At 43.6% G+C, this 57671-nt stretch carries 54 protein-coding genes, 1 pseudogene and 1 riboswitch (2 of these 56 cut by a window edge); of the genes and pseudogenes, 20 read left to right on the plus strand and 35 right to left on the minus strand.

The features are described from left to right. A protein-coding gene (locus tag IE164_RS16500; protein WP_189631354.1) for a lysylphosphatidylglycerol synthase transmembrane domain-containing protein crosses the window boundary here: on the minus strand, positions 1-585 show its 5' portion. 288 nt of this gene lie to the left of the window's left edge; the window shows 585 of its 873 coding nt (coding positions 1-585); the start codon lies at positions 583-585; the stop codon falls past the left edge of the window. Beyond that, a complete protein-coding gene (locus IE164_RS16505) occupies positions 566-1510 on the minus strand; it encodes a glycosyltransferase family 2 protein (RefSeq protein WP_189631355.1) in 945 nt (314 codons plus the stop codon). Before IE164_RS16505 ends, IE164_RS16500 begins: the two co-directional genes overlap by 20 nt. A 142-nt stretch (positions 1511-1652) precedes the next feature. Between IE164_RS16505 and IE164_RS16510 the strand changes: the two genes are divergently transcribed. After that, positions 1653-3224 (plus strand): ArnT family glycosyltransferase, encoded by a 1572-nt coding sequence (locus IE164_RS16510; protein ID WP_189631356.1) that lies wholly within the window; start codon positions 1653-1655, stop codon positions 3222-3224. Positions 3225-3227: 3 nt separating this feature from the next. On the opposite strand, the gene IE164_RS16515 is transcribed toward IE164_RS16510, so the two are convergent. From IE164_RS16515 to IE164_RS16525, 3 genes are read right to left on the minus strand one after another with little or no spacing between them, the layout of a single operon-like run. Next, positions 3228-3869: a phosphatase PAP2 family protein gene (locus IE164_RS16515; RefSeq protein WP_189631357.1), complete on the minus strand. Its 642-nt coding sequence runs from the start codon at positions 3867-3869 to the stop codon at positions 3228-3230. Next, the gene (trmB, locus tag IE164_RS16520) at positions 3859-4527 is read right to left on the minus strand and encodes a tRNA (guanosine(46)-N7)-methyltransferase TrmB (protein ID WP_189631358.1); all 669 of its coding nucleotides are present in this window, start codon (positions 4525-4527) and stop codon (positions 3859-3861) included. Before trmB ends, IE164_RS16515 begins: the two co-directional genes overlap by 11 nt. Next, the gene (locus IE164_RS16525) at positions 4527-5753 is read right to left on the minus strand and encodes a bifunctional folylpolyglutamate synthase/dihydrofolate synthase (RefSeq protein ID WP_189631359.1); all 1227 of its coding nucleotides are present in this window, start codon (positions 5751-5753) and stop codon (positions 4527-4529) included. The genes trmB and IE164_RS16525 overlap by 1 nt, the downstream gene beginning before the upstream one ends. Positions 5754-5868: 115 nt before the next feature. Here IE164_RS16525 and IE164_RS16530 point away from each other — a divergent pair, with 115 nt between their 5' ends. Continuing rightward, positions 5869-6531 carry a head GIN domain-containing protein gene (locus tag IE164_RS16530; RefSeq protein ID WP_189631360.1) on the plus strand — a complete coding sequence of 221 codons (663 nt, stop codon included), beginning with the start codon at positions 5869-5871 and terminating at the stop codon, positions 6529-6531. Here the strand turns inward: IE164_RS16530 and IE164_RS16535 are convergent. From IE164_RS16535 to holA, 7 genes are all read right to left on the minus strand, one after another. After that, entirely contained in the window at positions 6528-7529 is a 1002-nt protein-coding gene (locus IE164_RS16535; RefSeq protein WP_189631361.1) for a hypothetical protein, read from the minus strand. The genes IE164_RS16530 and IE164_RS16535 overlap by 4 nt on opposite strands. A 7-nt stretch (positions 7530-7536) precedes the next feature. Further along, positions 7537-7926: an ExbD/TolR family protein gene (locus IE164_RS16540; protein ID WP_189631362.1), complete on the minus strand. Its 390-nt coding sequence runs from the start codon at positions 7924-7926 to the stop codon at positions 7537-7539. 1 nt (position 7927) lies between these two features. Then, positions 7928-8608, minus strand: a complete 681-nt coding sequence (locus IE164_RS16545; protein ID WP_373299031.1) for a MotA/TolQ/ExbB proton channel family protein — start codon at positions 8606-8608, stop codon at positions 7928-7930. A 4-nt stretch (positions 8609-8612) separates the two neighbouring features. Continuing rightward, positions 8613-9461 carry an SPOR domain-containing protein gene (locus IE164_RS16550; RefSeq protein ID WP_189631364.1) on the minus strand — a complete coding sequence of 283 codons (849 nt, stop codon included), beginning with the start codon at positions 9459-9461 and terminating at the stop codon, positions 8613-8615. A gap of 72 nt (positions 9462-9533) precedes the next feature. Continuing rightward, the gene (locus IE164_RS16555; RefSeq protein WP_189631365.1) at positions 9534-11174 is read right to left on the minus strand and encodes a porin family protein; all 1641 of its coding nucleotides are present in this window, start codon (positions 11172-11174) and stop codon (positions 9534-9536) included. Further along, positions 11167-14253 carry a tetratricopeptide repeat protein gene (locus tag IE164_RS16560; protein WP_189631366.1) on the minus strand — a complete coding sequence of 1029 codons (3087 nt, stop codon included), beginning with the start codon at positions 14251-14253 and terminating at the stop codon, positions 11167-11169. The genes IE164_RS16555 and IE164_RS16560 overlap by 8 nt, the downstream gene beginning before the upstream one ends. A 71-nt stretch (positions 14254-14324) precedes the next feature. Then, entirely contained in the window at positions 14325-15347 is a 1023-nt protein-coding gene (gene holA, locus IE164_RS16565; RefSeq protein WP_189631367.1) for a DNA polymerase III subunit delta, read from the minus strand. Between the two features lie 93 nt (positions 15348-15440). Between holA and IE164_RS16570 the strand changes: the two genes are divergently transcribed. Together IE164_RS16570 and IE164_RS16575 are read left to right on the plus strand one after the other, a co-directional pair. Continuing rightward, a complete protein-coding gene (locus tag IE164_RS16570; RefSeq protein WP_189631368.1) occupies positions 15441-16124 on the plus strand; it encodes a tetratricopeptide repeat protein in 684 nt (227 codons plus the stop codon). Between the two features lie 105 nt (positions 16125-16229). Continuing rightward, the gene (locus IE164_RS16575) at positions 16230-16817 is read left to right on the plus strand and encodes a hypothetical protein (protein ID WP_189631369.1); all 588 of its coding nucleotides are present in this window, start codon (positions 16230-16232) and stop codon (positions 16815-16817) included. A 106-nt stretch (positions 16818-16923) separates the two neighbouring features. On the opposite strand, the gene IE164_RS16580 is transcribed toward IE164_RS16575, so the two are convergent. The 5 genes from IE164_RS16580 to IE164_RS16600 form a co-directional block, all read right to left on the minus strand. After that, on the minus strand, positions 16924-19563 hold the full coding sequence (locus IE164_RS16580; RefSeq protein ID WP_189631370.1) for an ABC transporter permease: 2640 nt from the start codon (positions 19561-19563) through the stop codon (positions 16924-16926). Next, entirely contained in the window at positions 19550-19888 is a 339-nt protein-coding gene (locus IE164_RS16585; protein ID WP_189631371.1) for a helix-turn-helix transcriptional regulator, read from the minus strand. Before IE164_RS16585 ends, IE164_RS16580 begins: the two co-directional genes overlap by 14 nt. Before the next feature lies 1 nt (position 19889). After that, positions 19890-21104 carry a hypothetical protein gene (locus tag IE164_RS16590; protein ID WP_189631372.1) on the minus strand — a complete coding sequence of 405 codons (1215 nt, stop codon included), beginning with the start codon at positions 21102-21104 and terminating at the stop codon, positions 19890-19892. A gap of 134 nt (positions 21105-21238) precedes the next feature. Continuing rightward, positions 21239-22174: a 2-hydroxyacid dehydrogenase gene (locus IE164_RS16595; protein WP_189631373.1), complete on the minus strand. Its 936-nt coding sequence runs from the start codon at positions 22172-22174 to the stop codon at positions 21239-21241. Further along, positions 22156-22752, minus strand: coding sequence for a DNA-3-methyladenine glycosylase (locus IE164_RS16600; RefSeq protein ID WP_189631374.1), 597 nt, complete (start codon positions 22750-22752; stop codon positions 22156-22158). Before IE164_RS16600 ends, IE164_RS16595 begins: the two co-directional genes overlap by 19 nt. A 68-nt stretch (positions 22753-22820) precedes the next feature. Here IE164_RS16600 and IE164_RS16605 point away from each other — a divergent pair, with 68 nt between their 5' ends. Together IE164_RS16605 and IE164_RS16610 are read left to right on the plus strand one after the other, a co-directional pair. Next, positions 22821-23354: a DUF2911 domain-containing protein gene (locus IE164_RS16605; RefSeq protein ID WP_189631375.1), complete on the plus strand. Its 534-nt coding sequence runs from the start codon at positions 22821-22823 to the stop codon at positions 23352-23354. 83 nt (positions 23355-23437) lie between these two features. Next, on the plus strand, positions 23438-24283 hold the full coding sequence (locus IE164_RS16610; RefSeq protein ID WP_189631376.1) for a DUF2911 domain-containing protein: 846 nt from the start codon (positions 23438-23440) through the stop codon (positions 24281-24283). Positions 24284-24390: 107 nt separating this feature from the next. On the opposite strand, the gene IE164_RS16615 is transcribed toward IE164_RS16610, so the two are convergent. The 5 genes from IE164_RS16615 to IE164_RS16635 form a co-directional block, all read right to left on the minus strand. After that, complete coding sequence (locus tag IE164_RS16615; RefSeq protein ID WP_189631377.1) at positions 24391-24534, minus strand: 30S ribosomal protein THX; 144 nt, start codon at positions 24532-24534, stop codon at positions 24391-24393. Between the two features lie 68 nt (positions 24535-24602). Further along, the gene (locus IE164_RS16620; RefSeq protein WP_189631378.1) at positions 24603-26333 is read right to left on the minus strand and encodes a DEAD/DEAH box helicase; all 1731 of its coding nucleotides are present in this window, start codon (positions 26331-26333) and stop codon (positions 24603-24605) included. A 109-nt stretch (positions 26334-26442) separates the two neighbouring features. After that, complete coding sequence (locus tag IE164_RS16625) at positions 26443-27531, minus strand: WD40/YVTN/BNR-like repeat-containing protein (protein WP_189631379.1); 1089 nt, start codon at positions 27529-27531, stop codon at positions 26443-26445. Positions 27532-27554: 23 nt separating this feature from the next. Next, positions 27555-27827, minus strand: coding sequence for a MoaD/ThiS family protein (locus IE164_RS16630; protein ID WP_189631380.1), 273 nt, complete (start codon positions 27825-27827; stop codon positions 27555-27557). A gap of 34 nt (positions 27828-27861) precedes the next feature. Next, the gene (locus IE164_RS16635; protein WP_189631381.1) at positions 27862-28227 is read right to left on the minus strand and encodes a cupin domain-containing protein; all 366 of its coding nucleotides are present in this window, start codon (positions 28225-28227) and stop codon (positions 27862-27864) included. Positions 28228-28407: 180 nt separating this feature from the next. Here IE164_RS16635 and glsA point away from each other — a divergent pair, with 180 nt between their 5' ends. The 3 genes from glsA to IE164_RS16650 all read left to right on the plus strand — a co-directional run bounded on the left by glsA (position 28408) and on the right by IE164_RS16650 (position 30887). Next, positions 28408-29223: a glycerol acyltransferase gene (gene glsA, locus IE164_RS16640; protein ID WP_229838736.1), complete on the plus strand. Its 816-nt coding sequence runs from the start codon at positions 28408-28410 to the stop codon at positions 29221-29223. Positions 29224-29232: 9 nt separating this feature from the next. Continuing rightward, positions 29233-30201, plus strand: a complete 969-nt coding sequence (glsB, locus tag IE164_RS16645) for a glycine N(alpha)-acyltransferase GlsB (protein WP_189631383.1) — start codon at positions 29233-29235, stop codon at positions 30199-30201. Between the two features lie 74 nt (positions 30202-30275). Further along, positions 30276-30887 (plus strand): DinB family protein, encoded by a 612-nt coding sequence (locus IE164_RS16650; RefSeq protein ID WP_189631384.1) that lies wholly within the window; start codon positions 30276-30278, stop codon positions 30885-30887. A 28-nt stretch (positions 30888-30915) separates the two neighbouring features. On the opposite strand, the gene lpxB is transcribed toward IE164_RS16650, so the two are convergent. Further along, positions 30916-32049: a lipid-A-disaccharide synthase gene (gene lpxB / locus IE164_RS16655; RefSeq protein WP_189631385.1), complete on the minus strand. Its 1134-nt coding sequence runs from the start codon at positions 32047-32049 to the stop codon at positions 30916-30918. A 145-nt stretch (positions 32050-32194) separates the two neighbouring features. Here lpxB and IE164_RS16660 point away from each other — a divergent pair, with 145 nt between their 5' ends. The 9 genes from IE164_RS16660 (at position 32195) to IE164_RS16700 (ending at position 43549) form a co-directional block, all read left to right on the plus strand. Continuing rightward, entirely contained in the window at positions 32195-35035 is a 2841-nt protein-coding gene (locus tag IE164_RS16660) for a M16 family metallopeptidase (RefSeq protein WP_189631386.1), read from the plus strand. Between the two features lie 77 nt (positions 35036-35112). Next, positions 35113-35724 carry a hypothetical protein gene (locus IE164_RS16665; protein WP_189631387.1) on the plus strand — a complete coding sequence of 204 codons (612 nt, stop codon included), beginning with the start codon at positions 35113-35115 and terminating at the stop codon, positions 35722-35724. A 138-nt stretch (positions 35725-35862) separates the two neighbouring features. Continuing rightward, positions 35863-36849, plus strand: a complete 987-nt coding sequence (locus IE164_RS16670) for a Gfo/Idh/MocA family protein (protein ID WP_189631388.1) — start codon at positions 35863-35865, stop codon at positions 36847-36849. A 63-nt stretch (positions 36850-36912) separates the two neighbouring features. Further along, complete coding sequence (locus tag IE164_RS16675; protein WP_189631389.1) at positions 36913-37737, plus strand: prohibitin family protein; 825 nt, start codon at positions 36913-36915, stop codon at positions 37735-37737. A 100-nt stretch (positions 37738-37837) separates the two neighbouring features. Continuing rightward, complete coding sequence (locus tag IE164_RS16680; protein ID WP_189631390.1) at positions 37838-39124, plus strand: citrate synthase; 1287 nt, start codon at positions 37838-37840, stop codon at positions 39122-39124. Between the two features lie 242 nt (positions 39125-39366). Further along, positions 39367-40893: a carbon-nitrogen hydrolase family protein gene (locus IE164_RS16685; protein WP_189631391.1), complete on the plus strand. Its 1527-nt coding sequence runs from the start codon at positions 39367-39369 to the stop codon at positions 40891-40893. Between the two features lie 149 nt (positions 40894-41042). Next, complete coding sequence (locus IE164_RS16690; RefSeq protein WP_189631392.1) at positions 41043-41489, plus strand: hypothetical protein; 447 nt, start codon at positions 41043-41045, stop codon at positions 41487-41489. Between the two features lie 82 nt (positions 41490-41571). Then, entirely contained in the window at positions 41572-42105 is a 534-nt protein-coding gene (locus tag IE164_RS16695; protein WP_189631393.1) for an inorganic diphosphatase, read from the plus strand. Positions 42106-42289: 184 nt separating this feature from the next. Beyond that, positions 42290-43549 (plus strand): aminotransferase class V-fold PLP-dependent enzyme, encoded by a 1260-nt coding sequence (locus IE164_RS16700; protein ID WP_189631394.1) that lies wholly within the window; start codon positions 42290-42292, stop codon positions 43547-43549. Between the two features lie 89 nt (positions 43550-43638). Here IE164_RS16700 and IE164_RS16705 read toward each other — a convergent pair whose 3' ends face one another. Then, a complete protein-coding gene (locus tag IE164_RS16705) occupies positions 43639-44466 on the minus strand; it encodes a dienelactone hydrolase family protein (protein WP_189631395.1) in 828 nt (275 codons plus the stop codon). A 183-nt stretch (positions 44467-44649) separates the two neighbouring features. Here IE164_RS16705 and IE164_RS16710 point away from each other — a divergent pair, with 183 nt between their 5' ends. Next, a complete protein-coding gene (locus IE164_RS16710) occupies positions 44650-46404 on the plus strand; it encodes a DUF885 family protein (protein WP_189631396.1) in 1755 nt (584 codons plus the stop codon). A 116-nt stretch (positions 46405-46520) separates the two neighbouring features. Here the strand turns inward: IE164_RS16710 and metF are convergent, their stop codons facing one another. The 6 genes and pseudogenes from metF to IE164_RS16740 all read right to left on the minus strand — a co-directional run bounded on the left by metF (position 46521) and on the right by IE164_RS16740 (position 53575). Continuing rightward, a complete protein-coding gene (gene metF / locus IE164_RS16715; protein ID WP_189631397.1) occupies positions 46521-47474 on the minus strand; it encodes a methylenetetrahydrofolate reductase [NAD(P)H] in 954 nt (317 codons plus the stop codon). Positions 47475-47517: 43 nt separating this feature from the next. Beyond that, a complete protein-coding gene (metH, locus tag IE164_RS16720; RefSeq protein ID WP_189631398.1) occupies positions 47518-50229 on the minus strand; it encodes a methionine synthase in 2712 nt (903 codons plus the stop codon). Positions 50230-50358: 129 nt separating this feature from the next. Next, positions 50359-51350: pseudogene (locus tag IE164_RS16725) on the minus strand (homocysteine S-methyltransferase family protein); the annotation flags it as partial. A 40-nt stretch (positions 51351-51390) separates the two neighbouring features. After that, positions 51391-51495, minus strand: a riboswitch (SAM riboswitch). A 108-nt stretch (positions 51496-51603) separates the two neighbouring features. Beyond that, positions 51604-52341: a hypothetical protein gene (locus IE164_RS16730; protein ID WP_189631400.1), complete on the minus strand. Its 738-nt coding sequence runs from the start codon at positions 52339-52341 to the stop codon at positions 51604-51606. Further along, positions 52341-53090: an LVIVD repeat-containing protein gene (locus tag IE164_RS16735; RefSeq protein WP_189631401.1), complete on the minus strand. Its 750-nt coding sequence runs from the start codon at positions 53088-53090 to the stop codon at positions 52341-52343. Before IE164_RS16735 ends, IE164_RS16730 begins: the two co-directional genes overlap by 1 nt. Further along, positions 53078-53575: an LVIVD repeat-containing protein gene (locus tag IE164_RS16740; RefSeq protein ID WP_189631402.1), complete on the minus strand. Its 498-nt coding sequence runs from the start codon at positions 53573-53575 to the stop codon at positions 53078-53080. Before IE164_RS16740 ends, IE164_RS16735 begins: the two co-directional genes overlap by 13 nt. A gap of 173 nt (positions 53576-53748) precedes the next feature. Here IE164_RS16740 and IE164_RS16745 point away from each other — a divergent pair, with 173 nt between their 5' ends. Continuing rightward, positions 53749-54651: a Ppx/GppA phosphatase family protein gene (locus tag IE164_RS16745; RefSeq protein WP_189631403.1), complete on the plus strand. Its 903-nt coding sequence runs from the start codon at positions 53749-53751 to the stop codon at positions 54649-54651. Positions 54652-54654: 3 nt separating this feature from the next. Here IE164_RS16745 and sufU read toward each other — a convergent pair whose 3' ends face one another. The 5 genes from sufU to moeB form a co-directional block, all read right to left on the minus strand. Continuing rightward, complete coding sequence (gene sufU, locus IE164_RS16750) at positions 54655-55092, minus strand: Fe-S cluster assembly sulfur transfer protein SufU (RefSeq protein ID WP_189631404.1); 438 nt, start codon at positions 55090-55092, stop codon at positions 54655-54657. Next, the gene (locus tag IE164_RS16755; protein WP_189631405.1) at positions 55089-56309 is read right to left on the minus strand and encodes an aminotransferase class V-fold PLP-dependent enzyme; all 1221 of its coding nucleotides are present in this window, start codon (positions 56307-56309) and stop codon (positions 55089-55091) included. The genes sufU and IE164_RS16755 overlap by 4 nt, the downstream gene beginning before the upstream one ends. A gap of 32 nt (positions 56310-56341) precedes the next feature. Continuing rightward, positions 56342-56758 carry a molybdenum cofactor biosynthesis protein MoaE gene (locus tag IE164_RS16760; protein ID WP_189631406.1) on the minus strand — a complete coding sequence of 139 codons (417 nt, stop codon included), beginning with the start codon at positions 56756-56758 and terminating at the stop codon, positions 56342-56344. Next, entirely contained in the window at positions 56758-56997 is a 240-nt protein-coding gene (locus IE164_RS16765; protein WP_189631407.1) for a MoaD/ThiS family protein, read from the minus strand. The genes IE164_RS16760 and IE164_RS16765 overlap by 1 nt, the downstream gene beginning before the upstream one ends. Positions 56998-57076: 79 nt before the next feature. Further along, positions 57077-57671, minus strand: the 3' portion of a protein-coding gene (gene moeB / locus IE164_RS16770) for a molybdopterin-synthase adenylyltransferase MoeB (protein ID WP_189631408.1). Its footprint extends 539 nt past the window's final position; 595 of the gene's 1134 nt are visible here — the last part of the coding sequence; its start codon lies beyond the right edge, outside the window; the stop codon is at positions 57077-57079.

Here is a 57671-nt window from a genome sequence, read left to right on the forward strand (position 1 = left end):
AACACCAAGGGCTTGAAGGTTGGTGGTATGACTAACGGACTTAAAACGCTTAAATAATAAATGCACGAGTAAATAATAGGCTGGAAATGCAAAAATAAGCCCCAACCACAGTATAAAACTAAAGGCTCCGAGTGCCGTGGCGGTATGCCCAAAAATAGCAAGTCCGCAAGCTAAAAAACCAAGGGCAACTACACCACTCACACGGTCGAGCAAGGTTGCACCTATAAGCTGTTTCAAGGGTGTTCCATACCACTTATTGAGCAAATACACTTTGTACCCATCGCCCCCAATGCCGCCCGGTAAGAACTGATTGTAGAGCATGCCAAGTAAATAAAGTTTTAGGTTGAACCAATCGTTGAGCTTGAGCCCGAGTGCCCTAAAGAAGAAGTTGAGCCTAAAAGCGCTAAGGAATTTAGAGGCTAGAAAAGCGGCAAGTGCCAGAATGAGCCACCAGAAATTAGCTGATAAAAGCGTGGTTTTTAGCTCGTTAAGATCTATTTCCTTAACCACAAAGCGAATAGCCAATACAGCAATAATAAGCTGCCCGGCCACCTTGAGCCACCGTTTAAGCTTTTGGTTTGCCAACGAAGGTTTCTTTTAAACGATATACTTTCTTGTTTTGCGATTCGAAGTAGGTTCGCATCATAAGTTCTGCAATAATACCCACTGTAATGAATTGTATTCCGGCCAGGATAAGAATGCTTCCCAGAAGTAACAACGGTCTTCCCCAAATATCTTCACCGGTCCAGAATTTATACACCACCAGGTAAAGGTCGATTAGAAAACCGATAATAAAGGTGGCAATACCCAAACCGCCAAAAAGGTGCATTGGCCTTCTAAGATACTTCTGGAAGAAGATCATCAGAATAAGGTCGGCCATAACTCTGAAAGTCCGATTGATGCCGTATTTAGATTGTCCGTGAATTCTGGCATGGTGGCGCACATCGACTTCCGTCATCTTAGCTCCCTGAAGTTTGGCGAGTACAGGGATAAAGCGGTGAAGTTCTCCGTATAGCCCCAGATTCTTGGCAATGTCTTTTTTATATATCCTAAGGCTACAACCGTAGTCACTCAGACGCACATCGGTTGTGTTCCTGATAATCCAATTGGCAATCTTGCTGGGAAACTTACGTAAAACAAAGCCATCCTGCCGATTGGCTCGCACTCCGGCCACCACGTCCATTCCCGATTCTTCCAACTTGGCCATCATTACCGGTATATCGGCCGGATCGTTTTGCAAGTCGCCATCCATAGTCACTATATAATCTCCCTCTGCAGCATCAATACCTGCCTGCATAGCGGTACTCTGCCCATGGTTTTTATTGAAGATTAATAGCTTGGTACGCTCATTAGCTATTTTTTTGGCATTTTCTACGGTCTTATCGGTTGAGCCGTCATCTACCAAAATCAACTCATAGTCTATCCCTTCCAACGCCTCGTATTCCTTTTCACACAACGGAATAACGTTATCTTCTTCGTTGTAGAGTGAAACAACCACCGAAAGTTTCATGTATCTGCTAGCTATTTAAGTGGGCCAAATTTTCGCAGTGCAAAGTAAATGAGTTCTGCCTCAAATACCTAATCAGGGCCTTTGTGTATCACTTCTATAAAATCCCTTTGTTTATAGCAATTTCAATTAGTTTTGTGAGCGCATGAAACTGAATATCATATTTGCCTGTATTGTTGCTCTGGCCATAGCTGTGATGTACGCCAACATTGGTGGGCTGGATATATACGCTCTCGATGAAGCCAAAAATGCCGAGGCTGCCCGGCATATGTTTACCACAGGCGACTATGTGGTGCCTTATTACAACGGTGAATTAAGAACCGATAAACCACCCCTGCATTACTACTTTATGGCAGCAGGTTATTCACTTTTCGGAGTTAATCCATTTGGAGCACGTTTCTTTTCATCCTTTTTTGGAGTGCTCACCGTAATACTCACCTTCTTATTTGTGCTCAAGCATTTTCATACCAGGGCTGCCATTTGGTCCGCTTTAGTGCTCATCACATCGCTGCACTTTAATTTGCAGTTTCACATGTCGGTTCCCGATCCTTACCTGATTTTCTTTACTACCTGGGCCTTTATATCGTTTTATGAGGCCTATAAAACGCACAATCGCTGGCAGCTTTTTTTCTTCTACTTTGCCATTGGCTGCGGCATTTTAACCAAAGGACCGATTGCCATTGCTTTGCCGGGGCTCACTGCTCTGTTTTTTCTGTTGTTCAATAAAGACTTTAAGTGGAAAACTATATGGAGATTACAACCCGTGGGCGGTTTGTTGATCTCCTTTATGGTGGCCTTTCCGTGGTATCGAGAGGTCCATCGTCAAACCAATGGCGCATGGACCGAAGAGTTTTTTCTGAAACACAACCTATCGCGCTACTCAGAGGCCATGGAAGGCCATGAGGGCATTTTCCTAATCACGTTTGCCTATGTGTTTCTCCTGGGCATGCTCACATTTACACCTTTTGTCTTTCAAAGTGTGAAGCATGCCATAAAGCAGCGTAAAGAAGAGCCGTTACTCTACGTACTTATAGCCACGCTGGTGGTAGTGGTTTTCTTTGCTTCCTCAAGCACTAAGCTTCCAAACTATACCGTTCCTGCCTACCCTGCCCTGGCCGTGATACTGGGAGTTTATCTATCCCGAATCGATGAACAATGGCTTAAAAACACATGGAATAAGGTTGGACACCTAATGTACACCATAGTGCTTCTGGCTTTTCCGGTGGGTATATATGTCGGGCTTCAGGCCGATGATTCCCTGGGTCACCTGAGTTATCTGGCCTGGTATTTTATTCCACTAAGTCTATTGGGAGTGCTCAATGTTGTATGGCTCATTCAGAAAAGAATTTACCCTCTATTGGTGAGTAATGCTGCCGGATGGTTGATCACAATTTTACTCTTCTTCCACCTCATTTTTCCTCCGGTAGACGCTGAAAATCCGGTGAGAAAATTATTGCCGCAAATAGACGAGACCCAGATGGTTTTATCCTATCAGCGGCTAAATCCGGCTTTTGTTTTTGCTTTGGAGCGAGAAATTACACGCTTCGACAATCTGGATGGGCTGAAAGAGCAAATGAAGCAATCACCTTCAGGATATGTCATTTCCCGCACAGAGTTTAGGGATGAGTTGGAGCAAATTGAGGGTCTGGTGTATCATTCTGAGGCAAGAGACCTATTCGAAAACCCTACTACACTTATAATGCGCTGGGGCCCATAGACCCTACCTTCTTAAAAGACCCCACTGGAGTTTCGGAAGTGTACTTTTAGGTGCCATGATGGCATAGGCAATTACGACCGAAAGAATACCGAATATACTCCCGAAATATACATCGCGTGCAAAGTGCTGTAGTATGTACATTCTACTTATGCCTACAAGTATGGCCGATATAAATAGAGCTATTCGTAAGGCATTAGACCGAACCACAAGCATTAAAAAAAAAGCCAGTGTAAATGCAGAGGCCGTATGTCCTGAGGGAAAGGCATCATAGCTACGCACCGTAACTCCTTCAACAAAATTCAACCGGTCTAGCTCATCTTGAAAAAACAACTTTGGGCGTGGCTCACCGGCATATAACCATTGTTTAAAAACGTGCACAAAAAGGGTCTGGAAAACTATGGCGATTAAAAGGGTGTAGAATCGGTGGTAGTGTGTAAATAGAAAATAAAGAGCCACCAGCCCCAGTAAAAAACCATCGCCCACATAGGTCCAATACTTAAAAAACGAATCGGCCAAAGGACTATGCCGATCGTTTAACCAAAGCACCAGATCGCCATGGCTGGTAGAAACCAACAATATTCCTCCCACCACAAAATAGAGGGCTGTTAACCAGTGAACGGGTTTTCCGAATAAATCAGCCTTCATTTTTAAATCTAAACTTTAAGAATTTTATCGTCTCGCCTTTCTCTAAAAACTTCCGCTCAAAATCGGTTTGAATACCGTAATGATCCGCCAGCAAAGGTGAACTATAAAGATCGTGTGTTTGGGCTACAATTTCGGTATCCTTACGTTCTTGAAGCAATTCCACCGTATAGTCAAAAAGCTGCGTGTTATCCGTTTTAAAGTTCACCAAACCGTTTTTATGGAGAATGAGCTTGTAAAGTTCCAGAAATCGCGGTGAAGTAAGCCTTCTTTTAATGTCGCGCTTTTTGGGTCTCGGATCAGGAAAAGTTATCCAAAGTTCATTAACCTCTTGTGGAGCAAAGAACTGATCTAAGTGTTCTATCTGAGCCCTCAAAAATGCGGTATTGTTCAAATTTTGATCGATAGCAATAGTGCTACCCACCCAAAGTCTATCTCCTTTAACGTCTACACCCACAAAATTTCTGTCGGGAAAATGAGCTGCCAGGCCGGTAGTATAATGGGCCTTTCCACAGGCCAGCTCAACCGTAATTGGCTGATCTTTGGAGAAGTACAACACATTCCAATTCCCCTTCAGTTCTTTATACAGTGCTTTGCTATCCTCCAGTACATTGTGCCTTTCAACATTCTGTGCAAAACGCTTCAGTTTCGATCTCCCCATTACAACTCTTCAATTTCTGCTACCACAAAGGTACTTCCTCCAATGTAAATCATATCGCCCTCCGATGCTAAACTACGGGCCTTTGTGATGGCTCTATTCACATCCTGAATGTAATACCTGGTTTGCTTCATGTACTGTGTTCTTTCTCTCAACTCTTCCAGCAAAAGAGCACGTGGTATTTGCGGTTCGCAAAATATAAGTACAGCATCTTCCGGCAGCATGTTCAGAATTGGCTTTAGGTCTTTCTCCTTCACAAAGCCTAAAACCATGTATAACTGGTCAAATAATTCTCGCTGAATCTGGCGTACTATATATTCAAATGCCTCCTTATTATGGCCTGTATCACAGATAGTTAAAGGATGAGAACCAATTTGCTGCCATCTCCCTTTTAATCCTGTGTTAGCCTGTACATTTTGAAGCCCAAGGTGAATGGCCTCATCAGAAATTTTCCAACCAGCAGTACGCAGAATGTCCAAAGCTGTAAGTACTCCTCGCACATTTTTGGCCTGGTAGTTTCCCTTTAAATCGGAAAGCGGAATGGCATCAAATTGCACCTCTTCTGCAAAGGTTATGGGGGCATTGCGGTTATTGGCTATCTGAGTAAAAACAGGAACGGTGTCAGCTTGTTTTTCTGTAATTACTACCGGAACATTCTCTTTAATAATACCGGCCTTTTCCATTGCAATTTTGGCCAGGGTATCCCCCAACAACTCCATATGATCGAAACCAATGTTAGTGATTATGGAAAGTTCGGGTCTAATAACGTTCGTAGAGTCAAGCCTGCCTCCTAACCCAACTTCAATTACGGCCACTTCTACTTTTTTCTGAGCAAAGTACTCGAAAGCCATTACCACTGTGATTTCAAAAAAGGAGGGCTTAATTTCCTCAATTAGCGTTTTATGCTTTTTAATAAAATTAATTACGAAGTCTTGCTCGGCTTCCTTACCATTGAGTCTTATCCGCTCGGTGAAAGACTTAAGGTGGGGTGATGTATATAAGCCGGTTTTATATCCGGCCGACTGAAGCACTGAGGCCAGCATGTGAGAGGTGCTTCCTTTCCCATTTGTGCCGGCTACATGGATACTTTTAAATTTCTGTTGTGGATTTCCCAGCGCGTTGCAAAGCTTTAATGTATTGGTAAGATCTTTTTTAAAAGCAGACTGTCCCACTCTTTGGTACATGGGCAATGCCTTAAACATGTAATCAAGCGCCTCCTGATAGGTCATGGTACGAAGATACTAGGTGCATGGTATCAATTTAAGCCCAAGCCAATAAATTTCTGAACCGGATACGTGTGAAGGTGCCTTACAACGTCATCCAATTAAATGTCATAAACTCAAAATGAAAAAACAGTTAACCATCTATTTATTGCTAGTTGTGCTCATTTCGACCCTTAGTGGTTGCGATGAGCAAAGTATTGCCGGACGAGGGCCGGTGATTGAAATGGAGCATTCTGTAGACTCTTTCCAGGCCATATATCTACAGCTTCCGGCCAGGCTTTATGTTCGAAAAGACAATGAACATACGGTTCGCATTCGAACCAATGAAAACCTGCACGACCTAATTGAGGTAAGGGTCGAGAATCAGAAACTGAAGCTGGAAACCATCGCGAACACCAATATTCGTAGAGCCGAAATGCTCCATATCTACATAAGTGCGCCTCAAATTTCAGGTTTCTTTCTCAATGGGGCGGGTGATATTCTGGTGGAAGATTGCCTGGGGTCTGATGAGCTGACTTTAGAGATTAATGGTTCGGGCGATGTCTATGCTTGCGGACTTACTGAGTCATTAGTTGTCAGCATTAATGGGTCGGGCCAGTTTAACGGATTCGATTTGGAAGCCCACCGTGCTGAATTAAGGGTCTCCGGTTCGGGCGATATTGAAGTAGCCGTTACGGAATATCTGAACGCTGTGATTTCCGGTTCCGGTGACATTCTCTACAAGGGGAATCCTGAGGTAGAGCAGCGAATAAGTGGCTCAGGAACCATTCGCAGAAGACCTTAATTGGTTTTGATTACAAAGGTAACCTCGCCTTTAGAAATTGGGGCGGGTGCCTTTGACATATCCGTTTGAATAAACTTGAGGTTAAGTACTTGTTTACGGTAAAAATCTACCACGGTGTTATCACTAATGGTGGTTCCCGGAATAATGGTGGCCCTCAATACTTTTCCTCTGTCGTCCACCTCAATGGAGAACTTAATGACCCCGTCTATTTGTGAGTCATCCTTTTCTGCCGGAGGGCTTTGCCACTTCCAACCATCAAGGCTGTAGCTAACTCCTAAGTCGGCACCTCCCGGATCTGTTCCCTTGGTATTCGTTTTTCCTTTAGGATCCCCCATATTACCACGGGTGTCTGTTTGCGTACCCTGGTTGTTAGAGGCCTTTTCCTTACTATCAGTGTTAGTCTTTTTACCCCCCATTAGCGCCCTGTTATCGATGACAGGCTTGGGCTTTGGTTCTTCTTTTTTCTCCTCAACTTTTGGTTTCACCTCTTCCTTCTTGGTTTCTTCCTGCTTTGGAGGCGTTGTGGTTTCCTTTTTAGTTTCGGTTACAGGTGTGGTTTTCTCTTCAACCTTAACTTCAGACTTTTCCGGACTGGTTACTGTTTCTTTAACGGTTTGTTCTACGGGGGGAGCCTCTTTGGGCTTTTCTGTTACCGGTGTAGTCTTGGGTTGCTCTTGAGGAGTTTGCTTTACTTCTGCTTTTTCGGTCTTCTGCTCTACCTGCTGCTCAGTTTCTTCTGTTTCAGAGTTATCAGTATCTGACTCAGCATCGGGAGGAGTATCATTTTCGGTTTCTTCAATTTCAGCCTTGTTGTTGCGTTCTAAATCGCCACTACCTGCTTCTTGAAAACCTAAATTCAATTCTATACCATATTCAGGAAGCGGTGGATCGGGAGCCCTCCAAGCCACTAAAATCAGGAATAGTGCTATCAACGAGCTATGAATAATAGCCGACACTACTATGCTAAATCGTTTGTCTTTTTTTTCCTGATCTGACATGACTCTATTATTCAGGCCGTGTTACCAACACGGTTTTTTGCTTGAGCTTTGCAGCAATGCCGGCTACTCTTGCTGTGTGTCCGGTAGGTACCGCTGCATCAATATTCAAACTTAGGGTTCCTTCCTGCCCTCCTGTTAAACGCATAAGTTCTCGTTCTAGTGTTTCAGGAGTTACCTCCTGATCGTTCAGAAAGTAACGTAAATCGGCACTAATGGTTAAACTGTTCTTCTGCATCGATATGGTTGAAGATGCTGCTGTAGGCAAATTCACCGTCAAGCCAGAGGGGGTAATAAAGGAGGCTGTGAGCATGAAGAAAATCAATAACAGAAAAACAATATCTGTCATTGAAGACATGCTAAAAGACGACTCTACTTTATGTTTTGACTTTATATCCATATTACTGGGGCTCTTGTAGCAAGTCAATAAAATCTATGGAAGTGTACTCCATGTAGTGAATGGCTTTCTGTACCTTAGAAACAAGGTAATTGTAGCCCAAATAAGCAATAATACCTACCACCAAACCAGCTGCAGTGGTCACCATGGCTTCGTAAATACCTGTAGAAAGTAACTTAGGACTCACAGAACCTTCTTCTTGGGCTATGGCTATAAAGGCCTGAATCATACCGGAAACGGTACCCAAAAAACCTATCATAGGAGCAGCACCAGAAATGGTTGCCAGCAGCGAGAGGTTCTTCTCAAGCTTGTACACTTCTATTTTACCCACATTTTCTATGGAGGCTTCGATGGTTTTTAAAGGTGACCCAATTCTATGAATTCCTTTTTCAATCATTTTGGCTATGGGCGAATCGGTCTGTGCACAAAGCAACTTGGCACCGTTCACATCGCCATTTACTACCAGGTCTTTTATTTTATCCATGAACTCAAAAGGAGTTTTGGAGGCCCTGTTGAGGTTTCTTAACCGTTCAAAGAAAATGTAAATGGCCATGAACCAAAGAATGACTAGTGGTATGAGCCAAAAACCACCCTTTAACAATAATTCAAAAAAGAAAAGAACGCTATCTTCTCCTCCGCCAACAGATGTAGTATCTCCAGCGGCTAGTTGTTGCAATAATATCACCATTTTAATATTTCAGTACCCAGATATTTTCTCCGAAAGTTGATACTAACTCTGTTCTCTTTTGTTCGGCTTCAGCCATAGTTGCAGACTGTGCTATTCCTACTCTATGAAATTTAAGTTGACCTGTAGGGTTGAGTAAGTAAGCACTTGTTCCTGAGGCCACTATAGCTTTGGCTTTATCTTCCGCAAGATCTTCGTCATAAAAACTTCCGACCACAACATAGAAACGGCCTTCAGGCGCTGAAATTGTGAATAGTTCTGCTTTTGGTTTTACCGGCTCTGGCTCTGGTTCAGGCTCTGGCTCGGGCTCCTGTTGTGGCGGTGTATTTTGAGGCTGTTCGGTCTTCACAGGCTCTAGCTCCACATTCTTTTTCTTAAATACCAAAAAGTAATAGGCGGCAGCAGCTATTACCAGTATTAGGATGACAATGAGGACAATAATACCGTTGTTATTTTCCTTCTTCTCCTCCTTCCCTGCTTTTGAGCTTGGCTCAGAAGAGTTTTCCTGAGGCTTGGCTTCTTTCTCATCAGTGTTGAACACAAAGGGTTCGGGTTCTTCTTTTTTGGTTTCCTCAGTTGGCTCCGGTTCTTTGGTAAGTTCTACCGACTCTTCCTCCGGCTCAATATCGGCCACAGGGTCTTCTACCAAACCGGTGGCTACCGGCTCATCAGAAGTTTCATCTACTGGCTCAAGTTCAATATCGTCTAAGCCAAAGTCATCGTCTGTAACCTCCGGTTCTTTAGGAGTTTCTTCTTTTTTGGGCTTGGACGATGGCTTAGCACCTCGTTTCCTTCCGGTTTTTTTTGCTTTATCTTCTTCTTTAGATGAGTCGCTTTTCTTTTTTGCTGCCATTTGAATTCGGTTGAAAGATGAATTTACAAATTAGTAAAATAAAGGCTATACAAAAACGGGCAGAGAGTAAGACTAGAAAGCCACTGATAATCCACCTAAGAATTGAATACCACGCGATGGATAGTTGAGATACCTCTCGTATTCTTTGCCGAACAGGTTGTTTATCTGCAAAAATACGCCAAATCGTTCATTTATCTCATACCTTCCACCCAAATTCAGGTCAATTATATCATCAAGCTCAAAAGTCTGGGCCGTTTCCCTGTTCAAAGCCATTAGTCCTGCCAAGTAATAAAGGTCTGTGGTGACTGTGAGCTTCTTAATTGGGAAAATGGTAGTATTGAAGGCTGTTTTAAAATTGGGCTTATGCCAGGCTTCCTCTAAGCTGGCCAATGCGTAATTAAAATAATCAAAGCGAAGCGAGCTTCTCACTTTTCCTGTGTTCTCAAAATTAATGGCCGAAAATACATTGAGTCTTCGGGTGGTTCCATCTTCATAGAGAATCTCAAAACGTGTGGAATCCGATCCGTTGGTAAAAAACTGGAGATTGTTGAGCGAGGCGTAGCTAAATCCTGAGCTAAGGGTAAATCCTTCAAAAAGCTCAAAGTCCAGACCTCCAAAATACTCACTCTTCTTTTCAGTATTTCTCAGGTCGAAATTGGCCATGAGAAACGGATTCTCATTAACTGAAGATTCTACAGAGTTAAACTCAATATCGCCATCGATTCCGGCATAAATTCTAAAACCCGAACTAAGCGCATAATCGGCTTTAATGGTTGGGTAGAACTGCAATCCCTTGTTGTAGCCATTGTCTCCGGCCAGATTGAACCCGGCTTTGAAGGTAAAGCCATTGGTTTGATAGTTGACTCTGGGCCTGAAGTTGAGGTAACTACGGTTGTCTTCCTGCAAATCCTGACGTTTGGAGAGTGTGGCTAATAAGTCGGCACTCAATCGTAGGTCGTCATTTATAATATAAAAGCCACCTACATCGAAGTTAAACTTGTTTTCACGTGCATCGAAGTTGTCTTTAAAGAAAATCCAGTCGGTTTTAAAGTGATAGTCGAAATTCTGCTCTTTGTTGGCATTCTCTATAAGCACGTTGGTAGAGAAGCGAGTAAATTTCTGCTCTATTTGACCGGCTTCATAGTTCAACACCGGATTATAACCATAAAAATGAACCTTATGATTGCTATAGTTCATAGAGCCAGACACCTTGTTTACATTGCTAAAGTACTTGGCTCCAATGGCGGCCTCAGTTCTTCCTTCCCCTGAGTTTTCATCGAATACAGGACCGTTTTTAGATGACAGGTGTCTCACGTACAGATTAAACAGATAAGACTCCTGACGCTTAGACCCCAGATAACCTTCTAAATAAGGCGTTTGATAATTGCCATAGCCTAGTTTTAAGAAGTTGCTGGTGAGCTCAGAAATGCGCTCATTACCCTGAAAATTTACGGTTCTGAAAGTCGGTTCTAAGGGGCTCAGCCTGTAACTGAAACGCTTGAAAGTATACTCTTGCTTGGTATCAGTTTCACTAACCGGCAATTGAGGTATTTTCTCGAAATTCCGTGTGGCCGGTGGCAAAGTAATTCTTCGATCTTTCCGAATAACAATCTCTGCTTCTTCCAGTTGGCTGCCCTGTCCTTGTTGAGCTACTGCAGGCAAAGCCAGGCACAAAAAGCCTGCAACCCATGTCGCTTTAATTAGCTTATTCATTGTTGCCTCCTTTCTTCACCTGAGTTGAGTCCATTCGAGTGCTATCGCCTTTTATTTCTTTCTGGCGCAAGGCTTCTTCCATCTTTTCTATTTCACTTAATTTTTTTCTGGCCTCTTCTACCACTTCAACCACTTCGGAATATTCAATGATGGAGTTTACGGTGGCCTTGGCCTGGAATAACTCATTGAGGGCAATGTAGTTATCGGCAATTAACAAAAAGGCCTTACCCAGCCATTCTTCGTGATCGGAAAAATTCTCATTAAACTCAAAAAGAGTAGTCAATGACTGTTGGTATTGCCCTTGCTGATAGAAAATTTTACCGAGTAAAAACTGGGCTTCTGCCCCATACTTATTCTTAGCAGTATTAATGGTGGAGAGAAGTTCATCGATGGCAACATTAAAGTTACCCTCAATATAGGAGGCCTTAGCCAGGTATAACTGAGCTTTATTGACCTGATCTTGACTAATGTTGCCTTTGGTTATAATGTTTCGGGCATAGGTTCTCATCTGGTCGTATTGTCCCAAATTGAAATGGGCCTCCAAAAGCCCCGCCCACGCATCGTTTTCCTGACGCTTGGAAATGGCTATTTTCTCCAGTTTACTGTAGTAATTGGCCGCTTCGCCAAAGTCTCCGGCTTTCAATTGCAGCTCTCCTATTCTTTGGAAAACCACATCTATGTCAGTCACCTGGGCTTCGCGATCCAACTCGTAATACAATTCCAGTGCTTTATCAGTGTTGTTAAGGCGGTAGTAAGACTCGGCCCTATAAAACTTAGCCTGATGCCTTAGCGGGCTTCCTGCATAATTCTTTTCATAGTCTTCAAACGCTCCAATAGCAGCATTGTATTGCTGACCGAAATACAGGTTTTTGGCAGACTCCAGCTCTATGTTTTCAAGAGCCTGATTGTCTGGGTTTGCACTTTTGTATTTGGCCAGGTACTGATCGAACTCCAATACTTTATCGTTGAGTTTAAGGGTATTCTGCAAGCCCAAAAGTGCGGAGTTGGCCACTCTACTGGTAACGTACTTATCCAATATGGTTTTATAGTCTTCCTCTGCCTTTTCCAATTCATTTAGGTTGAAGTATGCCAACGCCCTGCTTTCATAGGCATAGGGAATAAAGGGGCTTTGCTCCAACCGATCGATTATGCGGCTGAATCCTTGAATGGAAGCCCTATACTCCCTGTTTTCCAGTTGAATTTGCGCCTTCTTATAAATGGCGTCATCGTAGTATCTGGAACGGCTATACCTGTTGATCACTACATCAAGAGCTTCTATGGCCTCATCGCTCTTATCCTGAAAATCTTTAACCACTCCTTTTTGGAAATAGGCATAGTCAATGTTCGGGTTGTTGGTATCTATGGCTTTCTGGTAGTACGATATGGCCGTGGCATAAGCCTTATCTACGTAGTAGCAATCGGCCAACCTTAAAAGCGCATCATCATAGTTCAATTTGCTTTGTGCGCCTTCCAGGGCATCTACATAGCGCTTAAAATAGATACGGGCATTGGGGTAGTCGCGCGTATTGTAATAGGCATACGCAATACCATAGTTGGCCTTTAAGTAATATTCAGAGTCTCGGTTACGGGTTCTGAATACTTGCTGGTAAGCGTCTATGGCATTGGTATAGTTTCGAGCAGTGGCCAGGGCTTCTGCCTTCCAAAATAGAGCAGCAGTTTCCAAATCACTATCTATTCGGTAAGTCAAAGACTTATCGAATAATTGCACTGCATTGGTGTAGTTGGCACTGTTGAAGTACTCTGTTCCTTTATAAAAAGTCACTTTCTGGTATGCAGCCTGAATTCTAGGGCTCTTGTTCTTAATGCGTTCAATAAAGGTTATGGCCCGGGTAAAATCGCTTGTATTCAGAAAAGCCTCAGACAAAAGGTTGTTGGCTTCAGGAATGTATTGTGAGGTAGGATATTGATTGATGAATCGGTCAAGAGAGGTAATAGCCTGAGAATAATTTTTCGATTCGAAATTGACTTTGGCTACATTGAAGGCCGATTCTTCCTGAATTTCCTTATTGAAAGGCAGTTTGCTGGCTTTGTCGAACGCAGAAGTGGCAAATACATAGTTGCTCTGTTCTACGTAAAGCTGCCCCAGATAATATGAGGCGTATTGCGCAAGAGTGTCTTCTTTTAAAGCCACCCGCTTAAAGTCTTCAATGGCCGGTTCGGCATTGCCCACAGCAAAGTTGGCATAGGCTATGCGATAGAGTGTTTCATTACTAATGCTTTGAGCTGCCAGCTTGCGGTATAAGCCATAAAATTCCAAAGCTTCATCATAGCGGGCTTCAGCAAATGCCGACTCTCCTGCCAACTGATACAGTTGATAGAGGTAATCCATTCGCTTGCGCTCCTCGTCTACATTTTTAAACTTACCCACATAGGCCAGTACTTCTCCGTATCGCTTTTGCTTAAAGTATGAGCTGGTGATCATAATCGGTACACGATACTTATACTTTTCACTTTCTTCAGCCTTACGAAGGTCTACAATGGCCTTATCGTATTCCGCATCGGCATAAGCCAGAAAGCCCGAATAGTAGTTCGCATCGGCCTGAAAATCTCCGTTTTCACGCTTGGCCAAATCGAAGTATTCTATGGATTCTTCTTTTCGATTGAGGCTAAAGGCTGAATAGGCAATTTTAAAATAAGTCTCTGCTCTCTCCTGATCGTTGAGTGCATTCAGATTGGCCAGTTTGAGATATTTATTAGCGGTTTGGTAATCTTTTACCTTAAAAGCATTTACCCCCAAATTGTAGTAGGCTTTGGAAGCTTTCGGGTGGCTGGGCCGTTTCTTCACAAACTCAGAAATAAGCTGCGGCCCATCTGCATTGTTCAGGTTTAGGGCACAAAGGGCGACATAGTACTCTGCATCGGCCTTTTTAATTTCATCAGATCCTACCAATAAATACCTTTCGAACTGCTCACGGGCAGCACTGTACTTTTCCTTATCCAGCAACTCCAGTCCAAACCGATAGTATTTGTTGTCGCTGTTTTGGTGTAAAGTACTTTGAGCTTTTAATGACCCGAGCGTTACAAGGCTGATGGTAACAAGCGTTAGTACGTTCCTCATCAATTTGTATTTGCTCACTTTATTCCTAAACTCTTTTGTTGGTTGAATATTGTTGCGCTCCATAGAACAATTCAATGCATAAGTTTGAACACCAATTCTCTTAAAATCTCCTCTTCGGGCATAGAGCCGGAGTCTACTCCTTTAGACCTAAGGTCTGCCTCTCTCAGGTGCGAAATACATTGCATTACTTTCTGAAGAGGATACCTGTTGGCCGCTACTTTATACTCCTTTACCACAAAAGGAGGAAGCCCCATGGCACGTGCAAGGCCACTGTCCGATTTATCTTTGGCACTATGAAGCAGCAATAGCTTGGTATAATAGCTGTATAACACGGCTATCATTGGAATAATGGAATTAGCCCTGATATTGGCTGAAAAATAATTCACTATGCGGTTGGCCTTAAGCACATCGCCAGTAGAGATAGCTTTTTGGAGCTCAAACACATTGTAGTCTTTATTGATACCCACATACTTTTGAATGTGGGCCGGAGTTATTTCCTCTCCCGGCTTTAAATTAATGGCAATTTTGTTGACTTCGTTGCTAAGACGCTCCAGATTATTGCCCAGGTATTCGGCCAGCATTTGCACCGACTGATAACCAATATTGAAACCCTTTTCTTTGGCAAAGCCCTCAATCCACTTAGGCACCTCATAGTCTCGCAACTTGGTAGTGGTGAGCAGCAGAGCCTTTTTAGAAAGAGCCTTTGCCAGAGGTTTTCGCCCATCCACTTTTTTGTGTTTATGAGCAAACACAAGGACGGTACTCGGCACAGGGTTATCGAGATAATTTATGAGCAGGCTCTGCCCTTCCTCTTTGTTAATATCCTGAATATCCTTGGCTTCTTTAACAATCACCACCTGTCGTTCGGCCATCATAGGAAAACGCCTTGCCGCTGTAAGCACCTGGCTCATAGCCACATCTTTTCCATACATAATGGTTTGATTGAAGCCTTTTTCGGCTTCGGCCAAACAATGGTCTTCGATGTAATCAGATATCTGATCGATATAGTAGGGTTCTTCCCCCTGTAAAAAATAAACCGGAGCATATTTTCCGGCTTTCAAATCGCTTAAAATCTGGTCGGGAGTCACTGCCATGATCAGAAGTCAAATATACAACCTCCATTCTATTTTCAAGGGAAATCGAACCAAGACTTTTATGAGGTGTTTATATTTGCAAAAAGCCCCAAAATGATCGAATCGATAGTTGAGAAAGGAATTGAAGCCTGCCGATCAAATGATTTCAAAAAAGGCATTGAATTGTTCAATCAGGCCTTAAACCAGAACCCTAATCATGTCGCTGCACTATACAATCGTGCTCGCGCACTTTCTAAAAACGAACAATTGACTGAGGCCCTCTCCGACTTTAAACGACTCGTTGAACTGCATCCGGAAAATGCCACCTTCATTAGTGATTTTGCAGTAGCTCTGCACCTCAACAACCGAAACGATGAGGCTCTGACTCAATTCGATTTGGCTCTGAAACTAGAACCACAAAACCCTTATCGCTGGTCTTCCAGAGCTTTTTTCAAAGATCGTATTGGGCAAAGTAAGGAAGCCTTAGCCGATTATGAAAAGGCTTTGGAGCTTGACCCTGACGATGCCATAACCTTAAACAACAAAGGGCTTATTGAAGAAAAATTAGGCTATATAGAAAGGTCTAAAAAGAGTTTTAACAGGTCTAACGAATTGGTGGGTTATTCGCCTGGCACCGGTAAGCCTATGGAAAGGCCCTCTGCACCAACTCCTTCTGCAGAAAAACCCAAACAAGAACCCTTAACACGATGGAAGGTGATAAAGTCAGTTTTTACTAAAGAGGGTTTTAAAGACTTTAGCAATTTCACCAAGACCAAGGTGCTTAAAAGAAAAGGTTAAACCACTCGCACCACTCACCGTATGCAAAGTGTGTAAGCTATTGGCTACCTTTAGATATGCGTAGCAATGAATAGCTACAACCAACACTTAACCAACACAACCCAAATGAAGAAAATTTTACTAGCCAGCTTCTTTGCCTTAATGTCGGGCAGCCTTTCGGCACAGCAAATGAGCAAAGAAGATCAGATTAAATCGGCTGTTTTAGCTGCCCCGGCAGCCGTAAGAGATGGAGCCCATGTTTATGGCTTTAACGAAAAAGGCGAAATGATAACCCTAAGAAAAGGAACCAACAATTTCATTGTTCGGGCAGACGACCCCAATAGTCCCGGCTTTGAGGTGGTGAGTTATCCGATTGATGTGGAGCCTTTTATGGCCCGAGGCAGAGCCTTGCGGGCAGAAGGCAAAAACCGTGGAGAAATTTTACAGATCCGAGAAGATGAAATGAAAAACGGAAGCCTTCAGAAGCCAAACTACGGATCTACGTTGGCCATTTACTATGGAGAGAATGCGCGCTACAATCCGGAAACGAATAGCCTTGAAGGCGGTCAGTTTCGGTACGTTATATATACCCCATTGGCCACAGCTGAATCGACCGGACTGCCCATTAGCCCCAACGGTAAAGGGCATCCGTGGGTAATGTTTCCCGGGCTTTACAGAGCGCATATTATGATCACTCCTCCGGGCGAAAACTAGAAAACCACTAAGAGTTATTTAAAGAGACTGCTATGAAGCGAACTGCACCATACCCTTAATGGCGGAGCAGAGTCAAGAGTCATAACAGTCTCTTTTCCATTACCGACTATTCGCTGCGTAGTGCCTTTACCGGATTGCTCATGGCGGTTTTCACGGACTGAAAACCAACCGTCAGCCATGCAATTACTGCTACAAAAAGAGCCGGCAACAGCCAAATAAGAGGATTGTTAAGGTTCATTTGATAGGCAAAATCCGCCAACCAGCCTTTCATTACTAAATAAGCCGTAGGAATGGCTATTACAGCCCCAATAAACACCAGAAAAGTAAAATTACGGATCACCATAAGCGTCAGGCTTTTTACTGAAGCTCCCAAAACCTTGCGTACGGCAATTTCCTTGAACCTACGCTGAAGAGTAAATGCTGCCAAGGCAAACAAACCCAGACAAGCGATGGCTATGGCCAGCCCCGAAGAAGCTGTAAACAATTGTCCAAACCTTTCTTCTTCTTCATACAGTGCATTAAAAGAGTCGTCTAAAAAGACATATTCAAAGGGCTCATCGGCAATGGTTTCTTTCCAAATATCTTCTACTGAACTCACCGTTTCCTGGAAGTTACCCGAAACCTTTAGGGCAAGGTAGTTGCCTGCATACCAGCCTCCTTCGGCATGCCCATCGTCTGTCATTAGTCGAAGCACAAAGGGACTGATTCCACGCTTGAGACTGTTGAAATTAAAATCCTTCATCACACCAATTATAGTGTAGTCTTCGCCATTACCTCGGGAAAGTTTTTTTCCAATGGGGTCTTCCCATCCCAGCCACCGGGCAGCCGCCTCATTGATGAGTATATTAGAGGTATCTGACACTAATTGTCGGTTAAAATTGCGGCCTTTGAGCAGCTCTATGTTCATGGTTTCCAGAAAACCGGCCGTAGCAAACATATTAATGAAACTGTAGCTTCTCGGATTATCTTCCAGGGTCTGATAGCCCCAATCGGAAATCCATTCGGAGGGATATTGACTGGAAAGGCTTACGGATTGTACCGTTGGCACCTGCTCCAAACGCTGAGTCATTACCTGAGCCTTCTCTCCAAGCCTGGATACATTCTTAACCACAAGTACTTGTTCGGCATCAAACCCCAGGTCTTGTTTTTTGAGAAACTGCAACTGTGAAAACACAACCACCGTGCTCACCATTAGGAATATGGAGATGGCAAACTGAAATGCCACCAGACCTTTTCGAAGCAAAACACCACCCTTACCACGGGCCTGTGCCTCACCTTTAAGGGCCTTAATGGGTTGAAAAGAAGACAAAACCAGGGCCGGGTAAGAACCGGCCATGAGTCCAACCACAATCATAAGGGCAAACAGTTTAGCCAGCGTGGCTACCTCGAAAAGTTGAGCATGTTCAAAGTCTCTATTGGCCAGTTGGTTGAAACCATCAAGCCCCAGAGAAGCAATGAGTAAAGCCAAAACCGATGAAAGGAGGCAAACCAAAACGGATTCGGTCATAAACTGACCTACGAGCTGTCCGCGCAATGAGCCCAATACCTTGCGCATGCCCACTTCTTTGCTTCTCATGGCCGACCGTGCCGTACTCAAATTCATAAAATTAATGCAGGCAATAAGCAGTATAAACAAGGCCACCGCTGAAAATATATACACATTGTCTATGCTGCCACTAGACCCGAGAGCCAAATGAGGATAATGCAAGTGCAAATCCTTCATGGGAATAAAAGTAAATGACTTCTTTCCCCCTGCAGCCAGAAAATCATCATAGGTTGCATGACCTGAGTACTTGATTAGCGCAGGCCCCACATGCTCTCTGACAAAATCGGGAATTTTGGCATGCACTTGTTCTGGAGTAGCTTGCTCGGTTAGCTTGGCATAGGTAAAAAAGGCATTACCCGTCCAGTTACCCACGGTTACCCAAAAATCATGTGGGTAGCTCAATACGTAATTGTAATAGAAGTGGGTATTCTTTGGCGGATCGGCCACCACTCCCGTAACCATTGTTGCTTCACCATCAATATAAATTATCTGACCCAAAGCTTGTCCGTAGTCAAAAAACTTGTTGGCTAACGACTGAGTAAGCACTATCGTGTTCGGTTTGTTCAAGGCACCTTCAGCACGGCCTTCAACAAACTCCATGGTGAATATTTTATGGAAAGTGGAGTCGGCACTAAAACCTCTCTCCTCCTTGAAAATTTTGTCACCAACCTTAAATGTTTGGCTAAAAGGCCCATTGATACGGGCCACTTCTTCAACCTCCGGAAAATCGGCCTTCATTTGTGCGCCCAGCCTGGCGGGTGTCCAATTGCCCGATTGGCCATTGGCCACTCTATACACTCGGTCTATGTCTTTATGATACTTGTCGTAGCTGAGTTCGTGGCTTATGTAGAGTACAATGAGCAAACAAGCGGCAAGACCAAGAGCCAGTCCGCTGATGTTAATGAAGCTGTAAAACTTTTGCTTAAGCAAGCTTCTGATCGATATTTTGAGATAGTTTTTGAACATAGCAATGTTGTTTAATGAGTTAAAATCTTCCAGACCTTTGATGTAGCGAAAGCGAAAAAACCTGAACACGTCCCACGAAAACTTTCGCCTGGCTGCCTTTAGACCTTCGGTGGCAGCCCGCTTATAAAAAAGCTCATAGGCGTCTCCTTCTATAATTTCCAACGCTCTTGGCTTACAATAAAACCGCAGTAGTCGTAAAGCCCACTGAGGTGGTTCCTGTTTAAATACCGACATACTTTAGACCTAGATTTGGTATTTGATCGTGCAGACGATTTCGCTGCTCACGGATGGCATCAAGGGTCCGCTGACCCGCTACCGTAATTCTGAAAAAGCGCTTTCTCCTTCCTCCTCTTTCTGCTGTTGCACCTCCAACTTCAGATTTGAGAAAGCCCTTCGACTCCAGCCTATCCAGAGCCGAATGTACCGCAGAGATATTGATCTTTCGGCCCGTTTGGTTTTCAATTTCTTCCATCACACTGACACCATAGGCATTTTCATGAAGTATGGCCACTATAAGCAGCACCACTTCTTCAAACTCACCAATATTTGTTCTGGTCATATTAAAAGTTGTTTTCAACCCATTGATCTTTTGGGGCAATGAGCATTAAGTCATGGTTAAATATTTCGTTTATTTCAGATTGCTTTGCTGTCCAGATACCCGATGCTATTTTTCTTCTGATCGGCCTCAAGTCTATAAGCGCCCACTGGTCTGGCAAACCAACAGTCATAAAGAGTTGAACAGGTGCGTAGCTTTTCGATTTAAATTGGTCTTTACCTTGCCAATAACGCCTCATAAACCTGATATGCATTGATTTTGAACCTAATTCACTGGCCAGACTATCTACCCAGTGACCAACATCTTTATAACCGATTGGACTTTTAACTTTTGTGGTATGATAGCTGCCCATTTTTATAAGCACTTTCGGATATTGGTCTCCTTGCCGGGCTTCTTCCAACTTCCTTTCAAGGTTTTCTTTCATATAGGCGATTCGTGTGGTATTGTTTTTTCCATACTCGCCATTTTCGTGATGACAATAGATTTGCCAGGACTTTCTAATGGCCGTAATCAACTCCTGTGCCTTGGCATTACTAGAACTGAACAAACTGAAAAAGCCTGCTATTGTGGCGTTTTCTAAAGACTCACAACTTCGATGCTTTTCACTGATTTTGTTCCAGGCCTTTTTAGAGTCCTCCAGAGCATTATTGACAGTTCCTTTATCTGCACCAGTATAGAGACCTGCCAATTGGTCGAAAAGCATAGGAAAGGCAAGTGCAAATTCCTGATCTATTCCCCATATATCGAAATTCAATTTTCTGGCAGTTGTCAGAAAAGTCGCATCTTCCTTTCCTTTGAAAAAGGGGATCGGATATCTGTTATTCTTGCTATTGTACCGTTGGTAGAGTTGCCTAAGATTGCCTGTAGTTTCTTCAGGCACTTCAGACAATTTCATTAAAACTTCTGCGGTAAACGGCCCTACTTCAGCTATCAGCGTATTGTAACGGTGCTTTGCTGCAATCTTCAGCAGCTCATTGAAGAAAAGAGCCGACTGCTGCGAATTGTGAAGCTCACCAAACAAAACAAATTGACTCGATGCTAATTCTTCTTGAATAAGCTCTGCTCCCTCTCCTTCAAAACCATCATTTAAAGTAAAGTAACGGGTATATTCTTTTATATCTGAAGCATCTAAAGCGTGTTTCTGTGCCAGGCAGGTGGTGGAAATAACGAATAAAAAGAGAAAACTACTGACCTTTTGAATTCTGATTGACCATTTCATATTCTGTTGCTGGAGTTATTACTTTCACAATAGTAAATGAAATATATATGTTTCACTATTGCAAATGAAATACATACGGTTGATCATTAACTGTCGAAAATGTGAATTGAAACGTTCAGAAAGCTTCCTGAAAGCTAATAACCGGCCTCCCGATTTACCTTGTGCAGCAAATCTCTCCCTTCTATTAAACGCTTTGTATTTTCCAAAACCAGTTGCATGGCCGACTGTGGAGCGGTTACACTAGCTACGTGCGGTGTAATTCTGATTTTCGGATGTTTCCAAAACGGATGTCCTGAAGGCAAAGGCTCTTCCCTAAATACATCAAGCAGTGCTCCGGAAAGCCTGCCGGAATCGAGAGCGAGCAGCAGATCATTCTCCACCAGATGGTTTCCCCTTGCCACATTGATAAGGAAAGCACCTTCTTTGATCTGTTCAAAAAGGTCTAAGTTCAAAATATCTACGGTGTGTGGTGTAACCGGCAAAAGATTAATGAGCACATCTAGCGGAGCTAAAAACTGGTTGAGTTCACCACCATTAAAACACTGAACACCAGGGAGTTGTTTAGGTGTTCTGCTGTAGCCCAAAACTTCAAAACCCAATTGTGCAAGAGTGCTAGCACAATGTCCTCCCAACTCTCCCAAGCCCAAAACTCCTACCTTCAATGAACTGTAAGACAACCTGTTCCAAATTGCTTTCTGTTGGTTTTGCCAGTGTGCTTGCATACTACGTTGATGCATAAGCACCCCCATTATACAATAGTTGGTCATATCGCGGGTTAGAAACGGATCTACTATTCTGGTAACAGGTATGTCGCTGGGTATTTGTTGGTCGTTAACCAGGTGGTCTACACCAGCCCCCAGTGAACTGACCCACTTTAGGTTAGGTAGTTTTTGCACCACTCCTTCATCTAAAGGTTTCCACACAAACAGACCTGAGACTCGGCTTAAATCGGCCTCAGTAGGCCACAAGTGCACTTGGTTTATATAAGTAGATTGAGAAAGGCCTTCTACCCAAGGCTTAGGATCCCATACCTTAATGGAAAGTAGTACGTCTATTTTCTGCTGATCCATGGATTGTCTTTTATATAAAATCTCCAGGGTTTGAGGGCATCTTCTTCGGCATAATCTACCCCCACTCTGGTACTGGTTACTATTTCATGTTCTTTGAGGCATGGAGCATCTTCGAGCCAAATGTGCTCACTGAGCAACGATAGACCGTAATGCTCCCGGGTGTGTATACCCAAGGCCTGACTGAGCGTTCCTGGACCCGAGCAAAGGCTTTTATCCACCTCTACTTTCTGTCTACGCTTCATCATAGTTTCTATGCCTTCAACCGGTTGAACAGCCCTTACCAACACCGCATCGGCCTTGTTACGACCGTTGGTAACTATGTTAAACAAATGATGTATGCCATAACACAGGTATACATAGGCAACACCTCCCCGGGCGTACATAATTTCCGTGCGTTTGGTTCTCATTCCATTGTTGGCGTGGCAGGCCTTGTCATTTCTACCGCTATAGGCTTCTACTTCTGTAATGATCGCAGAAGTATGGTATCCGTTGACGCAGGTATGTACTGTTTTTCCCAGAACTTCTTTTGCCACCTGGACAACATTTTCGCGCAGATAAAAACTTTTTTGAAGCTTCATAGCTGACACAAAGCAACTAAATTCGCTCAAATGAGTTTAACTTGTTGAATTAAAAAAACCGAACAACAATGAAAAAAGGATTTATTGCTTTAGCTACCCTACTTTTTATTTTTAGCGCTAATGTTGTGCTGGCACAACGCGGACCAGCTGCCAGCCCCACTACCACAGTTTCGCAAATGATTGGTAATACGGAAATGACCCTGGTGTATTCCCGACCAAGCCTTGACGGTAGATCGCTGGAAACCCTGGCTCCTAAAGGACAAGTTTGGAGAACTGGAGCTAATGCCAACACCAAAATTAGTTTTAGCAAAGAGGTAACCATTGGCGGACAAAAACTGCCGGCCGGTGAGTATTCTATGTACAGCATTCCGGGCGACAACGAATGGACCATTATCATTAACAAGGCCAAAGTGTGGGGCACTAACTACGATGAGTCGCAAGATGTTATCCGTTTCAAAGCCAAGGCTACTAAAACTGCCAACTCTGTCGAGACCTTTTACATTATGATGCAGGATTTTGACAAGAACAATAAAAACAAAGCCACTATTGAATTGGCCTGGGGCAATACTTCGGTGAAATTTCCGATTGAAGTAACCAACTAATCGAAGTCCCAAAAACAACTCAAAGCTTCTATTCAACGAATGGAAGCTTTTTTTATAAATTCACATACTCAAAACTAAACCTTATGAAAAGAATTATACTTAGTGCAATTGCTTTGATGGTGGCAACACTTGGCTATGCCCAGATTCAAATGCCAGCCGCCAGCCCTACCTTTGAACTGAAAGGAACCGTTGGGCTAGCCGAAGTTAAAGTGGTTTACTCACGCCCTAGTGCCAAAGGCCGTAAAGTGGCCGGTGAACTCATACCCTACAACGAAGTATGGAGAACCGGTGCCAATGCATCGACCAAAATATCGTTTAGCGAAGACGTAAAGCTGGAAGGAAACCCGGTGCCTGCTGGTGAGTATGCCTTATATACCATATTTACAGAAGAGGAAGCAACCATTATTCTGAGTAAAAACCTTACCTGGTGGGGCTCATTGGGTTATGACTCAAAAGATGATTTGCTGCGCTTTAAGGTACCTGTAAAACACCCTAGCAGTCATTATGAAACCTTTACCATAAGTTTTTCGGACTTTACCATGAACTCTGCTTATCTGAACATGAAATGGGAACACACCAAGGCCATGTTCAAAATTGAGAGTGATGTAGACGCAAAGGTGATGGCCCAAATTAAAAGTCAGGTTATTGATGGTAGTCCTCAAAATCCGGGAGTTTATTTTCAGGCAGCCGGTTACTACTACGACACCGAACGCGATGCTCAACAAGCCCTTGAGTGGGTCAACAAGGCTATTGAAGGCTCTGGCCAAAAACAATACTGGGTAATTCATCTAAAAGCCAAACTACTCGCCCGACTTGGCAAAAACACTGAGGCAAAAGCAGCGGCTCAGGAGTCTATGAAGTTGGCCGAGGAAGGTGGAAACCCAGATTATGTGAGGTTAAACCAGAAGTTAATTGCCGGTTTGAAATAAGCTCTGAGTGCTTTTTTAAACAAAAGGGCTAAAACTATAAAGAGGCTGTTTCCTTTGAATCTATACCATTAGATTCGTAGAAAACAGCCTCTTATTTTTTCTACCCGTCAGGCTTTGGTTGCTGACTTCTTGCTCTTTTCAGAGCTCGCTTTGGTGGTAGTTGTATTTGTTTTGGGCTTTCTTGGCCTAGTGTTGCCAAAAGTTCCCATGGCAATTTTGCCTCTTCTGGTTTTTCTATCTCCTTTTCCCATAAACTGTCTGTTTAAATTTGGAGAATGAAATTACAAAAGACAGAAACTCCTGTCAACGGTAAGAGAAATTACCTTCTTCTGCCCTTTCTTGGCGGACGGGCTCTCTCCTTTCTACGGTTTCGTTTCTCAAAACCAAACTCCCTATTTCTGTTCTTCTGTTTTTTAGAATCTCTCGGAGGACCATCAGTATCTTCATTTACCCGTATTGCGCGCCCGTTGACGCTAATTCCTCTGAATTTAGAAGAAATGTCTTTGCCCAAAACCGGATCCAGATAAAAGAAGCTACAGTTCTTCTTCACCTCTACCTCTTTGAATGCCCCCTTATCGTAACCTGATACGTCTACTAAGAAATGTACCAAGTCGGCTTTTGTGGCTCCATCAATGTCTCCCACATTTATAAAGAAACGCTGAGAGCCATCGCGATTAACAACCGCCCCTCCTCTATCTTCTCTTTTGCCTTGAACCTCGTTCAGATCGTCCGGTTCGTCAAAATTGGTACCATTGTCAACCGCCAGGTGATCCAGCTGCAGAGACAATAATCTTTTGAGCAAATCATTCTTGCTCAAGCCCAGAAGGTCTTCATTCAGGTGAGCCATCAGGTCATTCACCTCTTCATCTACCTTAGTTTTTAAGATAAGATTAGCCCAATGGTTAATACGGCTATATTTGAGGTCGTTTTTATTAGGCACCTCAACCAACTCAAACTTTACTCCGAGCTTGTTTTCCAGTTCCTTTATCTTCCTGCCTTCTCTGGGGTTAATAAAAGCCAGCGAAATTCCTTTTCTACCCGCTCGGCCCGTGCGCCCGCTACGGTGAGTGTAACTCTCTAATTGATCGGGTAAGCTATGGTGAATTACATGCGTAAGGTCGTTTACGTCTATCCCTCTTGCCGCCACATCGGTAGCAATGAGTAACTGCATGGAACGTGCCTTAAAACGTTTCATTACCGCATCGCGCTGCCCTTGCGACAAATCGCCATGCAAGGCTTCAACACCATACCCCATGTTAGAGAAGGCATCGGCAAACTCTTGAGTTTCTCTTTTGGTGCGGCAAAACATTATGCCTCGCATATCGGGCTGAATGTCTAAAAACCTTCTAATAGCCGCCAGTTTGTTTGCCGTTTTGGTAATGGCATACTGATGGGCAATATCCAGGTTGCTCTTCTGGTGTGTATTCACCGCAACTTCGATGGGCGTGTTCATGTATTTGTCTACAATCCGCCTGATTTCTTGAGGCATTGTAGCCGAAAACAACCATATAGACCGGTCGTCTTGAGTATATGAAATAATTCGATCTATATCTTCCTTAAAGCCCATGTTGAGCATTTCATCGGCCTCATCGAGCACTACATAACGAACAGCATCTAATGACACTGCCCTCCGCTCAATCAAGTCGATCAATCGGCCCGGAGTGGCCACAACAATTTGAACGGGCTTTTTAAGGGCCCTGATTTGTTTAGATATATCTACTCCTCCGTAAACAACTTCTACGTTTAGTTTTCTTTGGTTGGCCACAAAGCTTTGTAACTGCTTGGCCGTTTGCTGACCCAATTCACGGGTAGGTGCCATTACAATGGCCTGTGTACTATCGTCTTCAAGGTCTATCAAATCGATGAGCGGAAGACCAAAAGCGGCTGTTTTTCCCGTTCCGGTTTGTGCAAGACCAATAAAGTCGGTAGGATTATTCGATAATAATTGTGGAATGGCCTGTTCCTGAATAGGTGTTGGTTGTTCAAAACCCAACTGATCCAACACTTCACATAGTTTTGGAGATAGGCCTAATGATTTAAAATTTGACAAAAAGGTATTATTTAAAATGAGGTCGCAAAGGTAGGAGTAATAAATGGGAACTTACTGTAAACCAGAATATTTATTCCATCACTCCTAAACAATCTAAACTACTTGTAAATCAGCAAAATGCCACCGAATGAATCATGGGTAAATTATGACTCAAAACTTCCCAGGACTCCCCGTCATCGGCAGATAAATAGAGGTTGCCTGTGGTGGTACCAAAAGCCAGTGTATTACCGACCACATCCAGCGCATGCCTGTACACAATGTCATAGGCCGACTCTTGCGGAAGCCCCTTTCTAAAGGCTTTCCATGTGGCTCCACCATCGTCTGTACGGCACACACAGAGTGCCCCATCAATGGCCACTCTTAGCATATCACTCACACCCGGCACTACCCAAGCTCTTTGCGGATTGGTTTCACTTGCCGCAATAGCAAACCCAAAATTAGCCGGACCATTAGCTTCACTAATATCAGCCCAGTTCTTACCTCCATCGGCCGAACGGTAAATTCCGCAGTGGTTTTGCTGCCACATAACCTGCCTGTTGGCCATGCACCACTCCACCAAATGCGGGTCTTGACCTATTTCAGAATTTGGATCGGGCAAGAAATCTGCCTTTAGCCCTTTGTTTCTTGGCTCCCAGCTTTTACCTCCATCGGTGGTTTCGAAGGTACCCGCACAACTTATGGACACATAGAGGTGGTCCGGATTTTCAGGATTTACCAAAATGGAGTGTATGCCGGGGTAATCTCTTCCCCCACCAAACCATTGATCTTTCCTGCTTGGATGATCCCATAAGGCACGAACCAACTCAAAACTGTCTCCATTATTGGTACTCTTAAAAAGCCCTCCGGGCTCTGTTCCAATATATATTGTTCCGGGTTCGCTCTTTGCACCGGGGCTAAAAGCCCAGAGATAGCGCGTGGTGGCCGGTACACCATCTTTCACTTCTTCACCTTCCGGATATTTGGGTGCTTCCAGCTCTTCCCACACTTTTCCATCGGCCGAGCGGTGCAGTTTACAACCCCAGTGTCCGTGATCTAGCATAGCCCACCAATAACCGGTATGCGCATCTATGGCTGCTAAACTCACCGGAATACCCAGAAAGTGGGTATCGGTATGTTTCCACTCTTGCGAGCCTTTAGCTCTTTGGTACACCATAAGCCCTTTTCTTGAACCTACGAGAAGAATGTTTTTATCTGCCATGGATCTTTTAGTTATGAGTTTTGCTAACCACCCGAAAGTGCCTGCATTACATAAAGCTCATCACTGGCTTTAAGTGCATCAGAGAGTTTTTCTCTGTCTTTAATGAGTTGGTTGCCTATAAAAATATTGACATGTTTTCGCAGTCTTCCTCGCTCATCCACAATGTAGTCTTTCAGCCCTTCATACTCACTCTCAATGAGTTCAACGGCTTCTCTTACATTGCTGCAATTCGCTTCAATAGGCCGTAAATCCGGATAAAAGCGTTTAAGATTAGAGGTAAACTTTATTGTTGCCATACACTAACCTAAGTTATTCATTTTCAAACAGATTCTAAATCCATTGTTGATTATTGTCCGTCTTTTCATGAGTTACTTCGCCTGTATGAAGTGTAGCAGCAGGTTCAAACAGCATTACCCAAACTTCCTCATCGTCCCTGGTATAAGGGTTATGCTCCACTCCTTTCGGCACCACTATTATTTCGCCTGGGTGCACCACCTCTGTTTTATCGCGAAACTCCATATACAAAGTACCCTTATGTACGTAAAACAGTTCGTCTTCATGCGCATGGCTATGCCATACAAAAGCCCCCTTCAGCTTGGCCAGTTTTACCAACTGACCATTTAGTTCGGCTACAATTCCGGGCTTCCAATAGTCTGTAATGAGCCGAAATTTCTCTTCAATATTTTTGCTGATCATACTGCATGTTACAAAAATTGAAAATGCCTCCATACAGCGCCCCACAAAAGAATTGGCAGATTTAATAATCTTCCCTGCATTATTTGCACTATTCATGTAGGCACATACAAGTTTTGACTCTGTTTTGAAATGTCATCCAAATGGCCTTATACTTGCGGTTGTTCGATGAGTCACTCAACCATGGATAAGTTCATTGATGTTCGCAAGCTAATTGCCAGTAAAAACCCTTCGCTGGTCAAGTGGCTTCCCGGTTTCATCATTCGTTACATTGAAAAAATCATTCATCAGGATGAGATAAATGCCTTTATGGTTAAGCAGAAAGGTGCCAGTGCCTATGAGTTCTGTAAGGCGACCATGGAAGAGTTTGGCATACAGCTCAACCTCAAAGGAAAGGAGAATGTAATAGCACCTCCACAAAGCTGCATATTTGTGAGCAACCACCCTCTGGGGGGCTTCGATGCCGTGGCTTTTGTATCGTCAGTCAATGACGTTAGACCGGATATTCGATTTATTGTCAATGACTTTTTGCTGAGTGTAGAAAACCTTAAAGAACGATTTATTGGGGTAAATAAGGTGGGAAAAAATGCCATTCGCTCTTTGCAGGAGGTAGAAAAACAATTTGCTGATTCCAGTGCCACCTTCATTTTTCCGGCCGGACTGGTGAGCCGTAAACAACAAGGTATAATTAGAGATTTGGAGTGGAAGAAAACCTTCGTTTCCAAAGCAAAAAAGTATAAAAAGCCGGTCATTCCGGTGTATATTGAAGGGAGATTGACCAACCGGTTTTATCGACTGGCCAACATCCGTAAGGCACTTGGCATAAAACTAAATATTGAAATGTTCTTTTTAGTAGATGAGCTATTCAAGCAAAAAGGAACAAAAATGGACATCATTATTGGTGAACCCATCGCCCCCGATACATTCGACAACAGTAAGTCGGAGAAAGAGTGGGCCGCATGGACAAAAGAAAGGGTTTATCAATTAAGACAGTCTTAAACGACTCGTATGAAGCAAAGTAAGGTACAGAAAGAAATCATTCCTCCGGTAGAACGCGAGCTCATCGAAGATGAGTTGACCAGGGAAAGGTTCGTGCAGTGCACTCACAAGGGTAACAATGAAATTTACATTGTCAATCATCATAATTCTCCGCACACTATGCGAGAAATTGGCAGGCTCAGAGAGGTTTCTTTCAGAGCTGCCGGTGGTGGAACAGGTCATGAAATTGACATTGATGAGTATGATACCAATGAGCGTTGCTACGAACAGCTGATTGTCTACAACCGAGAAGATCAGGAGATAATCGGAGGTTACCGCTTTATTACCGGACCAAGGGCCCTGAACCCTCAAACCGGAGAATTTGAGCTCTCTACAGCTCATTACTTTGATTTCTCCAAACAAATGAAAGAAGAGTATCTGCCCGTTTCAATAGAGCTGGGCAGGTCTTGGGTACAACCGGAATATCAGCCTTCTGTAAACCCCAGAAAAGGCGTGTTTGCTCTGGCCAACATTTGGGATGGCTTGGGAGCTCTCATTACCAACTATCCGGAAATAAAGTACTTCTTTGGCAAGGTAACCATGTATCGTAACTATAACAGCGAAGCCAGAGATATTCTACTGGCATTCATGGCTCACTATTTCCCCGATCACCAGAAGCTTTGTACACCTAAAACGGAGCTATTTGCCGGATTCGATAACCGTGTTTTCAAAGAATACTTTCAAGAAGATATTCCTTTTAGCGATGGGTTTAAAGTTCTCCATAAGCTTTTGAAAGATCGTGGTGAGTGGATCCCCCCTCTCATTAACATCTACATGAACCTGTCCTCTACCATGATGACTTTTGGCACTGCCTTCAATCCCGATTTTGGAGGCGTTGAAGAAACTGGCCTATTAGTAACCATTGCCGATATTCACGAGGAGGTAAAAGAAAGGCATATTACGGACTACAAGCGCAACGACTGTGTAGATAGTGAGTAGAATTTTGACCGGCCTTTGTCCCATTTTCAGGCGGCCAATCGTGATGGGTATAGAACAAGTTAATTTATACCCTTATGAAAAGATCATTTTTAACCATCAGTGTTGTTTTGTGCTGGGTCTGCATGTCAGTATCGGCCCAACACATTAACAAGGAAGAGCGGCAACTGGCGCTAAAGCATCTAAAGAGTACACAGAGCGACCTATCTCGGCTAGCCAAAGGGCTATCTGATGCACAGCTCAATTACAAACCCGATAAAAGTGCATGGTCTATTGCCGAATGCATTAAGCACATTGCCCTTACTGAAGATAATATTTGGAATTACTTTGTAGCCACCGCCTGGGCTTCGGAGCCAAAAGCCGACAGGCGTGATGAGGTAGTAATGACCGATGAGCAACTCATAGCGGCCATAGAGTCGAGAGCAAATAAAGTAAAGACCAATGAAGCCTTCGAGCCCTCTCAGCTTAAAGTCGCACCTTTAGAAGCTCTGGAACTATTCCAAAAAAGCCGAAAGAGTCACATCGCAGCTTTTGAAGAAGCAAACAATGCCATGAGACATCAGTATGCCAGCCTGCCCTTTGGAATCATAGACGGTTATCAGGCGGTACTGTTCCTTTCGGCCCATACCCGAAGGCACATCGAGCAGATAAAAGAAGTTATGGCTAGTCCGGGTTTTCCGGCTCAATAAAACTATATCCGGGCCGCTGAATACAAAATCATTCCGCGGCCTGATGGTTCAACTCATTGAACATAAGCTGTGCCACACGTTCAGAGGCACCAGTTCCACCTAGTTTGGTCTTAAGAGAGGCATAGTCCGCGAGTATTCTTTGCCTATTGTCCTCATCAAAAAGAAGCTTCAACTCCTTTACCAATCGCTGTTCGTTCAGATCGCCTTCAATAAGTTCCTGAACCGCCATCTTATCCAGAATAAGATTTACCAGGCAAATGTATTTGATACTTACAATGCGCTTGAGCAACTTATATGTTAGCCAACCCGGTTTATAACAAACCACTTGTGGTACACCGAGCAGTGCTGTTTCCAGGGTGGCTGTACCCGAAGTAACTAAGGCTGCCGATGCATGATGGAGAATGTCATAGGTGGCCCCAAAAACCACCTTTACCCTGCTCTCGGTGTACTTTTCGTAAAGGGATAAATCAATGGTTTCAGAGCCGGCCACTACAAATTCATAATCAGGAAAATGGGGAATTACCTTTAACATACGAGGTAGCTTGCCAATAATTTCCTGCTTTCGGCTACCCGGCAAAAGTGCTACCAGTGGTCTATCGGCCAATTGATGAGTCGATAAAAATTCTTTTCGGCTTAATAGATGTGACTCCTTTTGAGCCAAAGCATCCATAATGGGGTGCCCAACAAAGTCAATGTCGTAGCCATATGATTTATAAAAATCCGGTTCAAAGGGAAGGATAGAAAAAATTCTGTCGGTCCACTGATGAATAGTGTGTACCCTTTTGCGCTTCCAAGCCCAGGCCTGAGGTAAAATGTAATAGAACACTTTGGTATTAAAACCACTTTCTTTTACATACTTGGCAATTCTGAGGTTAAAACCGGAATTATCAATAAGAATGAGTACATCCGGTTGAAAGTTGCGAATATCGGCCTCGCAGAATCTAAAGTTTTGCTTTATGGTGCGAATATTCCAGAGCACTTTGAAAATACCCATAAAGGAAGTTTCTCTAATGTGCTTGGCCAACTCCTGAGCCTCTTTGGCCATACGGTCTCCGCCCCAAACCCTAAAATAAGCGTTCGTATCAAGCTTTTTTAAGGCCTTCATCATGTTGGCCGCATGCATGTCGCCAGAAGCCTCTCCTGCAATGATGTAATACTTCATCGTCCAATTTCGTGGCGGCAAGTTCAGGCTTTGTCGGCAAATATCAAATGGAAAAACCAACTGCCTGTATGCCAGGAACGCCTCATATCATAACTGCTTGATTAATCTGTTCAAAATGGGTAATTAGCCAATAGAAAGTATACCTATGAAAAAATTACTCACCCTTTTTTTGATGCTCTTTGCCCTTATGGCTGGTCAGCAGCAAAAAGAATCGGCAAAAGCCGATTTCAATGTAGCCTATGAAAAGTTCGAGCTGGACAACGGACTAGATGTTGTGTTTCATGTAGACCGTTCAGATCCGGTAGTGGCTGTAGCACTGACTGCCCACGTGGGTTCGGCTCGCGAAAAAGAAGGCCGAACCGGATTTGCCCATTTATTTGAACACCTGTTATTTCTCGAATCGGAAAACCTTGGTAAAGGCGGGCTCGACAAGCTAAGTGCGCGGGTGGGTGGTTCCGGAGCCAACGGCTCCACCTCACGAGATCGCACCAACTACTTTCAAACCGTTCCCAACGATGCCCTTGAAAAAATGCTTTGGGCCGAAGCCGACAAGCTGGGATGGTTTATCAACACTGTAACTGAACCCGTTTTAGCCAAAGAAAAACAAGTGGTAAAAAACGAAAAACGTCAAAGTAATGACAACCGCCCCTATGGCCATACCAGCTATGTTATAGACAAAAACCTCTACCCTGCCGACCATCCTTACAACTGGCAGGTAATAGGTTCTTTAGAAGACCTGCAAGCGGCCACCTTAGCCGATGTGAAAGAGTTCTTTCGAAAATGGTACGTACCGAATAATGTAACCCTGGTGGTTTCGGGCGATTTTGATACCGAACAGGCCAAAGAATGGGTGAAGAAATACTTCGATGAAATTCCCAGAGGTGAAGAAATAGAACCTCTGAAGCCAAGGCCCGGTGTGGTAGCTGCCACTAAAAAGCTGTACCATGAAGATAATTTTGCCAGACTGCCGGAGCTCACCTATACCTGGCCTACCGTGGAGCAATACCACCCAGACAGCTATGCGCTGGATGTACTCACTCAATATCTGGCCTCAGGCAAAAAAGCTCCATTCAACCAAGTGCTGGTTCAAGACAAGAAACTAACCGCTTCCGTACAGATGTACAACAGAACTTCTGAGCTAGCCGGGCAACTCCAGCTTTCCGTTCGAGCCTATGCCGATACCGACCTGGATATAGTAGCAGAAGCTATTAACGAAGCCTTTGTGCGCTTTGAAAACGAAGGAATTACAGAGAAAGACCTTGCCCGAATAAAAGCCGGACAAGAAACAGGCTTTTACAATAGCCTAAGCAGTGTACTTGGCAAGGGCTTTCAGCTAGCTCAATACAATATTTTTGCCAACGACCCCGGGTTTATTAAAAAGGATATTGAAAACATATTGGCGGTAACCACGGCCGATGTAATGCGAGTGTACCAAAAGTATATCAAAGACAAAAACTACATTGCCACCAGCTTTGTACCTAAAGGACAGAAGTCTTTGGCCCTGGAAAACTCTGTCCAGGCACAGGTAGTGGAGGAGCAAATTGTTCAAGGAGCCGAAGAAACCTTCGATGCCTCCATTCAGGCCAGTTACGAAAGAACCTCATCATCTTTCGACCGAACTGTAGAACCACCCTACGGACCGGCACCACAAGTTCAGATTCCGGAAGTTTATGAAACTAGTCTCAATAATGGACTAAAGGTATATGGCATTGAGAACAATGAAGTTCCTCTGGTTCAAATTAACATGGTGATAGATGGAGGGCAGCTACTGGAAGGCATGGATAAACTGGGAGCCGCCAATCTCATGGCTGCTCTTATGACCAAAGGCACAAAAAACAAGACCCCTGAAGAACTGGAAGAGGCCATCGACCAGTTGGGGGCTTCTATTGGCGTGTATGCAGGAAAAGAAAGCATAAGAATTTCTGCTAACACACTGGCCAGAAACTATGAAGCTACCCTGGCCCTTATGGAAGAAATATTGCTTGAGCCGCGCTGGGATACGACCGAGTTTGAACTTGCCAAACAACGTACCATAAGTCAAATAAGACAGCAAGAGGCCAACCCAAATGCCATTGCCTCCAATGCCTACGACATTCTCATTTATGGCAAAAACGACATCCGCGCACAAAACCGATTAGGCACTATTGAAACAGTGAATAATCTGACAATAGAAGACTTAAAGACATATTATACTTCTTTTGTTTCTCCTTCAGTAGCCAGGTTCCATGTGGTCGGAGACATCTCCCAACAAGACCTGGTCGCATCGCTCAAGGGTTTGGAATCTCGCTGGAAAGCTAAGAGTGTGGTATTACCGGAACTTCCTAAACCTTCTGCACCGGAAAAATCGCAGGTCTATTTCTTCGATGTTCCCGATGCCAAACAATCGGTACTTACCATTGGCTATCCTTCCATGCCGGCCACCGATGAAGATTACTATCCCGCAGTGGTTATGAATTACATTCTTGGTGGAGGTGGCTTTGCTTCAAGACTTACTCAAGAACTGAGAGAAGGCAAAGGCTATACCTATGGCATTAGATCTGGTTTCTCAGGCAACAAAACAGATGGTACTTTTACCATTTCGAGTGGAGTGCGAACAAATGTAACACTTGAGTCTACGCAATTAGTTAAAGAGATTCTAAGCAACTACGGCTCAACCTTTAGCGACAAAGACCTTGAGACCACCAAAGGCTTTTTAATTAAAAGTAATGCCCGGGCCTTTGAAACAGCAGGAGCAAAACTGAACATGCTTGAAAACATCAGTGAACTTGGACTACCATATGACTATGTGAAAGAAAGAGAAGAGGTTGTTCAGGGCATGACAGTAGAGAAGATCAAAGAACTTTCACAAAAGTATCTCAACGAAGATCAAATGATTTGGCTGGTAGTTGGTGATGCTAAAACGCAGTTAAATCGCATGAAGCAGCTTGGTTTTGGAGAACCCATTTTGATCAATAACCTGAGTGGGCCGGAGAAAAAGCCTAAATAACTTAATGAAGTTTGGGGTTCATGGCTACAGAAGCCATGAACTCTGAACCTTCTGTCTTCATTTTCAAATCAATATTTATGAACAGAGCCCTTCATTTGAGAATCCCAAATAGAACAGCCTACTTGGACTCTGCCCCACAAAAACACCCTCGGCTACAGCTTATGAAAGGAATAGTCTGTACCATGTTTATGAGCCTGCTTATGGTTGTAACAAACCTAAATGGTCAGGAAATTGTAGGGTATCGGTTCGTGAAATCAGTACCTGTACCTGACTCCGTAAAACTCGGTTTGTTCAATGACTATACCCTGGTAAATGACGGTAAGTGGCTGGTTGCCACGTTTGGATTTAAACCATCTCAACACTTTGTATTCGATTTAAAATCGGGAGAACCCCTCTGCTACTTTGAGACTCCCGGTCATCAATCTTATTACTATTATGATGAGCAAATACCGTATGAAATACACATTTATAAAAACCATAAGACCTACTTCATTTATAATATGAACAGCCAATTGCTGATTAAATCGAGGCGAAAGAAACCCGTAAAAATAGATTTAGACCGGGGTCGTTATATGCACATTTACAGCAACTATCTTTTCAACAGACAATATGCCCAAGAAAAGAACTGGCTGTTTGAGGTTTTGGAACGCCAATGGTTCAACCTGTACCATAAGGTCGAAGACAATTGAGCTTAGCGCAAAAAGCGTTCATCATTCTCCGGGAAGATTGTCCCATAAACCATGAGCTATGAACAACGAACTTTGCCCCAAACCTTGAACTTTTAACTTAAGAGAGTACCTTTGCCGCACAGCTAAAAAACACCATTCATGCTCAAAATTGGGGTTCTCGGTGCCGGTCATCTCGGCAAAATTCACATCAAATGCATTAAAGATATTTCAGAGTACCAACTTGTTGGTTTTTACGATGCCCAACCTGACAATGCCAGGGCTGTAGCCCAAGAGCATGGAATAAAGGCATTTGAAACTATCGAATCGCTGATTGAAGCGGTCGATGTAATCGACATAGTCACCCCTACTCTTTCGCACTTTGAGTGTGCCGAAAAGGCACTGAAAGCCGGAAAGCATGTATTTATAGAGAAGCCCGTTACCAACACCCTTCAAGAAGCCGAACAGCTTATTGCCCTAAAAGATGAACTGAAACTTAAAATTCAGGTTGGCCATGTAGAGCGATTCAACCCCGCTTTTGTGGCAGCGAAACCATTCCTAAAGCAGCCTATGTTCATCGAATCTCACCGATTGGCCCAGTTCAATCCCAGAGGACTCGATGTACCGGTAGTACTGGATCTGATGATTCACGACATCGATATCATTCTCAAGTCGGTGGGGTCAGCGGTAGAAAAGATATCGGCCAGTGGCGTAAACGTAGTAGCCGATACGCCCGATATTGCCAATGCCCGACTGGAGTTTGCTAACGGATGTGTCGCCAATCTTACCACCAGCCGCATAGCAGTGAAGAACATGCGCAAATCAAGATTTTTTCAGAAAGACGCTTATGTGGCCGTAGATTTTCTGGAGAAAAGCTCCGAGATTGTGCGAATGCAGGAAGCTACCGGAAATGAAGGCCCGTTTTCAATGGTGTTGGATTTGGGTGAAGAAAAGGGTAAGAAGGAGATTATCTTCGAGAACCCCAAGGTACATCCATCCAATGCTATTCGAGAAGAGCTAGCCAGTTTCCATAGAGCCATAATAGAAGATTCCGTACCCATTGTGACCATTGAAGACGGATACAAAGCCTTGCGAGTGGCTCATGACATTCTGAACGAAATAGAGAAGAACCTGCAGAAAATCGGCTAAACTATTTGCCCATATTCTGGCTTGTACTAACAGGTTCATTTTTCAACACTAAACCCCAAACCAATGGATAATAGAAGACTTCTTCCCATCATTGTTATTTCAGTTATTGCCCTTATTGTTGTGGTAGGGCTATCTTCCAGTATTTTCTACACCATACAGGCCAATGAACGGGCCGTATTGTTCAAGAAGTTTTCGGGAGGCTTAGACAAAGAAAACGTAATAGCCCCTGGGTTTCACATGAAAGCCCCCTGGAACGACCTTATTGTTTTCGATGTAGCCGAAAGCAAGAGAGAAGAAACAATGGATGTGCTGGATAAAAATGGTTTGAGCATTAAAGTAGATGTCTCCGTACGCTTTAACCCTAAGTTCGATAAAATTGGACACATCTATGAGCGTTTCAGACTTGACTACATCAATACGCTGGTTGTGCCTGAGGTACGTTCCACCGTTCGGCAGGTAATGGGTCGATACTCGGCCGAAGAAATTTATTCTACCAAACGCCCTGAAGTGGAGGCGGCCATTCGTAATGAAACAGCCGAAGTGTTGGGCAATGAAACCAACAATATTGAAATGACCACCCTGCTTATCCGATCCATTAATTTACCGGATAAAATCAAACAAGCCATTGAAAACAAATTGCAGCAAGAGCAAGAAGCACTGGCCTATCAGTTTAGGTTAGACAAAGAAAAAAGTGAGGCCGAAAGAAAGCGTATTGCAGCAGAAGGAGAAGCTCAGGCCAACAAAATTGTCAATAGCAGCTTAACACCAAACTTACTTAGGATGAGAGGCATTGAAGCCACATTAAAACTGGCAGAATCGACAAATGCCAAAATAGTTGTGATCGGTCAGGGAAAAGACGGTTTGCCACTCATTCTGGGCAATAATTAAAATATTGCCCAACGACAGAACAAGAATTTTTTTTCATTGTTTATTAGAGTAAATTCGCTCGCGCGATTGAAAACCTACAAAAGTTAACACAATCTAAACGATGTCAAATACTGCAGAATTAAGAATTGACGGAAAGTCCTACGAACTTCCGGTTATAGAAGGAACCGAAAATGAGAAAGCAATCGATATTTCTTCCCTAAGGGGAGAAAGTGGTGTAATAACTATCGACCCCGGCTTTAAAAATACAGGTTCAACAACCAGTGCCATTACATTTCTCGATGGCGAAAAAGGTATTCTGAGATATAGAGGTTATTCAATTGAAGAGTTGGCTGAAAAGTCGAACTTCCTGGAGGTGGCTTATTTGCTCATCTATGGCGAGCTGCCAGACAAAGCAACCTACGATAAGTTTGTGAGCGATATTACCATGCACACCCTGGTGCATGAAGATGTTAAGAAAATTTTGGAAGGCTTTCCGTCTACAGCACACCCAATGGGGGTACTTTCTTCATTAGTATGTGCTCAAACAGCCTTCTACCCTGCCTCGTTAGATCCGAATCGTTCGGCTACCGAAGTAGATATGAGCATTATCAGGCTGATTGCAAAAATGCCAACTTTTGCGGCTTGGTCTTATAAAAATCAGATCGGTCATCCGGTGAATTACCCGGACAATAACCTGAATTACACAGCCAACTTCCTTAAAATGATGTTTGCTACTCCTGCCGAAGAGTATGAGGTAGACCCTGTAGTAGCCAATGCACTTGACAAGCTATTAATATTGCATGCAGACCATGAGCAAAACTGCTCTACCTCAACCGTGCGAGTAGTTGGATCTTCTCATGCCAGTATGTATGCTTCAATTTCTGCCGGAATCAATGCATTATGGGGGCCGCTTCATGGAGGTGCCAATCAGGCTGTAATTGAAATGTTGGAAAACATTAGAAAAGATGGCGGTGACACTAAAAAATGGATGGCTAAGGCTAAAGACAAAAACGATCCGTTCCGTCTTATGGGCTTTGGTCATAGAGTATATAAAAACTTTGACCCGCGAGCTAAGATTATTAAAAAGGCTGCCGATGATGTTTTGGCCAAACTTGGAGTGAAAGATCCGGTGTTGGATATTGCTAAAGGCCTTGAAGAAGAGGCATTGAACGACCCTTACTTCGTTGAAAGAAAGCTTTATCCGAACGTAGACTTCTACTCAGGCATTATCTACAGAGCGTTGGGTATTCCTACCGATATGTTTACTGTAATGTTTGCCATGGGTAGACTACCCGGCTGGATTGCTCAGTGGAAAGAAATGAGAGAAAACAAAGAACCAATTGGAAGACCACGCCAGGTGTACACCGGTGCCAACCAAAGGCCTTATGTAGGAATGGATAAGCGCTAAGTACAGCTTAAGCCTTCCACTCAACCGGCTCAAGTGTCAGTTCTATAGTATAGAAAGACCTTGAGCCGGTTTTTTTATGCCCCCTACTCTTTCACCAACAATACAGGGCACTCGCAGTTATATGAGCATGGCAACGTACTTATTTTTTTATCGTAATGGCATTGCCCGATGGTTCTAAAAAATATTTTCGAGAGCCGTTCAATTCACTATTGAAAAATCAATTTACTATAGATATTAGCTGCATGGACAATAAGACCTTTCAAAACATAGAGTTATCATACCTTAAGATAGAAGACTATCAGGAGCTCAAAGAAGCAATGATCAACGCATACTCCAGTATGCCCGATGCCTACTGGAAAGAGCATCACATTCAGTCGCTTCTCGATAAATTTCCTGAAGGCCAAATTGTGGTGAAAGTTAATGGCGACATTGCGGGTTGTGCCCTATCGATTTTGGTGGAGTCTAAAAAATTCAAGCATCAGCATACCTTCAGGCAAATAACCGGAAACTACACCTTTAGTACCCATAGTACTAAAGGCGACTTACTCTACGGCATAGAGGTTTTTATTAAAGCCGAATTCAGAGGTATGCGCATTGGACGGAGGATGTATGACTACCGCAAAGACCTTTGCGAAAGGCTCAACTTAAAAGGTATAGTGTTTGGAGGCCGTATTCCCAACTACCACAAATATGCCGATGAGTATACGCCTAAAGAATACATTGAGAAAGTACGCCAGAAAGAAGTTCACGATCCCGTGCTCAACTTTCAGTTGTCTAACGACTTTCACCCTGTAAGCATTCTAAAAGGCTATTTAGAAGGCGATGAAGCTTCCAATGAATTTGCCGTACTTCTTCGCTGGGACAATATATACTACGAAACGCCCAGTAAAGAAGCCGCCATTACCAAAACGGTCGTAAGGCTAGGTATTGTACAATGGCAAATGCGGCCATACAATGGATTGGAACATTTACTTAAAAATGCAGAATACTTTATCGATGCACTAAGCGGATATAAGAGTGATTTCGCTCTGTTTCCTGAGTTTTTCAATGCCCCACTTATGGCCGAATTTAACCACCTCAGTGAGCCGGAGGCCATTCGAAAACTGGCCGAATTTACGCCTGCAATAGTCGAAGAGTTTTCTAACCTGGCCATTAGCTACAACATCAATATTATAGCCGGTAGTATGCCTGAGGTGGTAGATGACAAACTCTACAACGTGGGCTACCTGTGTAAACGAGACGGAAAAATAGATCGCTACGAAAAACTACACGCTACCCCCGATGAAAAGAAAGTATGGGCCATGACAGGCGGAAACACCCTGAAAACGTTCGATACAGACTGCGGGAAAATAGGTATTCTCATTTGCTACGATGTAGAGTTTCCTGAGCTTCCTCGTCTACTGGCCGATGAAGGAATGGATATTCTCTTTGTTCCGTTTCTTACCGATACTCAAAACGGCTACTCACGAGTTAGACACTGTGCGCAAGCCAGAGCCATTGAAAATGAGTGCTATGTAGCCATAGCCGGTAGTGTAGGCAACTTGCCCAATGTGCACAACATGGATATACAATATGCCCAATCTATGGTTTTTACACCTTGCGATTTTCAGTTTCCAACCAATGGAATAAAAGCAGAAGCCACCCCCAACGCAGAAACCATAGTGATTGCCGATGTGGACCTCGACTTACTCACCGAACTGCATAATGTGGGAAGTGTTAAAAACCTGAAAGACAGAAGGAAAGACATCTTTAGCTTAACAAAAGTTTAGCACACACAAGTGCCTGAACAGATGGGATAAATAAAAGCCGGGTTAAAGCTGTATTCTAAAAAATACGGTTGCCGGCCCTTGTTTTCATACCAAAGTATGAGAAGAAACTATACTTGCCCGGGCAAATTTGCCTGAAGAACCGTAGAATTATGACTTGGAAAAAAGGAAGGGGAAAACTTGGACTATTTGAGCCGTTACTCGGCCGGTGGGTAGCCGAAGAACACTCTGCACAAAGGCCTGCGCTTCGTTGCACCAGAACGTTCAGTAAGGTACTAAAGGGTAAGTACATAGCCTTAAATGCCCACTGGCAATCGTCAGAAATAGACTACGAAGACCTGACTCTTTTTGGTACAACAGCTCTGAAAAATATCGGGTTTTGGTCATTTCAATCAGACGGAAAGCAGGCTCAGGGTTATTTGGCCAATGCTGAAGACATCCACCCACAAGCCATCTGTTTCGAAGCACAAATGCCATCCGGACTGGCCCGGCAGGTCTATTGGCCTGATGAAAAGGAAGGATTTCATTGGGTGGTAGAATCCAAAACCAAGAAAGGATGGAACCGATTTGTACATCATCATTATCATCCAGCTCCGTAAACTTTCGGTCAAAGACTTCATTTCTTTCTACCTAATTTTCGGGCATTACTTACCTTTGCCAAAAGGTTTGAAAATGATTGATATGAATAACCCCTGGCACAAGGTAAGTGTAGGAGAAAGTGCGCCAGATGTGGTGAATGGCATTATTGAGATACCACAAAACACAAGAGCCAAATATGAGCTCGATAAAGATACAGGACTGCTAAAGATGGATCGTGTGATTTACTCCAGCATGCACTATCCTCACAACTATGGTTTCATTCCTCAAACATATTGCGATGACAACGACCCACTAGACATACTTGTGCTTTCCCAAATTTCTATTGTGCCCATGTGCCTGGTTGAAGCCAAAGTAATTGGAGTAATGCGCATGCTAGATGGTGGTGAAAAAGATGATAAAATTATTGCTGTAGCCAATAACGACATGTCGGTAAAGCATTTTGACGACATCAGTGAACTCCCGGAGCATTTCATAAAAGAGCTTCGCAATTTTTTTGAAGACTATAAAAAGTTGGAGAATAAAACTGTTGAGGTTGAAGAATTCCAAAACGCGCTTACGGCCAAAGAAATTATTAAAAAGAGCATTTCAGACTACAAGGCAAAATTTACCAGTTAGTCCGTCTCAGTTTAAACCATTTAGACCGTTAATGACTAGCGGCCAAAGAGACCACTCTAAAGTCTGGAGCTAAGAATGCGTTTAAGCGACCAATGAGGTTTAGAGTGGCCTCTCTCCTCCTTCCGGTTAAAACTCCTTGCCTCACTGAATGAATAGCCTTATCTTCTTGCTTAATCTGCCAAGCATGGATAAGCGTACCTTTCTTAAAAACCTGATAGGCACAACGTTGGCTGCCACGCCTTTCTATAATGAAATTGGGCAACTTGTTGAATTAAACGATAAATTCTCTGCTGAGGAGCTAGCACAGAATGAAGATTTTTGGGGTAAGATTAGAAAAGACTACCTGCTAAAGCCGGACTACATCAACTTAGAAAACGGCTACTATTGCATGATGCCTCAACCCACCCTTGAGCGCTATCTCGAAAGAATTCGATACATCAACCTCCATGCGTCTTATTACATGCGTACCGACCAGTGGCGCAACAAAGCCAAATCGGCAGCGGCACTGGCCCAGCTGGCCAAGTGTAATAACGATGAACTGATTATTACACGAAATACCACCGAATCTTTAGACACCATTATTCAGGGTTTTCCATGGAAAAGAGGCGATGAGGCCGTAATGGCTAATCAAGACTATGGAGCTATGCTAAACATGTTCAAGCAAGTAGAAGCCAGGCAGGGAATTGTGCTTAAGGCCATTGATGTACCTATGAACCCATCGCGAGACGAGGTGATTGTAGAGGCTTATCGAAAGGCCATTACACCTAAAACCCGCTTATTGATGGTCTGTCACATGATTAACATAACCGGTCATATTCTGCCCATTCGTAAAATTTGCGATATGGCTCATAGCCTGGGAGTTGAAGTAATGGTGGATGGGGCTCATGCATTCGGACACATTGACTTCGACATGAAAGAGCTAGACTGCGATTACTATGGCACCAGCCTGCATAAGTGGATGAGTGTACCTTTAGGCGCTGGCTTTCTATATGTTAAAAAAGATAAGATCGATAAAATATGGCCCTTAATGGCCGAAGGAAAAACAGAACCTGGCGACATAAAACGACTCAATCACATAGGTACTCATCCGGTGGCCACTGACCTGACCATACTAGACGCGATAGACTACCACAACATGATTGGGATTGCCCGAAAAGAAGCCCGACTCAGGTATTTAAAAAGTTACTGGGTAGAAAAAGTGAGGGGTATTGAAAACATAGTGCTCAACACCCCTCAAGACAAAGACAGGTCTTGTGCCATCGCCAATGTTGGTATAAAACAAATGAAACCTTCAGATATGGCTAAAAGCCTTATGCAAAACTATAACATCTGGACTGTGGCCATTGATGGAGCCGGTGTGCATGGATGCAGAATAACGCCCAATGTATATACTACCACCCAAGAGCTAGACCGCTTTGTTGAAGCCTTAAAAGATATGGTTTAACATAGTGACAGGCTAACTCATCCAATTGGCACTAGTTGGTTTGTGGCACGGTGCATTAACCTTGTAGGCCTATTGCAGTCAAAAAAGGTTTATCGCTCTTCGTCAAACACTTCATTAAACAAACTCATTAGCTCATTCCAACTGGCTTTATCCGCATCTTCGTTATACATCAGTGGCAGGTTGAATTTTTCACCTAAAGCGTTGGCACCCGGGCTAGTAAAGGCATGGACAGCGCCATCATAAGCCACATACTTATAGTCTGCACCCACAGAGTCCATAGCGGCACGGAAGCGAGCTACTGAACTTGCCGGAACAAAAGGATCATCAGCCCCATTGGCTACCAAAATCTTCGCTTTAATATCCTTAGTAGGCTTTATGGGTAAATCTACACCGGAATGAAATGCGGCAACGGCATCCAGGTTATAACCTGCATTGGCCATGCTCAGTACGACCGACCCTCCAAAACAGTAACCAATTGCGGCTATTCTGTCGGGGTCTACATTGGGATTGGATTTTAGAGTTGCCAAAGCCGCATCGAACCGGGCTTTGGCTTCTTCCAGGTTAGACATTACCTCTCCTGCAAATTTACCTGCATCGTCCGGATGTTCGGCCTGCTTCCCTTCACCATACATATCCACAGCCAGAGCCACATACCCTAGCCGGGCTAATTCATCGGCCCTACTTCTCACATACTCATTGTGTCCCCACCATTCATGAACGACTATAACTCCCGGTCGCCTTTCTTTAGAACTTTTATTATAGGCTATGTAGCCCTTCATTTCGGTAGTTTCCGTACTATAGCTCACCTCCTGACCTACCATATCTGAAACACTATCGTTACCCGATGAAGACCTCTCATTGCACGATACTAGAACAACCAGCAGTAGCGAAAAAAGTATAGTTTTTATTGACTTCATATTCTTCATGCTATCATTTGTTTATAAAACTCTCATTCCGGTAAATGGTTCGCTTGCTAGATACTAAAACCATCATCACTGTAAAAAGTGCGTCTGTGTAATTCGGCATGTGCGTTATAAAAAAATGATTTAGCTTAGATTAAAACCTAATGGATTAGTTAAACCGCAATGCTCAGTTACACCATGAAAACTTTTCGACTTTTTTTGTCCGTATTCGCTTTAGTTATACTTAGCGTTAGCCATACAGCTCATGCCCAGAACACCGAACAGCAGGTGTCTGAACTCTATGACCTGGCCACTCAATTAAGAGCAGACTACGGCAGTCTCTCCCGCTTCTATGCCATTTGGAATTCTCCTGAACGAAGAGAGCGTTTTGAGCAATTTTTCAACGACTACTCACAAAAACTATCGGCTTACAACTTCAACAAGCTATCGAGAGGTGGGCAGGTAGATTACATTTTGATTGATAACTACATAAAAGACCACCTGTATCAACTCCGAGAGGAAGCTAAAGAATATAATGCTGTGCGGGAATGGGTGGCATTTGCAGAGCCTATCTATGCCATTGAGAAATTGCGCAGAAGAGGAAAACACCTTAACTCTGAAGAGGTGGCCTCTCAGCTCAACACCATTTCCACACAACTGGAGTCTACCGCCTCTAAACTGAAAAAAGGGTCTACCCTTTTTCCGAAAAACCTAACCGATCGTGCTCAGGGCATCATAAGGGGGCATATTCAAGCCCTAAAAAGTGTATATGACTTTTATAATGGCTATGACCCACAGTTTGGCTGGTGGGTTAGCAAACCATACGAAAAACTAACTAAAGAGTTGAACGAGTATGCCACGCTAATACAGACAAAAGTAGACCCTAAAACTCAACCAGCTGACGATGGCAGCGGCATTATTGGTAACCCAATTGGCAGAACAGAACTCATTCGGCAGCTAAAACAAGAAATGATTCCTTACACCCCGGAAGAACTCGTAGACATGGCCATGAAGGAATTTGCCTGGTGCGATGAGGAACTACTAAAAGCATCGCGCGAGATGGGCTTTGGAGATGACTGGCGTGCTGCTCAGGAAAAGGTAAAAATGTCATTCGTTCCGGCCGGGCAACAACCGGAAGCCATGTTGGAACTATACGACCAATCGGTAGCATTTCTGAAAGACAACGACCTCATTTCAATTCCTTCCATAGCTGAAGAGACTTGGCGAATGACCATGATCCCCCCTGAAAGACAATTAATCAGCCCGTTTTTTCTGGGTGGCGAAGTGCTTCAGATCTCTTACCCAACCGATGAAATGGAGCACGCAGATAAACTCATGAGCATGCGCGGTAACAACCCACACTTTTCCCGCTCTACGGTACACCATGAGTTAATTGCCGGCCACCACATGCAACGCTTCATGAACAACCGATACAAATCTTACCGTTTTTTTGGTACTCCTTTCTGGACAGAGGGCTGGGCTCTTTATTGGGAGTTGCTGCTGTGGGATATGGACTTTCCACGCTCACCCGAAGATAGAATAGGAATGTTGTTTTGGCGAATGCATCGCTGTGCAAGAATTATATTTTCTCTAAACTATCATTTGGGCAAATGGACTCCTCAGCAATGCATTGATTATTTGGTAGACCGTGTTGGGCACGAAAGAGCCAATGCCGAAGGAGAAGTAAGAAGATCGTTTACTGGAGGCTATGGGCCGCTCTATCAAATTGCCTATATGGTTGGCGGCCAACAGTTTTACGCTTTAAAAAGAGAACTGGTAGATAGCGGAAAAATGACTCTCAAAGAGTTTCACGATGCTGTAATGAGGGAAAATGCCATGCCTGTTGAAATGGTACGCGCCTTACTCACCAACGAAAAGCTTAGCAAGAATTTTGAAACCAGTTGGAGGTTCTACAACAATGAACTGAACAGGCAAAGCATGAAGAAGTACTAGGTTAATTCTTTGTTGAGAGTGTTGAAATACCAACACACCTGACTGTTGCAGAAGCCCATCCACATCATCAGAGTAACGGACAAAAACTTTGATGATGTGGAGTTTTCAATGGCATTTTAAAACAAAGCCTCGGCAATTCTCTTAACTACCTGGCTCTTGCTCATGGTGTAATAATGGAGCACCGGCACACCTGCCTCCATTAGTTCCTTAGATTGTTGAATAGCCCAGGCAATGCCTACTTCTCTGGCTTGAGCATTATCCTTACACTTATCTAGTTCATCTACCAAATCATCGGGTAAGTCTACATGAAATATACTGGGTAGAATGTTCATGTGGTTGAGAGTGGTTATTGGCTTAATACCCGGTATAATAGGCACATCGATACCATTTTGGCGGCATCTATCTACAAAGTCGAAATACTTCTTATTATCGAAAAACATTTGGGTGACAATATAATCGGCTCCCATGTCTACCTTTTTCTTCAGGTATTTGAGATCCGATTTTAGGCTGGGTGCCTCAAAATGCTTTTCCGGATATCCTGCAACTCCAATGCAGAAATTCGTAGGATTTCGTTTTACCTCTTCATGCATATATCGGCCCTCATTGAGTTCCAACACTTGTTGGAGTAGCTCGCTGGCATAAGAATGCCCTGCCGGATCGGGAACAAACCTACCTTCTGACTTTATGGCATCTCCCCTAAGTACCAATACATTGTCGATGCCCAGAAAATCCAGATCTATAAGTGCGTTTTCAGTCTCTTCTTTATTAAAACCTCCGCAAATAATATGGGGCACGGCATCTACATGATACTTATTCATTATAGCCGCACAAATACCTACAGTTCCCGGTCGCTTACGGGTAGTAACTCTCTCTAAAAGCCCATTTTCGCGCTTTTTATACATGTACTCTTCCCTATGATAGGTTACATCTATAAAAGGCGGTTTAAACTCCATTAGCGGGTCTATGGCATCGAAAATATTCTGTACACTTTCTCCTTTTACCGGTGGTAAAATCTCAAAACTAAAGAGAGTTTTGCCCTTGGCGTTTTTAATATGTTCTATGACTTTCATGGGTGTCGGTTATCCGTTCGTCAGTTTGTAGTTTTCAGGCTCATTATACATCATAACTCAAATTGGGAGCCAGCCATTTTTCAGCCTGTTCAATGGTCCAGCCTTTGCGAGAGGCATAGCTTTCTACCTGGTCTTTTTCAATTTTCCCCAAACCAAAATACTTGGCTTCCTCATGCATAAAATAGAATCCGGAAACAGAGGCCGCAGGATACATGGCAAAAGACTCGGTTAAACTAATTCCGGTGTTTTTCTCAACCTCCAGTAAATCGAAGAGTATCCCCTTTTCTGTGTGTTCAGGACAAGCCGGATACCCAGGTGCCGGTCGAATACCCTGATATCTTTCTCGAATTAATTCTTCATTATTAAATGCCTCCTGAGGAGCATAGCCCCAAAGTTCTTTTCTGATTTTAGCATGCATCAACTCTGCAAAAGCTTCGGCCAAACGATCGGCCACAGCTTTTATCATAATTGAGTTATAGTCGTCATGGTCCTTTTCATACTGCTCAATCAATGGCTCAATACCAATTCCGGCTGTAACGGCAAAAGCACCCATATAGTCGCTGCCTTGCCCCTTGGGAGCCACAAAGTCCGCCAGTGACAAATTAGGAAGTCCACTCCCCTTTTTACCCTGCTGACGGAGCATATGAAAGGTTTTTAGCACTTCAGATCGTGAATCGTTTGTGTAAACTTCTATGTCATCACCTACCGAATTGGCCGGATAAAGCCCCACTACGGCATTGGCAAAAAGCAGGTTGTTGGCAATTACTTTTCTAATCATTTCCTGCGCATCATCATATAACTTGCGCGCTTCTTTGCCCACCACTTTGTCTTCAAGAATTCTTGGAAACTTCCCTTTGAGCATCCAAGTACTGAAGAAAGGAGTCCAATCAATGTATTGAGCTATTTCTTCCAGTGAGTAATCATTGAAAGTTTTATTCCCTATGAATTTTGGTTGAACAAATTTCTTTGCCGTCCAATCGATTTGAAGCCTGTTGGCCTGTGCTTCCTCATAAGGTATGTAGTTTTTGACCTGTTTGCGGTTGGCATGATCATCTCTAAGTCTGGCGTATTCTGTTTTAACCCGGCTGTATATGTTTGGGTAGGTCTCCTTACTAATAAGTTCTCCGGCTACCGGCACCGATTTAGAAGCATCTAAAACATGAACTACCGAACCGGAATATACAGGGTCTATTTTTACTGCGGTATGAATACGGCTTGTAGTGGCGCCACCAATCATTAGTGGAATCTGCAAGCCTCTTCTCTCCATTTCTTTTGCCACGTGCACCATTTCATCGAGTGATGGAGTAATGAGCCCGCTCAAACCTATAGCATCCACTTTATGCTCAACGGCAGCTTCGAGAATTTTTTCGGCCGGCACCATAACACCCAAGTCTACAATATCGAAGTTGTTACAGGCCAATACCACTCCCACTATATTCTTACCAATGTCATGCACATCTCCCTTCACTGTAGCCAGAAGTATTTTTGCTGCTGAGCTTTGGTCGTTATTAGCTGCTTTTTCTTCTTCAAGAAAAGGAAGAAGGTAAGCTACTGCCTTCTTCATTACCCGGGCACTTTTTACTACCTGAGGAAGAAACATTTTACCGGCACCGAACAGGTCGCCAACCACGTTCATTCCGTCCATTAGCGGCCCTTCAATCACCTTCAATGGCCTTTCATACTTCTGACGGGCTTCCTCTGTGTCTTCATCAATAAACTCTACTATACCTTTTACCAACGCATGCTCCAACCGTTTTTCAACCGGTTCCTGCCTCCAGGAATCGTCTTTTACCTGAACTTTTCCGGCACCTTTCACTGTTTCGGCAAACTCCAGAAGTCGTTCGGTGGCATCGGGCCTTCTGTTCAGAAGAACATCTTCAACACGTTCGAGTAAATCTTTAGGAATATCATCGTAAACCTCCAGCATAGTGGGGTTCACTATGCCCATATCCATTCCTTCTTTAATGGCGTGATACAAAAAAGCAGAGTGCATGGCTTCTCTAACCGGGTTATTCCCTCTAAAAGAAAAAGACACATTGCTAACTCCTCCGCTCACATGTGCTCCGGGCAGGTTTTCCCTAATCCATCGGGTAGCTCTAAAGAAGTCAACCGCATTGTTGTTGTGTTCTTCTATGCCCGTAGCCACAGGGAATATATTAGGGTCGAAAATGATATCTTCTTTGGGAAATCCTACCTTCCCTACCAGTATGTCATAAGAGCGTTTGCATATCTCTATTCTTCGCTCATACGTATCGGCTTGCCCTTTTTCATCAAAGGCCATTACAATAACTGCCGCCCCATAGCGCTTTACCTTAGTAGCCTGTTCTATGAAAGTTTCTTCGCCTTCTTTAAGAGAAATGGAATTGACCACTCCCTTACCTTGAATGCACTTTAATCCCGCTTCAATAATCTCCCATTTAGAAGAATCTATCATTATGGGAATTCGGGCGATATCGGGTTCTGCGGCTATCAAATTAAGGAACTTTACCATAGCCGCCTTGCCATCCAGCATCCCTTCGTCCATGTTTACATCTAAGATCTGAGCTCCTCCTTCTACCTGATCTCTGGCAATTTCAAGAGCCTCATCGTACTTCTCTTCCTTAATTAAGCGGGCAAAACGCTTGGAGCCGGTCACGTTGGTTCGTTCACCCACATTTACAAAGTTACTCTGAGGCGTTATTATCAGGGGCTCAAGACCTGAAAGCCGCAGGGTAATTTTGTTGTTTTGATCTAGGTTTGGCTGCTTAGAGTCCATGGTGCTTGTTCGGTGATTTTTTAGATAATTGAATCATTTGATAGCTCTGCGAAATAGTGTTGAATCATTCGAGTGATTTGCTTCCATTGCCATGCTAATTAATTGTCTGAAACAATGGAATGTGAGATATGGACTAACCTTGGTGAATACCTGGAAGCCTCCTGGGCAATGAGCCTTATATGCTCAGGCGTAGTGCCACAGCAGCCTCCCACAATATTGAGAAACCCATCTTTCAGGAATTCTCCAACCTGCTTTACCATTTCTTCAGGAGTTTGGTCGTACTGACCAAATTCATTGGGTAACCCCGCGTTGGGGTGTGCACTGGTGTGAAAAGGCGCTTTTTCTGAAAGGGTTTCTAAATACGGGCGTAGTTGTGCTGCCCCCAAAGCACAATTGAGGCCAATAGAGAGTATGGGCATGTGCGAAACAGATATCAAGAAGGCTTCGGTAGTTTGACCCGACAGAGTTCTGCCACTGGCATCGGTTATGGTTCCACTAACCATTACAGGCACGCGCTTTCCTTCTTCTTCCAGTAGCTCTGAAATAGCAAAAAGAGCTGCCTTAGCATTGAGTGTATCGGTTATGGTCTCTACCAAAAACAGATCGACTCCTCCATCTAACAAGCCTTTGGCCTGTTCTTTAAAAGCTATTCTTAACTGATCGAAATCAATGTTTCTAAAACCGGGGTCATTGACATCGGGCGACATGGAGGCCAGCCTATTGGTTGGCCCCATAGAACCGGCCACAAAGCGAGGCTTTTCCGGTTGCTCGCTAGTAAACTCATCGGCCACCTCTCTGGCAATTCTTGCCGATTCATAGTTAATGTCGTAAACAGCATCTTCCAAATGATAATCGGCTTGCGCAATTGTGGTGGCACTAAATGTATTCGTCTCCACAATATCGGCACCCGCATCAAAGTATTGTCGGTGAATTTCCTTGATTATATCGGGCCGGGTAAGGGAGAGTAAGTCGTTGTTTCCTTTAAGGGGATGAGGATGGTCTTTGAAACGATCGCCTCTGAAATCATCTTCAGTAAGCGTATGTCGCTGAATCATGGTACCCATAGCACCATCTAAAACCAGTATTCTTTCTTTGAGAATTTTCTCTATGTCGTAAGCCATTTTACAGATTTAGGGCTTACCGAGAAATTTGGAAGGATTACTCTCATCTTTTCCCCGATGCCTCGAGGCTAGGAATTAGCACCAGGTATTACCCAGGTTGCTAAGACATCTCAGGGCCTAGTCCCTCCGTCTTTCTTGATAAGCACTGCAAATAAAGCGAAAGTTTATGTAGCTACATAACTGGCAAATGGAAAATATGACTGAGGCTGATATTTCGAATGAGTAAATCGAAGTATTACATTGGTTCGGCAGGTCATTTTAAGAGACGTATGACAACCTTGAATGAGACATCCACAGCCCACTGTAACCTGGCTGAAGAAGAGCCTTCTCTGAATTTTAAACCGTATTCTTTCTCATATTCAATGGGCTTGCGATCATCGGCTTTCAATTGACTAGACATAGCCCCCAGAGCTATGGAAGACTCAAAGTAAAATGGGCCTGCAATTTCTGCTACAAAACCCAATTGAGTCCGTACTCCCACCCTTTTATCAACCATACCATAGTTTACGCGCTCAAAGTAGTCGCAATCTTGCCCACAACTCAGCTTATAAGTTCGGGTTCGGTCGAAACCAAGTTCATTATAGAACAACTCCAGTCCATAGTAGGGAATTACACCTTTAGATGCCTGAGAGACTCCTAAAACAGGCCGACCAGCAATTTGCAAAATTGGCTGTCCATGGCTTATGTATTGTTTAAAAATCAACGATGATTTAAAGCCAGACTTATTACTAAAGTAGAGTTCATCATAGTTCAAAACATTTCTATCTATCAGCCCTCCAAGTCTTAGTTCAATTCCTTTGCCTGTTGGCCATACGTATTCACCCGCCAGCATGTGAGAAGTGAACTGGCCTATATACTGAGAACCATAATATTTGAGCATCAGCCTTGGCAAAACTTCAGAAGCAGAACCGTCAGGCTGACTTCTCTGCGCAAAAGCCTTGGATCCACAACAGAAGAGTACAATGTAGTAGAAAAAAACAAACCTACTCATTAGTCTATTTTGGCCAGAATCTGAAACACTCCGCTGTCAGTATAACTTACATTATAAATGCCTTTATCTGTTCTCACTATAAGGTGTGTTGGTGCGTGTATTACATCTAGAGGGGTATCATTGCCAAAATCGAAAAAGCCTTTTAACACTATATTATAAGGGTCGGAGATTCCATAGAGGGCTATTCCACCTCTCTCGCAAACGATTAAATGAGAGCCTCTAACGCTAAGGCCATAGGGCGCTTCTATGTTGTATGATTTGATAAACACCGGGGTTTCAATGTCTCTGATATCTATCACATCCAGTGACTCATCGGCATCGAATCGACAGCCACTATTGCGCAAAGTTGAAAAGGCCACACCATTAGCAGCTACTACCGGATCGCAAGCGGTCAGATGAGAGTAACTGGATATGAGATCGAGAAAGTTATTGTCGTCAAAACCGAGAAAGAACACCTGATTATTGCTACCTACCAAAGCATATTCACCGTATGGGTAAATGGTCTCAAGACCACCGGAGAAAAAAGTAAGCGAACGTCCCTCCGTCAATGATCCATCGTGCTGTATAAAATACTGATCAATGGCGTTTTCATGCAGCACCAACAGGCTATTCTGCACTATGGCAAACTTGGCCAAAGATCCACCTGTTCCAGTGCCTCCCAAATCGGGGGTAAAATCGTTGCTGTCGGTCTGACAAGACACTACTATTATAGCCAAAAGGGCTAAAACCAAACTTCTTACCTGTAGCATTTCGGGTTATTTATAGTGGTCAATTGCCAGCCAACTACTCTTCCTTTCTTAGGATCGGCACATTCAAAATAATAACCCGTGCCAGGAGGAACGGCTACGTTCAAATCTTCTCTGTTGAGAATTGACTCGTGTTCAGACAGCACTCTTATGTTGTTCAGATCATTGACATCGATGGCCAAAACAGACATAAACTGATTGACATACAAAGTTCCATCTTTCATGGCCATATTTTCAGCCCCCAGTATTTTCAAAAAGCCTCTGTTCTGTGGAGCCTCTGGGTCTGTGTTGTCTATCAGATGAATCCCTTCTCCCGTTTCATTGATAAGCAACAAATTGCCTTTAAGATAAATTTGTCCGCCATTCACTATTGGTCTGGCTTCTTCTAAACGGATTGAAGCATCGTTGTCCGTAGCATAAACCGGCTTATACCCCACTACATCTCCTTCTGGAAATTCAGGAGGCGGATTGAAACATGCTTGTACCAAACATATTAAAATGAGACAAGTGTAAACTCTTTTAGACACAATCTAAGATAGGCTTACTTTCTGTAATGAAAGATGGTCATCAATTAAATAATTGTTATCAAATGCAACATTATTGCACAAACAAGAGCTATTGAATACATGTATAAATCTGAAATTGAGTGTAAATTGGAGGCTTGAAGTTAGCAGCGATAGATATTGGTTCAAATGCCATTCGGTTTCAGGTAACTAATGTAATGACCTATGAAGGTCAGCACTATTTTAAACGGTTAGAATACGTACGCTTTCCTTTACGGCTTGGTCATGATGTTTTTCAGCACAAGAGAATAGGCCCTGAGCAGGAAGATAAGTTCATTCGGCTGATGAATGCCTTTAAAATTCTCATTGACCTATACGAAGTAGATAAATACTACGCCTGTGCTACTTCGGCCATGCGAGAGTCTCAAAACGGACGCGAAATTGTCGAAAAGGTGAAACAACTTTTTGGTCTCAAGATCAACATTATTAGTGGAGATCGTGAAGCTGAATTGATTAACCGGGTGGTCATGGAAAAGCTGGCTAAGGGTACTTTTTTGCACATCGATGTTGGTGGAGGTAGCACAGAGCTAAACCTGATTAGAGACGGACGCAAGGTAAAATCGGAATCGTTTAAAATTGGCTCCGTAAGAACTATTCAAAGTGCTTCTTCCAAAGCGGTATTGAAGCGTATGGGCCAGTGGATAGAAAACCAGATTGTAGGCCACAAGGGTAGTATTACAGCTGTTGGTACCGGAGGGAATATTGCCAAGATTTATGAGCTTTCGGGCACCAAATCGAAGGTGAGAATGCTTCGGTTAGAAGCCATTTTGGAGGTTCAGAAGCGTTTGTCGGCACTTACTCTGGAAGAACGCATTTTTAAAATGCATCTGAATCCTGACCGGGCCGATGTTATTCTTCCTGCCTCAGACATTTACCTCCATGCAATGAAATCGGCCAAAATTCAAAAAATTCAGGTACCCGATGTGGGTCTTAAAGACGGTATAATGCACATGCTTTTTGAAAAGCACGTAAAGCAAAGCGTCATTGCATTGAACGACTAAAGTTTATAGGCTTTGTAAGTGAAGTCGTAAGGCCTCCCAGCCAAGATTCGCGCAAGTCTTTCGTTCGGGAAAATCTCTGGCTGCAGCAAAAGCCAACAATTCCTTACTGTCAGTGAGTTGTTCTGGACTTACAGAAGATTTATCATCAATCAACTCCAAAAATGTATCTATAATCAGCAACCCTTCCTGTATGGTTTTATGGCTTAATGCATCGCACATTACATCGGTTGATGCTTTTGAAATTGAACAACCAAAACCACTGAATTTCAATTCCTTAAAAACCCCATCTTCAATAGATACATAGAGATAAAACTTATCACCACATAGTGGATTATAAGCTTCTACTGTGGGGACTAAATCAGGAGCTTTACACTCATACCGGGGGACTTTTGCCCTACTGAGTATTACTTCTTTATAAAGGCTTTGCAGGGCTTTATTCATCGGAAAAAAGCAATGGCTTCTTTTAGTTGATCAACAGTTTGTTCTATCTCTTGCCCGGAAGAATAACAGGCCAATGATATGCGCGAACAGGCCGTTATTCCAAAGTGCTTCATAAGAGGCTGCGCACAGTGATGGCCCGCACGAATACTTATGCCTTCAGTTGCTAAATACGTAGCCATATCGTGCGGATGTACTCCCTCAACGGTAAAAGAAACCACCGGGCATTGCAGGCTTGAAGATCTTCCCAAAATGGCCACCCCCGAAACCTCATTTAGTTTCTTTCTGAGTAGCTCATAAAGTGCGTTTTCATGGGCTTGAATATTGGCAATTCCTTGTTTTTCTATGAATGCAATTGCAGCTTCCAAACCAACTATCCCTGCCAGGTTTAAGGTACCCGCTTCATGGCGATGTGGAAGCATTCGAAAAGTTGTATCAGATTCATTCACCTCTTGTACCATTCCGCCACCATAGGCCAACGGGTTCAATTCAACAAGAACTTCATATGTGCCGTAGAGTACTCCAATGCCGGTAGGTCCGTAGGCTTTATGTCCGCTAAAAACCATAAAGTCACAGTCCCATTGCCTCACATCTATGGGCTGATGGGCCACTGCCTGAGATGCATCTACGACCAAAAGAGCTCCTGAATTATGAGCCATCTGAGATAAACGGGAAATATCATTACCTATTCCTGTCACGTTAGAGGCAGCACTTACGGCCACAAGGCTCGTTGGCTCTTTCAACAACTGTGCATAAGCCTCCATGTCTATGGCCCCCGAGTCGGTTAGGGGAATCACCTTAAAAGGAAGCGAGCCATGCCGGGCAGCCATCTGCCAGGGCACAAAGTTAGAATGATGCTCCATGCCCGAAACCAACACTTGTCCTTCACGCTTTTGACTACCTCCAAAAATAGCCAGAGCAAGTTTATTCAATGCATCGGTTACTCCATGGGTAAAGACTACTTCTTCAGGCCTTGCAGCCCCTATGAACTTTGCCAGTCGCTGCCTTATGTCCACTACTCTACCCGTTACTTCCGTTGCCGGCCAATAGACACCACGTCCGGCATTGGCATTACTGAACTTGTAAAAGTCAGCGATGGCGTCAATTACACAATCGGGCTTTTGAGTGGTAGAGGCATTGTCTAAATACACCAATTCCTTTCCCACAGGTGTTTTCTGCTGGAATATTGGAAATTGCGATTTTATTGACTCCAAATTCATTTAACTCATCTTTTCGGTGATTGCCCGAGTATTTAAGGGTGTGCCGAAACCCAAACCTCTCCATCTTCAAACACCTCTTTCTTCCAAATGGGTACTGTTTTCTTCAAAGTATCTATGGCAAATTCACAGGCTTTGAATGACTCCTTTCGGTGAGCAGAAGAGCAAGCAATCACTACTGCGGCCTCTCCTATGCCCACCCTGCCTACTCGGTGGTGAATGGCCATATCGTACAAGTGCCAACGCTCAATGGCTTCGCGGGCAATTTTTTGCATCTCTTTTAGGGCCATGGCCTCATAGGCCTCAAAATCCAAATATTTCACCTCTTTTCCCTTTGTCTTGTTGCGCACATTACCAATAAAGACAACCAGACCCCCGCTGCCATTATCGGCAACGGAATTAATACACAACTGACTATTCAGCGGCTCCGAAGTAATTACAATGTTTTTCATTAACCTCCACTTACGGGCGGAATTAAAACCACCTCATCATTTTCTGTCAGTTCAAAAGAATCATCAACATAACTGGTATTAACGGCAAACCTGAGCGATGCCAATTGCTCAAATTCGGGAAACCGGTTCACCAAACAGGTACGCACCTCTCCTACACTCTTTCCTTCAAAATCCAGGGTCATCTGTTTTTTTCCAACAATGTCTTTGGCGATACCAAAGGCTATTATTTGTATTTTCATTTTCCGTTTTGTTTGAGCGTAACGCTCAAGGATTTAGTTGATCTTGCTTTTTTGAACCTTAACCATAGGCCAGAATGGTTCAATAGGCTGTCATACTTTTATCGATCTCTTTTTGCCAGGCCGTAATACCTCCTTTAAGGTTAAGGAGATTATTAAAACCTTGCTTCTGAAGCAGTTCAATAGCTTTTTTACTCCTTCCGCCTGTTTTGCACATAATCACCACTTCTCTGTCTTGCGGAATTTCACTCGACTTGCTCAGTACTTTATTCAGCGGAATTAACCGACCTCCTAAATTAGCAATTTCATACTCGTAGTCTTCGCGTACATCGATCAATTCGAGTGTTCCAAGACTCATTTTCTCTTTCAATTCATGTACACTAATCTCACGGATTGAAGACTGACCTACAGCGCCTCCACAAAAAGCTTCATAATCTACCAAGTGGGTTATAGTGGGCTCTTTTCCGCTAAGAGGATTCTGGTCGTTTTTTTCTACAGACAGTTGAAAGGTGCTAAAATCCAATGCATCGAAAACAAAAAGCTTTCCACTCAGGGTTTCGCCCACATGAGTCAATAGCTTAATGGCTTCATTGGCCATCATTGCACCAATAATTCCCGGGAGTACTCCCAAAACTCCCCCTTCGCTGCAACTGGGCACCATTTCGGGTGGTGGTGGA

The sequence above is a fragment of the Roseivirga thermotolerans genome (assembly GCF_014653175.1).
Lineage (GTDB): Bacteria > Bacteroidota > Bacteroidia > Cytophagales > Cyclobacteriaceae > Roseivirga > Roseivirga thermotolerans.

Excerpts from the sequence above, each read along its gene's own strand:
- IE164_RS16505 (WP_189631355.1), bottom strand. The coding sequence starts at position 1,510 with ATGAAACTTTCGGTGGTTGTTTCACTCTACAACGAAGAAGATAACGTT.
- IE164_RS16510 (WP_189631356.1), top strand. The coding sequence starts at position 1,653 with ATGAAACTGAATATCATATTTGCCTGTATTGTTGCTCTGGCCATAGCT.
- IE164_RS16515 (WP_189631357.1), bottom strand. The coding sequence starts at position 3,869 with ATGAAGGCTGATTTATTCGGAAAACCCGTTCACTGGTTAACAGCCCTC.
- trmB (WP_189631358.1), bottom strand. The coding sequence starts at position 4,527 with ATGGGGAGATCGAAACTGAAGCGTTTTGCACAGAATGTTGAAAGGCAC.
- IE164_RS16525 (WP_189631359.1), bottom strand. The coding sequence starts at position 5,753 with ATGACCTATCAGGAGGCGCTTGATTACATGTTTAAGGCATTGCCCATG.
- IE164_RS16530 (WP_189631360.1), top strand. The coding sequence starts at position 5,869 with ATGAAAAAACAGTTAACCATCTATTTATTGCTAGTTGTGCTCATTTCG.
- IE164_RS16535 (WP_189631361.1), bottom strand. The coding sequence starts at position 7,529 with ATGTCAGATCAGGAAAAAAAAGACAAACGATTTAGCATAGTAGTGTCG.
- IE164_RS16540 (WP_189631362.1), bottom strand. The coding sequence starts at position 7,926 with ATGGATATAAAGTCAAAACATAAAGTAGAGTCGTCTTTTAGCATGTCT.
- IE164_RS16550 (WP_189631364.1), bottom strand. The coding sequence starts at position 9,461 with ATGGCAGCAAAAAAGAAAAGCGACTCATCTAAAGAAGAAGATAAAGCA.
- IE164_RS16555 (WP_189631365.1), bottom strand. The coding sequence starts at position 11,174 with ATGAATAAGCTAATTAAAGCGACATGGGTTGCAGGCTTTTTGTGCCTG.
- IE164_RS16560 (WP_189631366.1), bottom strand. The coding sequence starts at position 14,253 with ATGAGGAACGTACTAACGCTTGTTACCATCAGCCTTGTAACGCTCGGG.
- holA (WP_189631367.1), bottom strand. The coding sequence starts at position 15,347 with ATGGCAGTGACTCCCGACCAGATTTTAAGCGATTTGAAAGCCGGAAAA.
- IE164_RS16570 (WP_189631368.1), top strand. The coding sequence starts at position 15,441 with ATGATCGAATCGATAGTTGAGAAAGGAATTGAAGCCTGCCGATCAAAT.
- IE164_RS16575 (WP_189631369.1), top strand. The coding sequence starts at position 16,230 with ATGAAGAAAATTTTACTAGCCAGCTTCTTTGCCTTAATGTCGGGCAGC.
- IE164_RS16580 (WP_189631370.1), bottom strand. The coding sequence starts at position 19,563 with ATGTCGGTATTTAAACAGGAACCACCTCAGTGGGCTTTACGACTACTG.
- IE164_RS16585 (WP_189631371.1), bottom strand. The coding sequence starts at position 19,888 with ATGACCAGAACAAATATTGGTGAGTTTGAAGAAGTGGTGCTGCTTATA.
- IE164_RS16590 (WP_189631372.1), bottom strand. The coding sequence starts at position 21,104 with ATGAAATGGTCAATCAGAATTCAAAAGGTCAGTAGTTTTCTCTTTTTA.
- IE164_RS16595 (WP_189631373.1), bottom strand. The coding sequence starts at position 22,174 with ATGGATCAGCAGAAAATAGACGTACTACTTTCCATTAAGGTATGGGAT.
- IE164_RS16600 (WP_189631374.1), bottom strand. The coding sequence starts at position 22,752 with ATGAAGCTTCAAAAAAGTTTTTATCTGCGCGAAAATGTTGTCCAGGTG.
- IE164_RS16605 (WP_189631375.1), top strand. The coding sequence starts at position 22,821 with ATGAAAAAAGGATTTATTGCTTTAGCTACCCTACTTTTTATTTTTAGC.
- IE164_RS16610 (WP_189631376.1), top strand. The coding sequence starts at position 23,438 with ATGAAAAGAATTATACTTAGTGCAATTGCTTTGATGGTGGCAACACTT.
- IE164_RS16615 (WP_189631377.1), bottom strand. The coding sequence starts at position 24,534 with ATGGGAAAAGGAGATAGAAAAACCAGAAGAGGCAAAATTGCCATGGGA.
- IE164_RS16625 (WP_189631379.1), bottom strand. The coding sequence starts at position 27,531 with ATGGCAGATAAAAACATTCTTCTCGTAGGTTCAAGAAAAGGGCTTATG.
- IE164_RS16630 (WP_189631380.1), bottom strand. The coding sequence starts at position 27,827 with ATGGCAACAATAAAGTTTACCTCTAATCTTAAACGCTTTTATCCGGAT.
- IE164_RS16635 (WP_189631381.1), bottom strand. The coding sequence starts at position 28,227 with ATGATCAGCAAAAATATTGAAGAGAAATTTCGGCTCATTACAGACTAT.
- glsA (WP_229838736.1), top strand. The coding sequence starts at position 28,408 with ATGGATAAGTTCATTGATGTTCGCAAGCTAATTGCCAGTAAAAACCCT.
- glsB (WP_189631383.1), top strand. The coding sequence starts at position 29,233 with ATGAAGCAAAGTAAGGTACAGAAAGAAATCATTCCTCCGGTAGAACGC.
- IE164_RS16650 (WP_189631384.1), top strand. The coding sequence starts at position 30,276 with ATGAAAAGATCATTTTTAACCATCAGTGTTGTTTTGTGCTGGGTCTGC.
- lpxB (WP_189631385.1), bottom strand. The coding sequence starts at position 32,049 with ATGAAGTATTACATCATTGCAGGAGAGGCTTCTGGCGACATGCATGCG.
- IE164_RS16660 (WP_189631386.1), top strand. The coding sequence starts at position 32,195 with ATGAAAAAATTACTCACCCTTTTTTTGATGCTCTTTGCCCTTATGGCT.
- IE164_RS16665 (WP_189631387.1), top strand. The coding sequence starts at position 35,113 with ATGAACAGAGCCCTTCATTTGAGAATCCCAAATAGAACAGCCTACTTG.
- IE164_RS16670 (WP_189631388.1), top strand. The coding sequence starts at position 35,863 with ATGCTCAAAATTGGGGTTCTCGGTGCCGGTCATCTCGGCAAAATTCAC.
- IE164_RS16675 (WP_189631389.1), top strand. The coding sequence starts at position 36,913 with ATGGATAATAGAAGACTTCTTCCCATCATTGTTATTTCAGTTATTGCC.
- IE164_RS16680 (WP_189631390.1), top strand. The coding sequence starts at position 37,838 with ATGTCAAATACTGCAGAATTAAGAATTGACGGAAAGTCCTACGAACTT.
- IE164_RS16685 (WP_189631391.1), top strand. The coding sequence starts at position 39,367 with ATGGACAATAAGACCTTTCAAAACATAGAGTTATCATACCTTAAGATA.
- IE164_RS16690 (WP_189631392.1), top strand. The coding sequence starts at position 41,043 with ATGACTTGGAAAAAAGGAAGGGGAAAACTTGGACTATTTGAGCCGTTA.
- IE164_RS16695 (WP_189631393.1), top strand. The coding sequence starts at position 41,572 with ATGAATAACCCCTGGCACAAGGTAAGTGTAGGAGAAAGTGCGCCAGAT.
- IE164_RS16700 (WP_189631394.1), top strand. The coding sequence starts at position 42,290 with ATGGATAAGCGTACCTTTCTTAAAAACCTGATAGGCACAACGTTGGCT.
- IE164_RS16705 (WP_189631395.1), bottom strand. The coding sequence starts at position 44,466 with ATGAAGTCAATAAAAACTATACTTTTTTCGCTACTGCTGGTTGTTCTA.
- IE164_RS16710 (WP_189631396.1), top strand. The coding sequence starts at position 44,650 with ATGAAAACTTTTCGACTTTTTTTGTCCGTATTCGCTTTAGTTATACTT.
- metF (WP_189631397.1), bottom strand. The coding sequence starts at position 47,474 with ATGAAAGTCATAGAACATATTAAAAACGCCAAGGGCAAAACTCTCTTT.
- metH (WP_189631398.1), bottom strand. The coding sequence starts at position 50,229 with ATGGACTCTAAGCAGCCAAACCTAGATCAAAACAACAAAATTACCCTG.
- IE164_RS16730 (WP_189631400.1), bottom strand. The coding sequence starts at position 52,341 with ATGAGTAGGTTTGTTTTTTTCTACTACATTGTACTCTTCTGTTGTGGA.
- IE164_RS16735 (WP_189631401.1), bottom strand. The coding sequence starts at position 53,090 with ATGCTACAGGTAAGAAGTTTGGTTTTAGCCCTTTTGGCTATAATAGTA.
- sufU (WP_189631404.1), bottom strand. The coding sequence starts at position 55,092 with ATGAATAAAGCCCTGCAAAGCCTTTATAAAGAAGTAATACTCAGTAGG.
- IE164_RS16755 (WP_189631405.1), bottom strand. The coding sequence starts at position 56,309 with ATGAATTTGGAGTCAATAAAATCGCAATTTCCAATATTCCAGCAGAAA.
- IE164_RS16760 (WP_189631406.1), bottom strand. The coding sequence starts at position 56,758 with ATGAAAAACATTGTAATTACTTCGGAGCCGCTGAATAGTCAGTTGTGT.
- IE164_RS16765 (WP_189631407.1), bottom strand. The coding sequence starts at position 56,997 with ATGAAAATACAAATAATAGCCTTTGGTATCGCCAAAGACATTGTTGGA.